This is a genomic window from Streptomyces sp. NPDC004667, from assembly GCF_040609475.1.
GTDB lineage: Bacteria > Actinomycetota > Actinomycetes > Streptomycetales > Streptomycetaceae > Streptomyces.
Map to the genome: position 1 here is coordinate 1 of NZ_JBEXKC010000008.1, position 53,859 is coordinate 53,859.

56 protein-coding genes, 4 tRNA genes and 1 other RNA gene (1 of these 61 only partly in view) are annotated in these 53,859 nt (G+C 73.1%); 33 read left to right on the forward strand and 28 right to left on the reverse strand.

The features are described from left to right. Window positions 1–1,263 (reverse strand): DNA polymerase III subunit gamma and tau (locus ABZW32_RS06400; protein ID WP_356211949.1); only part of this gene is annotated, 1,263 nt, incomplete at its 3' end. A gap of 65 nt (window positions 1,264–1,328) precedes the next feature. Further along, window positions 1,329–1,427, reverse strand: an RNA gene (gene ffs / locus ABZW32_RS06405) — signal recognition particle sRNA small type. 142 nt (window positions 1,428–1,569) lie between these two features. Here ffs and ABZW32_RS06410 point away from each other — a divergent pair. Further along, window positions 1,570–1,657 (forward strand) — tRNA-Ser (locus ABZW32_RS06410). A 205-nt stretch (window positions 1,658–1,862) separates the two neighbouring features. Here the strand turns inward: ABZW32_RS06410 and ABZW32_RS06415 are convergent. Next, complete coding sequence (locus ABZW32_RS06415) at window positions 1,863–2,375, reverse strand: PadR family transcriptional regulator (RefSeq protein WP_356211952.1); 513 nt, start codon at window positions 2,373–2,375, stop codon at window positions 1,863–1,865. A 98-nt stretch (window positions 2,376–2,473) separates the two neighbouring features. Between ABZW32_RS06415 and ABZW32_RS06420 the strand changes: the two genes are divergently transcribed. Further along, entirely contained in the window at window positions 2,474–3,034 is a 561-nt protein-coding gene (locus ABZW32_RS06420) for a hypothetical protein (protein ID WP_356211955.1), read from the forward strand. After that, entirely contained in the window at window positions 3,031–4,344 is a 1,314-nt protein-coding gene (locus tag ABZW32_RS06425) for a carotenoid oxygenase family protein (RefSeq protein WP_356211958.1), read from the forward strand. The genes ABZW32_RS06420 and ABZW32_RS06425 overlap by 4 nt, the downstream gene beginning before the upstream one ends. A 25-nt stretch (window positions 4,345–4,369) precedes the next feature. On the opposite strand, the gene ABZW32_RS06430 is transcribed toward ABZW32_RS06425, so the two are convergent. Both ABZW32_RS06430 and ABZW32_RS06435 read right to left on the reverse strand, forming a co-directional pair. Continuing rightward, window positions 4,370–5,044, reverse strand: a complete 675-nt coding sequence (locus tag ABZW32_RS06430; protein WP_356211961.1) for an HAD family phosphatase — start codon at window positions 5,042–5,044, stop codon at window positions 4,370–4,372. A gap of 5 nt (window positions 5,045–5,049) precedes the next feature. Beyond that, window positions 5,050–5,805 carry a DeoR/GlpR family DNA-binding transcription regulator gene (locus ABZW32_RS06435; protein WP_356211964.1) on the reverse strand — a complete coding sequence of 252 codons (756 nt, stop codon included), beginning with the start codon at window positions 5,803–5,805 and terminating at the stop codon, window positions 5,050–5,052. Window positions 5,806–5,879: 74 nt separating this feature from the next. On the opposite strand from ABZW32_RS06435, the gene ABZW32_RS06440 reads away from it, so the two are divergent. After that, window positions 5,880–7,190 (forward strand): MFS transporter, encoded by a 1,311-nt coding sequence (locus tag ABZW32_RS06440; RefSeq protein ID WP_356211967.1) that lies wholly within the window; start codon window positions 5,880–5,882, stop codon window positions 7,188–7,190. 87 nt (window positions 7,191–7,277) lie between these two features. Further along, complete coding sequence (locus ABZW32_RS06445) at window positions 7,278–7,778, forward strand: hypothetical protein (protein ID WP_356211970.1); 501 nt, start codon at window positions 7,278–7,280, stop codon at window positions 7,776–7,778. A 42-nt stretch (window positions 7,779–7,820) separates the two neighbouring features. Here the strand turns inward: ABZW32_RS06445 and ABZW32_RS06450 are convergent, their stop codons facing one another. Together ABZW32_RS06450 and ABZW32_RS06455 are read right to left on the reverse strand one after the other, a co-directional pair. Then, window positions 7,821–9,437: an MFS transporter gene (locus ABZW32_RS06450; protein WP_356211973.1), complete on the reverse strand. Its 1,617-nt coding sequence runs from the start codon at window positions 9,435–9,437 to the stop codon at window positions 7,821–7,823. 117 nt (window positions 9,438–9,554) lie between these two features. After that, on the reverse strand, window positions 9,555–11,081 hold the full coding sequence (locus ABZW32_RS06455; protein WP_356211976.1) for an MFS transporter: 1,527 nt from the start codon (window positions 11,079–11,081) through the stop codon (window positions 9,555–9,557). 127 nt (window positions 11,082–11,208) lie between these two features. On the opposite strand from ABZW32_RS06455, the gene ABZW32_RS06460 reads away from it, so the two are divergent. Further along, window positions 11,209–11,607 (forward strand): helix-turn-helix transcriptional regulator, encoded by a 399-nt coding sequence (locus tag ABZW32_RS06460; protein WP_356211979.1) that lies wholly within the window; start codon window positions 11,209–11,211, stop codon window positions 11,605–11,607. A gap of 36 nt (window positions 11,608–11,643) precedes the next feature. Here ABZW32_RS06460 and ABZW32_RS06465 read toward each other — a convergent pair whose 3' ends face one another. Next, on the reverse strand, window positions 11,644–13,089 hold the full coding sequence (locus tag ABZW32_RS06465; protein WP_356211982.1) for a helix-turn-helix domain-containing protein: 1,446 nt from the start codon (window positions 13,087–13,089) through the stop codon (window positions 11,644–11,646). Between the two features lie 223 nt (window positions 13,090–13,312). Here ABZW32_RS06465 and ABZW32_RS06470 point away from each other — a divergent pair, with 223 nt between their 5' ends. The 3 genes from ABZW32_RS06470 (at window position 13,313) to ABZW32_RS06480 (ending at window position 17,449) form a co-directional block, all read left to right on the forward strand. Next, window positions 13,313–14,140 carry an FAD binding domain-containing protein gene (locus tag ABZW32_RS06470; RefSeq protein WP_356211985.1) on the forward strand — a complete coding sequence of 276 codons (828 nt, stop codon included), beginning with the start codon at window positions 13,313–13,315 and terminating at the stop codon, window positions 14,138–14,140. After that, the gene (locus tag ABZW32_RS06475; protein ID WP_356211988.1) at window positions 14,137–16,920 is read left to right on the forward strand and encodes a molybdopterin-dependent oxidoreductase; all 2,784 of its coding nucleotides are present in this window, start codon (window positions 14,137–14,139) and stop codon (window positions 16,918–16,920) included. Before ABZW32_RS06470 ends, ABZW32_RS06475 begins: the two co-directional genes overlap by 4 nt. Window positions 16,921–16,999: 79 nt before the next feature. Next, window positions 17,000–17,449 (forward strand): molybdopterin-dependent oxidoreductase, encoded by a 450-nt coding sequence (locus ABZW32_RS06480; RefSeq protein ID WP_356211991.1) that lies wholly within the window; start codon window positions 17,000–17,002, stop codon window positions 17,447–17,449. Window positions 17,450–17,465: 16 nt separating this feature from the next. Here the strand turns inward: ABZW32_RS06480 and ABZW32_RS06485 are convergent, their stop codons facing one another. Beyond that, the gene (locus tag ABZW32_RS06485; RefSeq protein ID WP_356211993.1) at window positions 17,466–18,536 is read right to left on the reverse strand and encodes a serine hydrolase domain-containing protein; all 1,071 of its coding nucleotides are present in this window, start codon (window positions 18,534–18,536) and stop codon (window positions 17,466–17,468) included. Window positions 18,537–18,648: 112 nt separating this feature from the next. Between ABZW32_RS06485 and ABZW32_RS06490 the strand changes: the two genes are divergently transcribed. Next, complete coding sequence (locus ABZW32_RS06490; protein WP_356211996.1) at window positions 18,649–18,930, forward strand: hypothetical protein; 282 nt, start codon at window positions 18,649–18,651, stop codon at window positions 18,928–18,930. Here ABZW32_RS06490 and ABZW32_RS06495 read toward each other — a convergent pair whose 3' ends face one another. Both ABZW32_RS06495 and ABZW32_RS06500 read right to left on the reverse strand, forming a co-directional pair. After that, complete coding sequence (locus ABZW32_RS06495) at window positions 18,931–19,350, reverse strand: TOBE domain-containing protein (protein WP_356211999.1); 420 nt, start codon at window positions 19,348–19,350, stop codon at window positions 18,931–18,933. Window positions 19,351–19,491: 141 nt separating this feature from the next. Then, complete coding sequence (locus ABZW32_RS06500) at window positions 19,492–19,629, reverse strand: DUF397 domain-containing protein (protein ID WP_356212300.1); 138 nt, start codon at window positions 19,627–19,629, stop codon at window positions 19,492–19,494. An 83-nt stretch (window positions 19,630–19,712) separates the two neighbouring features. Between ABZW32_RS06500 and ABZW32_RS06505 the strand changes: the two genes are divergently transcribed. The 4 genes from ABZW32_RS06505 to ABZW32_RS06520 all read left to right on the forward strand — a co-directional run bounded on the left by ABZW32_RS06505 (window position 19,713) and on the right by ABZW32_RS06520 (window position 22,818). Next, on the forward strand, window positions 19,713–19,979 hold the full coding sequence (locus ABZW32_RS06505; protein ID WP_356212302.1) for an ATP-binding protein: 267 nt from the start codon (window positions 19,713–19,715) through the stop codon (window positions 19,977–19,979). A gap of 101 nt (window positions 19,980–20,080) precedes the next feature. Then, the gene (locus tag ABZW32_RS06510) at window positions 20,081–20,794 is read left to right on the forward strand and encodes a hypothetical protein (RefSeq protein WP_356212002.1); all 714 of its coding nucleotides are present in this window, start codon (window positions 20,081–20,083) and stop codon (window positions 20,792–20,794) included. A 271-nt stretch (window positions 20,795–21,065) separates the two neighbouring features. Next, window positions 21,066–22,058, forward strand: coding sequence for a helix-turn-helix domain-containing protein (locus ABZW32_RS06515; RefSeq protein WP_356212005.1), 993 nt, complete (start codon window positions 21,066–21,068; stop codon window positions 22,056–22,058). 13 nt (window positions 22,059–22,071) lie between these two features. Beyond that, window positions 22,072–22,818, forward strand: coding sequence for a hypothetical protein (locus ABZW32_RS06520; protein WP_356212008.1), 747 nt, complete (start codon window positions 22,072–22,074; stop codon window positions 22,816–22,818). Between the two features lie 37 nt (window positions 22,819–22,855). Here the strand turns inward: ABZW32_RS06520 and ABZW32_RS06525 are convergent, their stop codons facing one another. Then, on the reverse strand, window positions 22,856–23,680 hold the full coding sequence (locus tag ABZW32_RS06525) for a VOC family protein (RefSeq protein ID WP_356212011.1): 825 nt from the start codon (window positions 23,678–23,680) through the stop codon (window positions 22,856–22,858). A gap of 130 nt (window positions 23,681–23,810) precedes the next feature. Between ABZW32_RS06525 and ABZW32_RS06530 the strand changes: the two genes are divergently transcribed. Together ABZW32_RS06530 and ABZW32_RS06535 are read left to right on the forward strand one after the other, a co-directional pair. Further along, window positions 23,811–24,395, forward strand: a complete 585-nt coding sequence (locus ABZW32_RS06530; protein ID WP_356212014.1) for an HhH-GPD-type base excision DNA repair protein — start codon at window positions 23,811–23,813, stop codon at window positions 24,393–24,395. Between the two features lie 137 nt (window positions 24,396–24,532). Next, window positions 24,533–25,006 carry a cupin domain-containing protein gene (locus tag ABZW32_RS06535; protein WP_356212017.1) on the forward strand — a complete coding sequence of 158 codons (474 nt, stop codon included), beginning with the start codon at window positions 24,533–24,535 and terminating at the stop codon, window positions 25,004–25,006. On the opposite strand, the gene opcA is transcribed toward ABZW32_RS06535, so the two are convergent. Together opcA and ABZW32_RS06545 are read right to left on the reverse strand one after the other, a co-directional pair. Then, window positions 24,955–25,887: a glucose-6-phosphate dehydrogenase assembly protein OpcA gene (gene opcA, locus ABZW32_RS06540; protein WP_356212020.1), complete on the reverse strand. Its 933-nt coding sequence runs from the start codon at window positions 25,885–25,887 to the stop codon at window positions 24,955–24,957. The genes ABZW32_RS06535 and opcA overlap by 52 nt on opposite strands. A 125-nt stretch (window positions 25,888–26,012) precedes the next feature. Further along, window positions 26,013–27,584 carry a helicase HerA-like domain-containing protein gene (locus ABZW32_RS06545; protein ID WP_356212023.1) on the reverse strand — a complete coding sequence of 524 codons (1,572 nt, stop codon included), beginning with the start codon at window positions 27,582–27,584 and terminating at the stop codon, window positions 26,013–26,015. Between the two features lie 88 nt (window positions 27,585–27,672). Here ABZW32_RS06545 and ABZW32_RS06550 point away from each other — a divergent pair, with 88 nt between their 5' ends. After that, window positions 27,673–27,969: a type II toxin-antitoxin system VapB family antitoxin gene (locus tag ABZW32_RS06550; RefSeq protein ID WP_030010424.1), complete on the forward strand. Its 297-nt coding sequence runs from the start codon at window positions 27,673–27,675 to the stop codon at window positions 27,967–27,969. A gap of 79 nt (window positions 27,970–28,048) precedes the next feature. Beyond that, window positions 28,049–28,723 (forward strand): LytR C-terminal domain-containing protein, encoded by a 675-nt coding sequence (locus ABZW32_RS06555; RefSeq protein ID WP_356212026.1) that lies wholly within the window; start codon window positions 28,049–28,051, stop codon window positions 28,721–28,723. Between the two features lie 91 nt (window positions 28,724–28,814). Here ABZW32_RS06555 and upp read toward each other — a convergent pair whose 3' ends face one another. Next, entirely contained in the window at window positions 28,815–29,450 is a 636-nt protein-coding gene (gene upp / locus ABZW32_RS06560; protein ID WP_007265356.1) for a uracil phosphoribosyltransferase, read from the reverse strand. A 243-nt stretch (window positions 29,451–29,693) separates the two neighbouring features. Here upp and ABZW32_RS06565 point away from each other — a divergent pair, with 243 nt between their 5' ends. From ABZW32_RS06565 to ABZW32_RS06610, 10 genes are all read left to right on the forward strand, one after another. After that, entirely contained in the window at window positions 29,694–30,710 is a 1,017-nt protein-coding gene (locus ABZW32_RS06565; RefSeq protein WP_356212028.1) for a universal stress protein, read from the forward strand. Between the two features lie 117 nt (window positions 30,711–30,827). Further along, a complete protein-coding gene (locus tag ABZW32_RS06570; protein WP_356212031.1) occupies window positions 30,828–31,055 on the forward strand; it encodes a hypothetical protein in 228 nt (75 codons plus the stop codon). Between the two features lie 195 nt (window positions 31,056–31,250). After that, complete coding sequence (locus ABZW32_RS06575) at window positions 31,251–31,799, forward strand: hypothetical protein (RefSeq protein ID WP_356212034.1); 549 nt, start codon at window positions 31,251–31,253, stop codon at window positions 31,797–31,799. A 62-nt stretch (window positions 31,800–31,861) separates the two neighbouring features. Continuing rightward, window positions 31,862–32,290 (forward strand): tRNA adenosine(34) deaminase TadA, encoded by a 429-nt coding sequence (gene tadA, locus ABZW32_RS06580; RefSeq protein ID WP_051840298.1) that lies wholly within the window; start codon window positions 31,862–31,864, stop codon window positions 32,288–32,290. A 70-nt stretch (window positions 32,291–32,360) separates the two neighbouring features. Beyond that, window positions 32,361–32,445: transfer RNA gene (locus ABZW32_RS06585), tRNA-Ser, on the forward strand. An 86-nt stretch (window positions 32,446–32,531) separates the two neighbouring features. Further along, a complete protein-coding gene (locus tag ABZW32_RS06590) occupies window positions 32,532–32,822 on the forward strand; it encodes a hypothetical protein (RefSeq protein WP_356212037.1) in 291 nt (96 codons plus the stop codon). Between the two features lie 408 nt (window positions 32,823–33,230). Then, window positions 33,231–33,392, forward strand: a complete 162-nt coding sequence (locus ABZW32_RS06595; RefSeq protein ID WP_356212040.1) for a hypothetical protein — start codon at window positions 33,231–33,233, stop codon at window positions 33,390–33,392. Between the two features lie 207 nt (window positions 33,393–33,599). Continuing rightward, window positions 33,600–34,487: an RNA polymerase sigma factor SigF gene (locus tag ABZW32_RS06600; protein WP_356212042.1), complete on the forward strand. Its 888-nt coding sequence runs from the start codon at window positions 33,600–33,602 to the stop codon at window positions 34,485–34,487. 233 nt (window positions 34,488–34,720) lie between these two features. Further along, window positions 34,721–35,569, forward strand: a complete 849-nt coding sequence (locus tag ABZW32_RS06605; protein WP_266840480.1) for an RNA polymerase sigma factor SigF — start codon at window positions 34,721–34,723, stop codon at window positions 35,567–35,569. Window positions 35,570–35,642: 73 nt separating this feature from the next. Continuing rightward, a complete protein-coding gene (locus ABZW32_RS06610) occupies window positions 35,643–36,503 on the forward strand; it encodes a hypothetical protein (RefSeq protein WP_356212045.1) in 861 nt (286 codons plus the stop codon). Here ABZW32_RS06610 and ABZW32_RS06615 read toward each other — a convergent pair. Then, window positions 36,500–36,727 (reverse strand): hypothetical protein, encoded by a 228-nt coding sequence (locus ABZW32_RS06615; RefSeq protein WP_280919504.1) that lies wholly within the window; start codon window positions 36,725–36,727, stop codon window positions 36,500–36,502. The genes ABZW32_RS06610 and ABZW32_RS06615 overlap by 4 nt on opposite strands. Before the next feature lie 103 nt (window positions 36,728–36,830). On the opposite strand from ABZW32_RS06615, the gene ABZW32_RS06620 reads away from it, so the two are divergent. Together ABZW32_RS06620 and ABZW32_RS06625 are read left to right on the forward strand one after the other, a co-directional pair. Further along, window positions 36,831–37,280 (forward strand): MarR family winged helix-turn-helix transcriptional regulator, encoded by a 450-nt coding sequence (locus ABZW32_RS06620; protein ID WP_356212047.1) that lies wholly within the window; start codon window positions 36,831–36,833, stop codon window positions 37,278–37,280. 13 nt (window positions 37,281–37,293) lie between these two features. Continuing rightward, window positions 37,294–38,940, forward strand: a complete 1,647-nt coding sequence (locus ABZW32_RS06625) for an MDR family MFS transporter (RefSeq protein WP_356212050.1) — start codon at window positions 37,294–37,296, stop codon at window positions 38,938–38,940. 112 nt (window positions 38,941–39,052) lie between these two features. Here the strand turns inward: ABZW32_RS06625 and ABZW32_RS06630 are convergent, their stop codons facing one another. The 9 genes from ABZW32_RS06630 to ABZW32_RS06670 form a co-directional block, all read right to left on the reverse strand. Then, on the reverse strand, window positions 39,053–39,706 hold the full coding sequence (locus ABZW32_RS06630; protein ID WP_266840475.1) for a TetR/AcrR family transcriptional regulator C-terminal domain-containing protein: 654 nt from the start codon (window positions 39,704–39,706) through the stop codon (window positions 39,053–39,055). Window positions 39,707–39,796: 90 nt separating this feature from the next. Next, entirely contained in the window at window positions 39,797–41,920 is a 2,124-nt protein-coding gene (locus tag ABZW32_RS06635) for a glycosyltransferase family 39 protein (RefSeq protein ID WP_356212304.1), read from the reverse strand. Window positions 41,921–41,931: 11 nt separating this feature from the next. Continuing rightward, window positions 41,932–43,215: a glycosyltransferase gene (locus ABZW32_RS06640; protein WP_356212052.1), complete on the reverse strand. Its 1,284-nt coding sequence runs from the start codon at window positions 43,213–43,215 to the stop codon at window positions 41,932–41,934. A gap of 25 nt (window positions 43,216–43,240) precedes the next feature. Then, window positions 43,241–44,767 carry a HAMP domain-containing sensor histidine kinase gene (locus ABZW32_RS06645; RefSeq protein WP_356212054.1) on the reverse strand — a complete coding sequence of 509 codons (1,527 nt, stop codon included), beginning with the start codon at window positions 44,765–44,767 and terminating at the stop codon, window positions 43,241–43,243. Then, complete coding sequence (locus tag ABZW32_RS06650) at window positions 44,767–45,534, reverse strand: response regulator transcription factor (protein WP_030225456.1); 768 nt, start codon at window positions 45,532–45,534, stop codon at window positions 44,767–44,769. The genes ABZW32_RS06645 and ABZW32_RS06650 overlap by 1 nt, the downstream gene beginning before the upstream one ends. Window positions 45,535–45,603: 69 nt before the next feature. After that, window positions 45,604–46,497: an amidohydrolase family protein gene (locus tag ABZW32_RS06655; protein ID WP_356212057.1), complete on the reverse strand. Its 894-nt coding sequence runs from the start codon at window positions 46,495–46,497 to the stop codon at window positions 45,604–45,606. After that, window positions 46,481–46,819, reverse strand: a complete 339-nt coding sequence (locus ABZW32_RS06660) for an antibiotic biosynthesis monooxygenase (RefSeq protein ID WP_356212059.1) — start codon at window positions 46,817–46,819, stop codon at window positions 46,481–46,483. Before ABZW32_RS06660 ends, ABZW32_RS06655 begins: the two co-directional genes overlap by 17 nt. A gap of 151 nt (window positions 46,820–46,970) precedes the next feature. Further along, on the reverse strand, window positions 46,971–47,852 hold the full coding sequence (locus tag ABZW32_RS06665) for a DUF2797 domain-containing protein (protein ID WP_356212062.1): 882 nt from the start codon (window positions 47,850–47,852) through the stop codon (window positions 46,971–46,973). After that, window positions 47,849–48,283 carry an Lrp/AsnC family transcriptional regulator gene (locus tag ABZW32_RS06670; protein ID WP_356212064.1) on the reverse strand — a complete coding sequence of 145 codons (435 nt, stop codon included), beginning with the start codon at window positions 48,281–48,283 and terminating at the stop codon, window positions 47,849–47,851. Before ABZW32_RS06670 ends, ABZW32_RS06665 begins: the two co-directional genes overlap by 4 nt. Before the next feature lie 108 nt (window positions 48,284–48,391). On the opposite strand from ABZW32_RS06670, the gene ABZW32_RS06675 reads away from it, so the two are divergent. Beyond that, window positions 48,392–49,315 (forward strand): SMP-30/gluconolactonase/LRE family protein, encoded by a 924-nt coding sequence (locus ABZW32_RS06675; RefSeq protein ID WP_356212067.1) that lies wholly within the window; start codon window positions 48,392–48,394, stop codon window positions 49,313–49,315. Between the two features lie 69 nt (window positions 49,316–49,384). Here the strand turns inward: ABZW32_RS06675 and ABZW32_RS06680 are convergent, their stop codons facing one another. The 3 genes from ABZW32_RS06680 to ABZW32_RS06690 form a co-directional block, all read right to left on the reverse strand. Continuing rightward, window positions 49,385–49,750, reverse strand: coding sequence for a PH domain-containing protein (locus ABZW32_RS06680; RefSeq protein WP_356212070.1), 366 nt, complete (start codon window positions 49,748–49,750; stop codon window positions 49,385–49,387). Window positions 49,751–49,859: 109 nt separating this feature from the next. Next, window positions 49,860–49,932, reverse strand: a tRNA-Arg gene (locus ABZW32_RS06685). Window positions 49,933–50,210: 278 nt separating this feature from the next. Next, window positions 50,211–50,301, reverse strand: a tRNA-Ser gene (locus ABZW32_RS06690). Between the two features lie 178 nt (window positions 50,302–50,479). Here ABZW32_RS06690 and ABZW32_RS06695 point away from each other — a divergent pair. Together ABZW32_RS06695 and ABZW32_RS06700 are read left to right on the forward strand one after the other, a co-directional pair. Further along, window positions 50,480–50,905 (forward strand): SSI family serine proteinase inhibitor, encoded by a 426-nt coding sequence (locus ABZW32_RS06695; RefSeq protein ID WP_356212073.1) that lies wholly within the window; start codon window positions 50,480–50,482, stop codon window positions 50,903–50,905. A gap of 119 nt (window positions 50,906–51,024) precedes the next feature. Beyond that, a protein-coding gene (locus tag ABZW32_RS06700; protein ID WP_356212075.1) for a PAS domain-containing protein crosses the window boundary here: on the forward strand, window positions 51,025–53,859 show its 5' portion. The gene runs 537 nt beyond the window's last position; only the first 2,835 of its 3,372 coding nucleotides appear in the window; its start codon is at window positions 51,025–51,027; its stop codon lies off the right edge, out of view.

The following is a 53,859-nucleotide window of genomic DNA, read 5'->3' on the forward strand; positions in this document are numbered from 1 at the left end:
CCCGCCGCCCGGCCCGGCCGGGGCCATGCCGTGCGCCTCGGGCGCGGGCACGTACCCCATGGCGGGCGCGGCCGCGGGCGGGGCGGCGAAGGCACCGGCGGGGGGCCCGCTGCGCTCCAGCCGGTCCAGCCGGGCCTGGAAGGAGCGCTCGTCGTCGAAGGCGGCCGGGAGCAGCACCCGGGCGCAGATCAGCTCCAGCTGCAGCCGGGGCGAGGTCGCCCCGCGCATCTCGGTGAGCCCGGCGTTGACCAGGTCGGCGGCGCGCGAAAGCTCGGCGGCGCCGAAGACGGAGGCCTGGGCCTGCATCCGCTCCACGACATCGGCGGGGGCGTCGATGAGCCCCTTCTCGCCGGCGTCGGGCACGGCGGCCAGGATCACCAGGTCGCGCAGCCGTTCCAGCAGGTCGGCGACGAAGCGGCGCGGGTCGTTGCCGCCCTCCACCACGCGGTCGACGGCCTCGAAGGCGGCGGCCCCGTCCCCGGCGGCGAAGGCGTCGATGACGGAGTCGAGGAGCGAGCCCTCGGTGTAGCCGAGCAGGGAGGTCGCCATGGTGTACGTCACACCCTCGTCGGCGGCGCCGGCCAGCAGCTGGTCCATGACGGACATGGAGTCACGCACCGACCCGGCCCCGGCCCGCACGACGAGCGGCAGCACGCCGTCCTCGACCTTGGCGCCCTCACGGCCGCAGACCTCGCCCAGGTAGTCGCGCAGGGTGCCGGGCGGGACCAGCCGGAAGGGGTAGTGGTGCGTACGCGAGCGGATGGTCCCGATGACCTTCTCGGGCTCCGTGGTGGCGAAGATGAACTTGAGGTGCTCCGGCGGCTCCTCGACCACCTTCAGCAGGGCGTTGAAGCCCGCCGAGGTGACCATGTGGGCCTCGTCGATGATGTAGATCTTGTACCGGCTGGACGCGGGCCCGAAGAAGGCCTTCTCGCGCAGGTCACGGGCGTCGTCCACACCACCGTGCGAGGCGGCGTCGATCTCGATGACGTCGATCGATCCCGGGCCGTTGCGCGCCAGGTCGCGGCAGGACTGGCACTCGCCGCACGGATCCGGGGTGGGACCCTGCTCACAGTTCAGGCAGCGGGCGAGGATGCGCGCGCTGGTCGTCTTTCCACAGCCGCGCGGCCCGCTGAACAGGTACGCGTGATTGACCCGGTTGTTCCGCAGGGCCTGCATCAGCGGGGCAGTGACATGCTCCTGCCCGATGACCTCGGCGAACGACTCGGGGCGGTAGCGGCGGTACAGCGCAAGGGACGACACGTCTACGAGGTTATCCGGGCCCACCGACATCAGCGGCCCGCCGACGCCCCCGGACCCGCTCCGGAACGCAAAGCGCCCCCCACGCACCCGCCAGAGCCCACTTACCCTTGCTGCCTTCCGGCCCTGGGGGAGTTGGGTGAGATAGCGCCACGTGAGGGGCTGGGCCCCACCCTAGCGGATCCCGGGCCCCGGAATCGACCCGCCCTCCGACCGATCCACTCCCCGGACCCCGCGCCGATCCCCTCCGCGATCCCAAGATCGGATCGTGTTCGCGAGCACCCCTCAACGTCTTGTATTGTTTGCCCCGGAGGATTCGCCTAGTGGCCTAGGGCGCACGCTTGGAAAGCGTGTTGGGGGCAACCCCTCACGAGTTCGAATCTCGTATCCTCCGCCAGTGCCTCACCGGGCACTTGAAGGCCCCGACCGGGAAACCGGCCGGGGCCTTCTGCGTTCCCTGGCCCCAGAGGCGACGACGGCCGGTGCGGACTTTGGCCCGATGGTGATCCCGCCCGGCGCCACCTCCGGGGCGCCGGGCGGGGGTTCCCCCCATCCACGGCGCGATGGGCGGCGCACCCGAACGAGCCCCGTCGAAGGTCCCGCTAGGCGATGCGGTCCGCGGCCCAGTCGGCCCACTCGCGGCACATGGCGTTGAAGCGGAGGCCGTATTCCAGGGCGATGCGGCCGTGCACCGACAGGGGGTCGTCGCCCCAGTCGATGGAGTCCTCCAGGCGGCGCAGTTCCTCGTGCTCGCGCTCCGCCATCTCCGCGAGCCCGGTGAGGTAGCCCCGGGCCTGTTCCGGGGGGAGGACGTTGAGGAAGAAGACGCGCAGCAGGAGGTCGTTGCGGGTGTTGCGCTGCGGGCGCGGCTCGACGAGCCAGTGGCGCAGTTCCGTCAGGCCCTCGTCGGTGACGGTGTACTCCTTGCGGCCGCGCGGGCCCTCTGCCGAGACGGTGATCAGGCCGTCGGCGGCCAGCTTGGAGAGCTCCGTGTACATCTGGCTCTGGGTGGCCGGCCAGACGTTGGCCAGGGAGGTCTCGAAGCGCTTGAGCAGGTCGTAACCGCTGGCCGGGCGCTCTGACAGGAGTCCGAGGAGGGCGTGTCGAAGGCTCATGCCCCTCACCTTACATTCCATTCTTGACATGTCAGTTCTGGAACGTCTAACTTCGACATGTCAGAACAGGAATGTCAGGCAGACCGGGGGTCCTTTCGATGTCGTACGTCCGCACCTTCCTCCCGTGGATCGTCTTCGCGGTGTTCCCGTCCGGCCAGTGGCAGTGGGGCGCGCTCGCCGCCCTGGTCGCCGCGGTGGCCGTGACCCTCCAGCAGCGCCGGGCCGGGGCCGGCTTCGACGCGCTGATCATCGAGATCGGGTCGGCGGTCTTCTTCGCGGCCCTGGCCGGCGTCGCGTTCGCCGATCCGCACTCCGCGGCGCACGCCTACTCCGCGGCCCTCTCCTCGGCCACCCTGGCCCTGATCGCCGCGGGCTCGCTGCTCGTGGGCAAGCCGTTCACCCTCGGCATCGCCAAGCGCACCACCCCCCGCGAGGTCTGGGGCCTGAAGCCCTTCGTACGGATCAACACCGTGATCACCGGCGTGTGGGCCGCCGCCTTCGCGGTCACGGCCGGCGCGCTCGCGGCCCTGGCCCACGCGGGTCAGGGGCACTCGGCCTCCGCGACGCTGGTCCAGGCCGCCGGGTTCGTCGTCCCGATGCTCTTCACGGTCCGCTACGTCGCCGCCGCCCGGGCCAAGGCGCAGGGCGGTGCCCGATGAGCACCCCCCGCCACCTCTCCGGCAACTACGCCCCGGTCCGGGAGGAACTCACCTCCCACGACCTCACCGTCACCGGACGGCTCCCCGACGCGCTCACCGGCTGGTACCTGCGCAACGGCCCGAACCCGGCCGCCGCCGCCTCCGCCCACTGGTTCTTCGGGGACGGCATGGTCCACGGAGTCCGGCTGGAGGGCGGTCGCGCCGTCTCGTACCGCAACCGCTGGGTGCGCACCGCCACCTTCACCGACGGCGCCCGCCCGTACGACGAGCGGGGCCGCCGCGACCTCACCGCAGGACCGGCCAACACCCACGTCGTACGGCACGCCGGACGCATCCTCGCCCTCGTCGAGACGGCCCTGCCCTACGAGCTCTCCCCCGGCCTGGACACCGTCGGCCCGTACGACTTCGGCGGGAGGCTGACCACCGCGATGACCGCGCACCCCAAGGCCTGCCCCGTCACCGGGGAGCTGCACTTCTTCGGCTACGGGATCACGCAGGCCCCGTACCTCACCTACCACCGGGCCGACGCCTCGGGCGAGTTGACGCTCAGCCGGCCGGTCGATGTGCCCGGCCCGACGATGATGCACGACTTCGCCCTCACCGCCGGGCACGTGGTCTTCATGGACCTGCCCGTGGTCTTCGACCCCGGCCTCCTCGGCAAGGGAATGCCCTACCGCTGGGACGACGGCTACGGGGCGCGGCTGGGACTGCTGCGCCGCGACGACCCGCACGGGCGGGTGCGGTGGTTCGACATCGACCCCTGCTACGTGTTCCACACGCTCAACGCGTACGACGCGCCGGACGGGACGGTCGTCGTGCACGGCATGCGCTACCCCGAGCTGGGGCGGCGCGCGGCGGACGGGTCCGTCGACGAGGACCGGCAGGCCGTGCTGTGGAAGTGGACGGCCGACCCGGCCACCGGGACCGTCCGGGAGGAGCAGTGCGACGACCGCCCCGGCGAGTTCCCCCGGGTGGACGACCGGCTGACCGGGCTGGACGCCGCGTTCGGGCACGTGACCTGCGGGAGCGCCCTGGTCCGTTACGACCTGCGCACCGGGGCCTCGGCCGCCCACGACTTCGGCCCGGGGCGCACGCCGGGCGAGGCCGCGTTCGCCCCGGCCGACGGGGACCCGGCCGGGGGCGGGCCGGGCTGGCTGATGACGTACGTCCACGACGCCCGCACCGACCGCAGCGACCTGGTCGTCCTGGACGCGGACGACCTCGCGGCACCGCCGGTAGCGACCGTCCACCTCCCGGCCCGGGTGCCGCACGGCTTCCACGGCAACTGGCTGGCCGACCCCGAGGACTGAGGACGGGGGGCGGCGGACGGGGGGCTCAGCCCCGGGGGAGGGCCGGGCGCAGGGAGGCCGGGGTGGTGAACAGGTGCGTGTGCAGGCCCTGGGCCCGGGCGGCGCGGAGGTTCTCCTCGCGGTCGTCCACGAAGAGGATCCGGCCGGGTTCGAGGCCGAGGGCGCGCAGGGCCCAGGCGTAGGCCTCCGGTTCGGGTTTGGCGTGGCCGATCCGGCAGGAGAGGGCGCGGACCGCGAAGTGGCCGAGCCAGGGGTGGTGGCGCTCGTAGTGGGCGGCGAGGTCCTCGGGGACGTTCGACAGGAGCGCGATCGTGCGGCCGCTCGCGGCGAGTTCCCCGATCAGGTCCACCATCTCCTCGTCCACGGCGCTCCAGCTCGCGATGTCGGCCTCGATCAGGGCGGCGGTCCGGCGCGCGTCGAAGCGGACGCCGAGGGCCCCGGCGACGGCCCGCCAGTAGTCGGGGCCGGTGAGGTCGCCGCGGTCGTAGGGCGGGCGCAGGGACCAGTACGCGTCCCGGAAGGCCGGGGCGGGCACGCCGGCGCCGGCGACGAGCCGGGCCCACCCCTCGGGGGACTGGTGGCGGGCGATGACGCCGAAGAGGTCGAAGAGCACCGTGTCGGGAGTCGCGGGGGTCGCGGAAGTCGCCGGGTTCACGGGAGTCGCCGGATTCACGGGGGTCACGGGGGTCACGGGGGTCACGGGGTTCACGCCTTCCGTACGGTGACGCCCGCGGCCGTCAGTGCCCCCGTCTCCGCGTCCGGGGCGTCCTCGCCGGTCACGACGGCGTGCAGCCGTGACGCCGGGATGACGTGGGCCAGGGCGGTACGGGAGAGCTTGGCGGGTTCGGCGACGGCGATGACGCGGCGGGACGACGCGATGGCCGCGCGCTTGACGGCGGCGTCGGCCAGGTCGTAGGCGGTCAGGCCGGCGGCGGTGGTCAGCCCGCAGCAGCCGATGATCGCGGTGTCGAAGCGCAGGGCGGCGAGGGAGGCCTCGGTCAGCGGGCCGGTCAGGGAGAGCTCCCCGCGGCGCGGCTGGCCGCCGGGCAGCAGCAGCGTCAACCGCGGGGCGTCCGCGAGGGCGTTGGCGGCGTGCAGGGACAGCGGCATCACCGTGAGGCGGCGGTGGTGCAGGGCGCGCGCCACCTCCAGGCAGGTGGTCCCGCTGTCCACGACGACCGATTCGCCGTCCGCGATCAGCGCGGCGGCCTCGGCAGCGATGCGCCGCTTGACCTCCAGGCCGTCCTGGGCGCGCAGGGCGAAGGGGGGTTCCTCGCCGCGCAGCAGCAGGCTGCGGGCGCCGCCGCGGTAGCGCTCCAGCACGCCTTGTTCGGCCAGGGCCTCCAGGTCGCGCCGGATCGTCATCTCGGAGGCGCCGGTGAGCTCGGCCAGCTCCAGGACGCTGCGGGTGCCGCTCTCGCGCACCGCGTCGGTGATCTGCCTCAGTCGGTCTGCACTCATGTCTCACATTCAACACCCCAGATGTTCGAACAGCAAGATTCCGAACATGAATCATGTTTGTTATGTTCGAATGTATGGAGACTTCCCTGCGGAACGGGCGACGGGCCACCTTCGCCTTCTTCCTCCTCAACGGCTTCCTCATGGGCATGTGGATCGTCCACATCCCCGTCGTGGAACAGCGCACGGGCATCGGCCACGCGGAGCTCGGCCGGCTCCTGCTCCTCCTGGGCGCCGGGGCCTTCCTCGGCATGCGCGTGGCCGGGCCGCTCACCGACCGCCTCGGCGCCCGCACGGTCCTCCCGGCGAGCGCGGCCCTGTGCGGCGCGGCCGTCGTCCTGCCGGGCCTGGCCGGCGGCGCTCCCGCCCTGGGTGCGGCCCTGCTGCTGCTCGGGATCGGCAACGGCACCCTGGACGTGAGCATGAACGCCCACGCCGTAGAGGTGGAGCGCGGCTACGGCAGGCCCCTCATGTCCGCCTTCCACGCCGCGTTCTCCGTCGGCGGGGTGTTCGCCGCGCTGGCGGGCGCCCTGGTGCTCGACCGGGGCTGGAGCCCGGCCGCCGTGCTGGGGGCCACCGCGGCCGGGAGCCTCGTCGTCACGGCGGGCGCCACCCGGCTGCTGCTGCCCCGCACCCCCGCCGACACCCCCTGCGGCCCGGCCGAAACCGACCGGGCCGGCGGCGGCCCGGTCACCGGCGACCGGCTCACCGGCGGCCCGGCCACCGATGCCCCGGTCGCCCGCGGCCCGGTCGCCACGGCCCGCCGCTCCGCGTCCCCGCGCCGCTCCGCGTCCCCGCGCCGCACCGCGTCGCCGCGCCGCACCGCGTCCCCGCGCCGCATCCGGATCCTGGCCGCCCTCGCGTTCCTGCTCATGCTCTGCGAGGGCGTCGCCAACGACTGGAGCACCCCGCACCTGCGCGACGTCCTCGGCGCGCCCGCCGGCACCGCCGCCCTCGCCTACGGGGCCTTCGCCACCGCCATGACCGCCGGACGGATGCTCGCCGACCGGGTGTCGGGGCGCCTCGGTCCGGCGGCCGTCCTGCGCGGCGGCTCGGCCGTCGCCGCGGCGGGCCTGGCCCTGGCCGCGCTCGCCCCGAACGTCCCGGTGGCCCTGGCCGGGTGGGCCGTACTCGGCGCGGGCCTGTCCGGCTGCGTCCCCCAGCTCTTCAGCGCCGCGGGCCACGCCGACCCGGCCGCCGCCGGGGCCAACGTCGCCCGCGTCGCGGGCCTCGGCTACCTCGGGATGCTCGCCGGACCGGCGGTGATCGGCCCGCTGACCCACCTCGTCCCGCTCGGCCCCGCGCTGCTGCTGCCGGTCGCGCTGTGCCTGGTGGTCTGCGCCGCCTCCGGGATCCTGGCCGACGGGCGCCCGTCCCGGACCGCCTGACCGCGGACCGCCGCCGCCGGCGACGACCGGCCCCGCCGCCGGGCGCGGCGACGGCGTACGTCCCGGACCCCTCGGCATGCTGGGCACATGGAAGAACGCGGTTTCCAACGGGCGGGAAAACCGGCCCGGGACTACTCCGGCGCGGTCTACGGCTCGCTCCTCGCCGCCTCGGTCATCGCCACGGCGGGCACGCTCGGCGCCTTTCCCCGGCTCCAGCTCGTGGTCATGCTGCTCACCACCGGCCTGGTCTTCTGGGTGACGCACGTCTACGTGCGCGTCGTGGGCGAACGGCTGGCGCACCAGCCTCTGTCGTGGGAGATGGTCCGCCACGAGGCGCACCGGGAATGGCCGATCGCCGGGGTCTCGATCCCGCCGGCCATCGCCGTGCTGGTGTGCCCGTCCCTGGGGCTCGGGCCCGAGGGCACCGGGTGGATCGCGCTCTGCGTCGCCCTCGCCCAGCAGATCGGCTGGGCGACCGCGGCCCTCGTCAGGGTCGGTGCCACCCGCCGCCTGATCGCCCTGACCACTCTGGTCAACCTCTGCATGGGCCTGGCCCTCGTGGCCGCGAAGGTCCTGGTCAAGCACTGAGGCCGGGACGCCGTACGGCCACTGCTGCGGCTACGGCTACGGCTACGGCTTCTTCGCGCGGGGCTGGGTGGTCGGGATCCGCTGGGTGAAGAACAGGGCGACGACCGCGGCGAAGGCGAGGACGGCGAGGGCGGCGCGCAGGCCGTCGAGCCGGGCGGCGGAGTTCGCGTCGAGGGCGGCCTGGGCCACCTCCGGGCTGGTGCCCGCCTCGTCGAGGGCGGTCTTCAGCTGCGCGTCCGACAGGAAGGGCACGCCGGCGGCGAGTTCGACGCTCGCCCGGGTCTTGACCTCGTCGGGGACCGCCGGGTTCTGCTGGACGCTCGTCAGGAACGAGCCGGTCAGGGCGGCGATCAGGATGGATCCGGCGAGTGCCGTTCCGATCGAGGCGCCGAGGTTGGTCACGGCGTTCTGGACGCCGCCGACCTCCGCGCTCTGTTCGTCCGGCACCGCGGACACGGTGACCGAGCCGAGCTGGGACGCCAGCGCGCCCATGCCGAGCCCGATCAGCAGCAGGGGGATCGTGACGATCTCCGCACCCGCGTCGGCGTCGAGCGCTCCCATCAGCACCACCGCCCCCAGGAGCAGTGCGAGGACCCCGGACCGCACCACCCGTCGCGGCGAGGCATTGGGGAGCAGACGCGGGATCAGGACCGCGGCGGCCATCAGCGTCACCGAGAGCGGCAGGATGCGGACGCCGGTCTGGAGCGCGGACAGGCCGAGGGCCACCGACAGGTAGAGCGGGACGAGGAAGAACACCCCCATCTGCACGAGGTACTGGAAGAAGAACATCGTCAGACCGCCCGTGAGCTGCCGGTTGCGCAGGAGGACCGGGTCCACCAGCGGCTCCTTGCCCCGGTGCACGAGGCGGGCCTCCCAGCGCAGGAAGAGCCACACCAGGAACAGGCCGGTCAGCGTCAGCCACACGACCATCGAGACGCCGATCCAGGTCGGGGCGTCGGGCTTCGGCCGGAACCATCCCCACTCGTCCGAGCGCAGGACGCCGTAGACGAAGATGCCGAGGCCGAGGGCGCAGAGCACGCTGCCGACGAGGTCGAAGCGGGGACGGACGTCGGCCGGGGCGTCCGCGATGCGCCGGGCGAGCACCAGGATGCCGAGCACGATGACGACCTCGCCGGCGAAGACCCAGCGCCAGGAGAAGTACGTCGTGGCGAGGCCGCCGATGAGCGGTCCGACCGCGATCGCCACGGCTCCCGCGGCCGTCACGAGTCCGTAGGCGGCGGCCCGGCGTTCGACGCCGAAGTTGCCGGCCACCAGGGCGACGATCGCGGGCAGGATCAGCGCGGCTCCCACCCCCTCCAGGAACGACCAGCCGATCAGGAGCACGGTGAGGTTCGAGGCCAGGGCCGTCGTCAGGGAGCCGCAGCCGTAGATGACGCAGCCGATCAGGAACGCGCGCTTGCGGCCGATGATCGCGCCGACCTTGCCGCCGGGGATCATGAACATCGCCATCACGAGCGTGTAGGCCGTGATGGCGCCCTGGATCCCGCTCACGGTGGTGCCCACGTCCGCGGCCACCGTCGCGATCGAGACGTTCATGACGGAGCTGTCGAGCGCCATCAGGAACTGTCCCGCCGCGAGCGTGAGCAGGACCACCCGCCCCTTGGCCGTGGTGTCCGGAGTACCCGCCGCGGTTCCCATGGCCGGATCGTCCCAGGGGCCCCGCGGGACGGCTCCCCGACCCGCCGCCGGGTTACGCCGGTTGGCGGTGGGGGAGATCCCCCACCGCCTCCGGGTGCCCGGCCCGTCCTACGGGGCTCAGCGCGCGCCCGCCGCGGCCTCCTCGGCCGTCTCCGCCGGGGCCGGGGCCTGCGCCGGGGCGGCGGCCCCCTTGCGGTCCCGCATCAGGACCAGGGCCAGTCCTGCGGCGGCCAGGACGCCCAGGGCCGCGGCGGCGAAGGTGGCCGACATGGCGGAGGTGAAGGCGGAGCGCGCCGCGTCGGCCAGGGCCGGGTCGGTCAGGGCGGCGGCGACCGAGTGCCGGGCGGCGTCCGGGGCGGAGGCGGGCATCGAGCCGCCGTAGACGCTGGCGAGCAGGGCCCCGAGGACGGCCACGCCGAGGGCGGCGCCGGCCTGCTGGACGGTGTCGTTGAGGGCCGAGCCGACGCCGGCGTGCTCCTCGGGGACGGCGCCCATCAGGGCGGCGGTGGCGGCGGGCATCGCCAGGCCGCCGCCGATGCCCATGACCGTCATGGCGGCGCACAGCGGCCAGAAGCCGTCGCCGGCCTCCAGGGTGGCCAGGAGCCCGAAGCCGGCGGCGATCACGGCGAGGCCGACGGCGGTCATGATCCGGTTGCCGACCTTGTTGCACAGGGTGGCGCCGAGGCCGTTGAAGAGCAGGGTGGCGACGGCGAGCGGGGTGAAGGCGAGGCCGGTCTCGGTGGGGCTGTAGCCGCCGACGAACTGGAGGTACTGGGTCAGGACCAGCATCAGGCCGCCGTTGGCGAAGGTGAGCAGGACCAGGGAGAAGCTGGCGCCGCTGAACATCCGGTTGCGGAAGAGGTCGAGGGGGACCATCGGCGAGTCGGTGCGCAGCTCGTGGACCGCGAAGCCGCCGAGGGCGAGCACCGCGACGGCGGCCCAGACGGTCAGGCCGTCCTGGGGGAAGGCGATGATGGCCCAGATCAGGGCGGTCATCCCGGTGACGGACAGGGCCATGCCGGCGAAGTCGGGCCTGCGCCAGGGGCCCTTGGACTCGGGCATCAGGATCAGCGCGGCGGCGATGGCGAGCAGGGCGATCGGCACGTTCATCAGGAAGACCGCGCCCCACCAGAAGTGGGCGATGAGCACGCCGCCGAGCGCGGGGCCGCCGACCAGGCCGAGGACGGCGACCGCGCCCCAGGCGGAGATGGCCTTGCGGCGCTCCTCCTCGTCGAAGACGGTGATCAGGATCGAGAGGGTGCTCGGCATCACGAGGGCGCCGCCGATGCCCATGACCACGCGTCCGGCGATGAGCTGGGCCGGGGAGTCGGCGTAGGCGGCGAGGAGGGAGGCGATCCCGAAGAGCGCGAGTCCGATCACCATCACCCGGCGGCGGCCGAAGCGGTCGGAGAGGCTGCCCGCGGTGAGGAGGAGTCCGGCGAAGACCAGGATGTAGGACTCGATGATCCACTGGATGGCTTCGGCTCCGGCGCCCAGGTCCTCGGCGATCGGCGGGATCGACACGGTCAGCACCATGTTGTCGACGACCAGTACGAGCGTGCTCAGGCAGAGCACGATCAGGATGAGCCAGCGGCGCGGGTCTCGTGCCGTCCCGCTCGTGGTGATCCCGTCCAGCGCGTCCATGGTGGTCCCTTCCCCTTCTCCCACACTGCTGCGTACACCGTTCGCTCGGTGTCGTGAACACCGTACGCGGATGCGTACAGCGTTCGCAACCCCTTTCGGGGCGCCCGGGCGCGGATAAGCTGCGCGCGTGCCGTCGTACTCGATCGGACAGGCCGCCGGCCTGCTGTGCGTGAGCCCCGAAACCGTGCGCCGCTGGGCCGACGCGGGGCGGCTGCCCGCGCTACGGAGCCCGGACGGGACCCGCGTGGTGGACGGCGCGGCGCTCGCCGCCTTCGCCAAGGAACGGGCCACCGGCCTGCACCCGCTGCCCGAAACGGCCGCCGCCACCTCCGTCCGCAACGCCTTCGCGGGGATCGTCACCGCGGTACGGGTCGACGAGGTGAGCGCGCAGGTGGACATCCAGTCGGGCCCGCACCGGATCGTCTCCGTCGTGACCCGGGAATCGGTCGAACAGCTGGGCATCGCGGTCGGGGTCAGCGTCACCGCCCGCGTGAAGTCCACGGAAGTGCACGTGGACGTCCCCTGAGGGGGCCGGGCCTCCCGGGCCCGGCCCTCCCGGGGGCTAACCGCAGCGCAGGGCCGCGTACAGGTCCAGCTTGTGGTCCAGGCGGGACAGGTCGCGGCCGGTCAGGGCCTCCACCCGCTCGATCCGGTAGTGCACCGTGTTCACGTGCAGGTGGAGGACCTCCGCCGTACGCGCCCACGAGCAGTTGTTGGCCAGGAAGACCTCCAGGGTCTCCCTCAGCATGCCGTCGCCGAGCGGCCCCAGCGTCCGCGCGCCGTAGACGCCGCGCACCTCCGGCGGCACCCCGGCCAGCAGTTCCGTCAGGGTGTCCAGCTGCTCGACGGCCCGTACGGGGCTCTCCGCGCCCGCCGCCGTGAGCGTGAACAGGGCCTGGTTGAGGGAGGCCCGCAGCTGCTCCGGCCCCTCCGCCCGCGCGCCCGCGCCGAGGCGCAGGCCCTCGTCCGGGCCCCCGCACGCCTGGAGCAGCGGCCACACGGCGCGCAGCCCGGCGGTGAGGTCGGTCCCCGCGTCCGGGTCGTCGTAGACGACGGCGGCGCGGTCCCCGACGGCCCACCGGACGCCCTCCAGGTGGCCCAGCGCCTCGGCCAGCGCGTCGCCGGAGGTCGCGGCGAGGACCCGGTAGGGCCCGCCCGCGGGCAGTCCGGCCGCGGTCAGCGCCTCCTCCAGGGCCGCCGGGTCGGCGTCCTGCGCCAGCAGGGAGACCAGCGCCTGCCCGGCGGCCCGCCCGGCGGCGGCGCGGCGGGCGTGCCCGTCGCGGTACTGGGCGAGGACCTCGGCGATCTCGTGGAGCACCCGCGGGGGCGCCGCGTCCGCGTCGGGCAGGTACAGCTGCCAGGCGTCGTACGGGGAGCTCTCGGACTCGACGCGCAGCGACAGCCCGTCCCGCGCGGGGGCCGCCCGCTGCGCGGGGATCACCGGCGCCGAGGGGGTGCGCGCCACGGTGCGACCGCTCGCGGTCAGCACGTAGCAGGGCACCTTGCCCAGGTGGGCGCAGGCCCGGTCGAGGAGTTCGTCGGGGCCGGCCCCGCGCTCCAGGAGCCGGCTCAGCTCGGCGCGCACGTTCTCGGGGAGCGCGAAGGTCCGGGTCGGGCGGCGGCTGAGGTCGCCCCACTGGCGCAGGTAGACGGCCTCGGTGACCGCCCGGAAGCTGGTCCGCGCCGGGACGGCCACCAGCGGCACCCGGTAGGCCCGGCAGGCGGCGACGAGGTCGTCGGGGACCCCTCCGTGGGTCTCCTCACCCGCGAAGAGGGCGGTGGCACCGGCCCCGGCGAGCGCCGAGACGAAACGGTCCACCTTCCTCGGCTCGCCCTCCTGCCACCACACGAGTCCGCTCAGCACCAGCTCCCCGGGGCCCAGGAAACGGCCCGGGTCCTCCAGGTCGGTGGCGGTGACCCCGCTGACCTCGTGGCCGAGAAGGGCCTCCTCACCCCAGAGCAGTGTGAGACCGAGGTTGTCGGACTGAAGCAGGTCGAGGACGTGCATGGCAGGGACTCCTTGCGGTGGGGGTGACCCACATTCGCCAGGTGAATACGAGAAATCTCATCGTAAATGCAAGGGCAGCCCCTGCCTATGGCTCTTGGTTGATTATCCAAGGGGAACCGCTGGAACCTGTCCGGTTTCCGTGTCCGGGACCAGTCGTTTCGTCCCCCGGCCCGTTGCTTCACTGGGGAGGACGCCCGGGACGGAGAGAGGCTGGTGGCGCGAAATGGACCTCAACACGGTGCTCGACGTGCGTGACGCGCGCCGCCGTGAGCCCTGGCGCCCCGGTGACGCGTGGCTCGGCGGGGGCACGTACCTCTTCTCCGAGCCGCAGCCCCACATCCGCCGCCTCGTCGACCTCTCCCGGATGGGCTGGCCGCCCCTGTCCTGGCAGCCAGACGGCTCCCTCGACATCGCCGCCACCTGCACCATCACCGAGCTCTCGCGCTTCGGCCGGTCGCTGTCGATGACCGCCGCGCCGCTGATCGAGCAGTGCTGCCGGGCCTTCCTCGCCAGCTTCAAGATCTGGAACATGGCCACCGTCGGCGGCAACCTCTGCAACGGCCTGCCGGCCGGCCCGATCATCTCCCTGTCGGCGGGCCTCGACGGCACCGTCCTGCTCCAGGGCCAGGACGGCGCCACCCGCCGGCTCGCCGTCACCGACTTCATCCGCGGCGCGGGCGTCAAGGACCTGCGCGACGGCGACCTGCTGCGCTCGGTCCGCATCCCGGCCCGCGCGCTCGGCTGCCGGACGGCCTTCCGGCAGGCCTCCCTCTACGGACTGGGCCGCTCCGGCGCCCTGGTCATCGGTACGGCCGACCCCCAGGACGGCTCCTTCGCCCTGACCGTCTCGGCCGCCACCACCCGCCCCTTCCGCTTCTGGTTCGCCCTGTGGCCGACCGCCGCCGAACTGCGGGCGGCCATCGACGACACCGTCCGCGCCGACGAGTGGTTCGACGACATCCACGGACTGCCCGCCTGGCGGCGGCACATGGCGCTGCGCCTCGCGGAGGAGATCCGCCGCGAACTCACGCTGGAGGGGGCTTCCCGATGAGCTACGGGATCGAGATCAACGAGCAGCGCTTCGAGGAGGAGCCGCGGGCCGGCCAGTGCCTGCGCACCTACCTGCGCGAGCGCGGCTGGTTCGGCGTGAAGAAGGGCTGCGACCAGGGCGACTGCGGGGCCTGCACGGTCCACGTCGACGGCGCGCCCGTGCACAGTTGCCTCTACCCGGCGGTCCGCGCCGAGGGCCGCTCCGTCACCACCGTCGAGGGCCTGGCCAAGCCGGGCGGCGAGCTCCACCCGGCGCAGCGGCAGTTCCTCGACGCCCAGGGCTTCCAGTGCGGCTTCTGCACGGCCGGGTTCCTGATGACCACCGCCGCCCTCCAGGCCGAGGAGGGCACGGCCCACGACGACGGCAAGCTCCAGGACCTCCCGCGCGCCTTCAAGGGCAACATCTGCCGCTGTACGGGCTACCGCGCCATCGAGGACGCGGTGCGCGGGGTCAAGCACACCGAGAGCCCCGAGGCGGGAAAGGCCGTCGGCAAGTCCCTGGGCGCCCCCGCCGGCCCGCTCGTCGTCACCGGCACCGCCCGCTACACCTTCGACGTCGAGGTGCCGGGGCTGCTGCACATGAAGCTGCTGCGCTCCCCGCACCCGCACGCCCGGATCGTCTCCATCGACACCCGTGACGCCCTGGAGGTCCCGGGCGTGCACGCCGTCTTCACCCACCACGACTCCCCCGACCGGCTGTACTCCTCCGCCCGCCACGAGCACCCCACCGAAGACCCCGTGGACACCCGCGTCCTGGACGACGTGGTCCGCTTCGTCGGCCAGCGCGTGGCGGCCGTCGTCGCCGACAGCGAGCAGGCGGCCGAGGAGGGCTGCCGCCGCGTGGTCGTCACGTACGAGCAGCTGCCGTACGTGATCGACCCGGAGGAGGCCATGCTCCCGGGCGCGCCCGTCCTCCATCCCAAGGGTCCCGAATCGGGGATCTTCCGCGCCGAGAACAACGTGTGCGGCGAGGTCCACAACACCCTCGGCGACATGGAGAAGGGGTACGCGGAGGCGGCCGTCGTCTACGAGGAGACCTTCCAGACCCAGCGCGTACAGCACGCCAGCCTGGAGACCCACGGCAGCGTCGCGTACTTCGAACCCAAGGAGGAGGGCGACGGCGAGCGCATCACCGTCCGTTCCTCCACCCAGGCGCCGTTCCTCACCCGGCGGGCGCTGTGCGCCCTCTACGACCTGGGCGAGGACGAGGTCCGTGTCGTGGCGGGCCGCGTGGGCGGCGGGTTCGGTGGCAAGCAGGAAATGCTGACCGAGGACATCGTCGTCCTCGCCGCCCTGAAGCTGCGGCGGCCGGTGAAACTCGAATTCACCCGGGCCGAGCAGTTCTACGGTGCCACCACCCGCCACCCCTTCAAGATCACCATCAAGATCGGCGCCAAGGCCGACGGCACCCTCACCGCCCTGCGCATCCGCGTGCTCTCCAACACCGGCGCCTACGGCAACCACGGCCCGGCGGTCATGTTCCACAGCGTCGGCGAGTCCTTCGCCGTCTACAAGGCGCCGAACAAGCAGGTGGAGGCGTACTCCGTCTACACCAACGGCGTACCGGCCGGCGCCTTCCGCGGCTACGGCCTGGGGCAGGTCCTCTTCGCCCTCGAATCGGCGATGGACGAGCTCGCGCTCCGGCTCGGCATGGACCCGCTCGAACTGCGCGAGAAGAACGTCATCGGCGCCGGCGATCACCTGGTGACCCCGATCGGCCACGAGGAGGACCTCTTCATCGCCTCGTACGGGATGAAGCAGTGCATGGACGTCGTCCGCAAGGCCATCGCCGAGGACCGCAGCCACGAGGACGTGCCGGAGGGCTGGCTGACCGGCACGGGCTCGGCCGTCGCGATGATCGCGACCGGTCCGCCCGGCGGACACTTCGCCGACGCCACCGTCAGCCTGCTGCGCGACGGCACGTACGACATCGCGGTGGGCACGGCCGAGTTCGGCAACGGCACCACCACCGTCCACCGGCAGATCACCGCCGGCGCGCTGAACACCACCGTCGACCGGATCACGGTCCGCCAGTCGGACACGGACGTCGTCCGCCACGACACCGGCGCGTTCGGCTCTGCCGGCACGGTGGTGGCGGGCAAGGCCGTGCTGCTGGCGGCCGACTCGCTCGCGGAGCGCCTCAAGACCTTCGCGGCCCGGCACACGGGCGTGGCCCGGCACCTGTGCAGGCTGGAGGCGGAGGCCTTCGACTGCGCGGGCCGGACCGTCACCCTCAAGGAGCTGTACGAGGCCGCGTACGACAAGGGCAAGCTCCACGAGATATCGGCGGAGGGCCACTGGACCGGCTCCCCCCGCTCGGTGGCCTTCAACGCCCAGTGGTTCCGCCTGGCGGTGGACCCCGGCACCGGCGAGATGAGGATCCTGCGCAGCGTGCACGCGGCGGACGCGGGCAAGGTCATGAACCCGATGCAGTGCCGCGGCCAGGTCGAGGGCGGCGTGGCCCAGGCCCTGGGCGCCACCCTCTTCGAGACGGTACGGGTGGACGAGCGCGGGGAGGTCACCACGGCCGCCTTCCGCCGCTACCGCCTCCCGCAGTACGCGGACGTCCCGCGCACGGAGGTCCACTTCATGGAGACCTCGGACTCGATCGGACCGCTCGGCGCCAAGTCCATGTCCGAGAGCCCCTTCAACCCGGTCGCCCCGGCCTTCGCGAACGCCCTGCGGGACGCGACGGGCGTGCGGTTCACCGAGATGCCGGTGACACGCGACGTGGTCTGGCAGGGCATCGCCCGGAAGTTGCAAGGTGAATCCCACAAATGACACCCAGCTGCGGCTCGGAGGTACCCCTGAACCTCGCAGATGAGGTTCCGGTGAGACACGAGTCGGGCATGTCATATCCATGGCCACACTCCTGCTGCACGGCGACCTCGACCATCCGGCGACCCTGAGCGTCCCCGACCTGCGGGCCTGGCCGCAGCACCGGGCGGAGGTCACGTTCGACTGTGCGACCAACGGCCCGCAGCACCACGTCTTCGAGGGAGCGCTGCTGCGGGACGTGATCTCGGGCGCGGGCCCCGTCTTCGACGCCCGGCGCCGCAAGGACCGCAGCCGCTACCTCCTCGCCGTCAGCGGCGGCGACGGCCACCACACCGTCCTGTCCTGGGCGGAGCTGGACGACGACTTCTGCGGCAGCCCCGTCCTGCTGGCCACCCGCCTCGACGGCGCGGAGCTCGACGGGCCGGGCAGCCAGCTGGTGGTCCCCTCCGACCGCTGCGGCGCCCGCTACGTCAGCGCCGTCACCCACGTCTGGTTCGGCACCCTGAGCGTCCCGGCGCTCGTGGGGGTCTGAGCCCCGGCGCCCCGGCTCAGGCCCCGACCCCGGCCCTGACCGCGTCGGCGAGCAACTGGGTCGTGTCGTTGTCCGGGCCGACCAGCCGGGTGCGGGTGAGGGCGAAGGACAGCCCCCGCGCCCGGTCGGCGAAGGCGACGGACCCGCCGCTGCCGTGGTGCCCGAAGGCGGTCACCTCCCCGCCCATCGGCGGCATGCCGAGGAAGTAGCCGAGCCCCTTGGCGTGCCGCCGCAGCAGCATCCGGTCCGTCCCCTCCACCGCCACCGCGGCGGCCGCCTCCACCCCGGCCGGGGAGAGCAGCCGTACGCCGTCCACCTCGCCCAGCAGCGCCGCGTACATCCGGGCGGCGGCGCGGGCGGTGAGCGTCGCGCAGGCGGGCAGGTCGGCCAGCAGGTAGGCGCGCCGGTCGGCGAGGGAGGCGGTGGTCCACAGGCCCCGGTTCGGGGCGACGAGACGGGTGAAGGGCGCGCCGTGCGGGAGCCCCGCCAGGTTGGCCTCCCAGCCGCCCTCCACCAGCGGCTCGACCCGGGGCAGTGCGGTCTCCGGCAGCCCGAAGTACAGCTCGTCGGCGATCCCGAGCGGCTCGGCGACGTACTCCCGCAGGGCCTCGCCGGGGGTGAGTCCGGTGACCCGGCGGACGGTCTCCCCGAGGATCCAGCCGTACGTCCAGCCGTGGTACCCGCTGTCCGTCCCCGGCTCCCAGAGCGGGCGCGCCGAGGCGACGACCCCGCACATGGTGTCCCAGTCGCACAGCTCGTCCCGGGTCAGGCCGCGGGGCAGCTGCGGGACGGCCGAGGTGTGCGTGAGCGCGTGCCGGACGGTGATGCCCGCCTTGCCGTGCGCCCCGAACTCCGGCCAGTAGCGGGCGATCGGGGCGTCGTGGTCGATCAGCCCGCGCTCCGCGAGCACGTGCACCAGGGTCGCCGTACAGCCCTTGCCGACGGAGAAGGAGTGGATCAGCGCCCCGGACCCGGCAACGCCCGCGTACGCCTCCACCACCGGCCGGCCGAGCCGGTACGCGGCCACCTGGAGCCCGCTCTCGGCGCCGGTCGCGACGAGCCGGTCGAGCGTCCCCTGAAGATCCACGCGCCCCTCCTTCACCACCGCACGCCGTATCACCGACCGTGACCCATCTCTACCCTCGGTGACGGAAGTCGATCACTCCCGGCACGGAAGAGGCAGTCGAATGGTGCAAGGCATGGTGAAGGTCCTCGGGGCGTGCGCGGCGGCGGCGATGCTGGCGCTCACCACCCCCGGCACGGCGCAGGCGGCCCAGGGGGTCCTGTTCATCGACCGCGCAGCGCACGAGAACCCCTCGGGCTGCTACCCGCTGGGCGACTTCGTCCCGTCGGAGGTCGCGAACTTCACCGACGAGGTCGCCTTCGTCTGGTCGGGCCCGAACTGCGACGGACGCGTCACCCACCCGGTCCTCCCGGGCCAGGTCACCGTGGCACGCGGCCGGAGCGTCTTCATCCAGTGATCAGGCGGCCTGGAGGGACACCTCGGTCGACTTGATCAGCGCGACGACGGAGGAACCGGCGGCCAGGCCGAGGGCCTCGACGGCGTCGGCGGTGATCGCGGCGGTCAGCCCGCCGCCGTGCACGTCGACCTTGACGGAGGCCATGGCCGGCCCGGCGGCGATGTCGACGACGGTCCCGGCGATCTGGTTCCGGATGGACAGCCCCTCGACGGGCCCGGTCGCCAGGGCCACTTCGGTGGCCTTGACCAGCGCCTTGACGGAGGAACCGGCGGCGAGGCCGAGGTCCTTGACGGCGTCGAGGGTGATGGCGGCGGTGATGTCCTGACCGCCCTCCAGCCGGACCTTGACCGTCGCCATCGCCTCACCGGCGGTGACGGCGGTGACGGTTCCGGCGATCTGGTTGCGGATGCTCAGGTTCATGGGCGGTTCGACCTCTTAGGTGGGCGCGGCGCGCGGCCCGGGTGGAACCGCACGGGATCGACGCTATGCGGCTTCGCCCTGACTTTTATTCAGCCCCTCGCATCCGCGAACCAGAACCACCCACACGGCTGGTTCCTGCGGTTATCCCAGGTCAGAGGCATACGAAACGAAGCCGGCCCAGGCGGTGCCGCTGACCGCGAACTGCGGACCGGGGATGCTTTTGGAGTCCCGGACGTGAACGGTGCCGGGGGTGGTGGCCACCTCGACGCAGTCGGTGATGTCGCTGCCGTTGGTGTAGCTGCTCTTGAACCAGTGCCCGCCTCGCCCGGCTGCTCGTCGTCGAGCAACTCCGGTCCTGGGGGCTGCCCTTCGAGGACGTCGCCCAGGTCGTCGCCGAGCTCTGCGCCAACGCCGTCACGCACGGCCGGGTCCCCGGGCGGGACTTCCGGCTGGAACTCAGCGTCATCGACGGGGGCCGCGTACGGGTCGAGGTGCACGACAGCCGGGGCGACGAGCCGCCCGGCGAGCCCCGGTACGGGCTGGCCATCGTCGATGCCCTCTCCGACCGCTGGGGCAGCTCCCAGGGGCCCGTCCCACGGAAGTCCGTATGGGCCGAACTCGGGCGGTGACACCGGGTCGTTGGCCCTGACGGCGGCCCCGGGACGCCTCAGGGTCGGGCGGGGGACTTCCCCGGTGCCGCCACACCGCACCCGGCGGCACCGTATGGGGCATGCAGACGACCACGCTCCGCCGCGCAGCCGCCGCCCTCGCCCTCACCGCCGCCCTCGCCGGCCTGGCGGTGGCCCCCGCCCTCGCCGCCGAGACGCCCTCCTACGACTTCACCGACTGCCCGGCCATCCCGGCCGGGGTCGATGCCACGCAGTGGAAGTGCGAGGTGCTCACCGCCACCGGGTCGCTGCGCCTCGGCAGCCGGGACGTTCCCGAGCTGGCCCCGATGACCATCACCCACGCCGAGGGCCCGCTGCCCGACGGTACGAACGGCCAGGTGTGGGGCGCCCTGCGCGGCGGCCCGACGGCCGTCCCCGGCGGGCTCCTCGGCCACGGGCACCTCCCGCTCTCCCTCCAGCCGGAGTACGGCGGCCGGTCCGACTTCTACTCGGTCGGCGACAGCATGGGCCTGTTCACCCTGCGCTACCGCGCCGTGAGCCCCCTGCTGCCCCCGGGCTGCGTCATCGGCGGCGGCGAGGCGCCGATCGAGATCCGCCTCAAGCGGGTGGGCAAGTCCGAGTGGATCTCCAAGAACCCTCCGGTCATCAAGTTCGCCGCGACCGACACCGCCTTCACCGCCCCGGCCGCCACCGGCTGCGGCCCGCTGACCCGCCTCGTGAACGACCGCCTCGGCCTGCCCGCGCAGTCGGGCAACGCGATCACCCTGTCCGCCCTCTACACCTTCAAGACCTACGACCAGCTCCCGCCGCGCTGAGCCCGCACGCCGAAGTCCGTTCCTCCACGACCCGGTTCGGCCGTACGTTTCTTTTGCTTCGCAGTACCGGGGAAATAACCGTGCCCAACCCCACCAGCCTCCCCGTGGAGGCGCCCTCACTCACACGGGTGAACAACTCCAACTCAGCTGGATCTGGGGCCGGTTGCCTGGCATATGCTCGCCCCGACAAGCCCCACAAATGAGACGGCCCCCGTCGGGACGGCAATCCCGGCCGAGGGCCTGACCAACAAGGAAGTCACAACACTTCCCCATGGCTCTTCAGCAGATTAGCGCGCACCAGCGCCCGCCGTACGGCGTTCATCACTCGAACGTCCGGCACACGACCCGGTACACCGTCGTCGGCAACCACCTGATCCAGAATCCGAAGATCAGCCTCACCGCCAGGGGCCTGGGCGCGTACATCCAGTCGCTGCCGCCCGGAACGCCCATCGGCATCAAGGAACTGGCCAGGCGGGTCCCCGAGGGCGAGATCCGGATCGCCTCCGCGCTCCGCGAACTGGAGTCCCACGGCTACTTGAAGCGGGTCCGGGAGCAACTTCCCGACGGCCGCTTCGTCACCCGAACGATTTCCTACAACCACCCCAAGGCGTCCGTCACCGCACCAACTCCCCCTCCCCCTCCGCCCCCGGACCCGGAACCAGAGCCCGCCCCGATGCCCGAGGCGGAGCCTGTACCCGAACCGGAGCCAGCGCCCGCCCCGATGCCCGAGGCCGAGCCTGGATCCGAACCGGAGCCAGCGCCCGAACCGGAGCCGCAGCACGCCGAACCACCGCCCGTACCCGCCCCGGAGCCGGACACCGAGCCGGAGCCGGAGCCTCCCTCCTCCCGGCGCCGGGCGGCCATGACCCTGCTCGCCCGGCTGCGCCGCGTCGACCACCGCCTGCTCCTCGGACAGCGGGACATCGAGCGCCTCGCGGACGGCGTCGAGGTCTGGCTGGAGCGGGGCGGGAGCATGGACGGGATCACCGCCGCGCTGACGGCCCGGATCCCCCACCCGCTCATCAACCCGGCCGGACTGATCGCCCACCGCCTCAAAGCGCAGCTCCCCCCACTGCTGGAAGCGGAGTCCAGACGGGCAGCCCCCGTACGCGTCCATCCCATGCAGAACTGCACGCTCTGCGACCACGGCTTCCGCGGCCCGGCCCCCGGCATCTGCCGGGACTGCTCCGAGGATCCATCGCCGCCCGGGGGAGGGGACTCCGCGATACCGGTCGTGTGCGAGGGTGGGCCACCACGCATCTGAGGGGGGACGGACCGTGCGCACACGTCATGTCGTGGGGGCGGTGGCGGTGGCCGCCCTGGCGGTACTCGGCACGTCGGCCTGCTCCGCCGGATCACAGGCCGGATCGAAGGCCGGCCCGTCGCCGTCCGCACCGTCCTCGGCCGTGCCGTCGGCCTCCGCGTCCCCGCGGGACCGGCTGCGCGACGGGCTGCTGACCCAGGCCCGACTGCCGCAGGGCTTCCGGCTGCTGACCGAGGAGGTCAACTCGACGACGACCGGCGCGCCCCACGCCCCCGCCGCCACCGTCCCGATCGCGTCGATGCCGTGCTCCGAACTCGGCGTCGACTCCTTCATGACGGCTCACGCCCGCCCCCTGGAGGACGTGGCGGTCGGGCTGGAGCAGGTACCCGACGACGACGGCTGGTTCGGCCAGGAGGCCCTCGACCGGTACGCACCCGGCCGGGCGGCCGAGGTCATGGCCGACATACGCGGCGCCGCGCAGCGCTGCCCCTCCTACGCCACCGCCCTCGGCAGCGGTACCACCACGCAGGAGACCGTGTCGGTGACGGGAGCGGACGTCCCGGCGGACGACGGCCTGGTGCTCCGGATCTCGTCCACCCTGCCCGACGATCCCGACCCGTACGTCAGCGAGCGGGCGTTCGTCCGCGAGGGCGACGTGATCCTCATGGTGCAGAAGACGATCGCGCAGAAGCCGCGGTCCGGGGTGGAGGCCGTCCTCCCGGCCGCCGTGGCCGCGTACCGCGCGGCCACGGCGAGCTGACCGGGCCCGGTCGGACCCCGGCCCGGTCGGACCCGGATCAGCCGAACTTCGGCATCTCCCCGGACGTCGTCGTCATGTCGATCACCGCGAACGCCGCGCCCTGCGGGTCCGTGACGGCCGCGAAGCGGCCGAAGGGGCTGTCCATCGGCCCGAAGTGCAGTCTCCCGCCCCGCGCCTGGGTCTTCGCGACGGCCTCGTCGCAATCCGGGACGCCGAAGTAGACCTGGATGTAGGACGGGATCTCCGGCGGGAACTCGTCACCCATCTTCATCCGGCCCAGCACCGGGTTCTCCTTGCCGCCCAGGCTGAAGATCTTGAAGTCCATCCCGGCCGCGTTCGGATCGTCGCAGTCCTCACCGCCCGACTCCATCTGCTGGGACTCGTACGGGAAGACCTTCTCCAGGAACCCGTCCGCCTTGCCCGGCTCCCGGCTGAAGACCTCCGCCCAGGCGTACGCACCGGCCTCGCCGAGCTTCTCGAAACCCTTGTGCTCACCCGGCTGCCAGACGCCGAAGACGGCGCCGCTCGGCTCCTTGGCGATCGCCATCGTGCCGAAGGTGCCGACCTGCATCGGCTCCATCACCAGCTCGCCGCCCGCCGACTTGATCTTCTCGGCCGTGGCGGCCGCGTCCGGCGAGGCGAAGTAAAGACACCACTGCGAGGAGGCCTCGCCCCCCGGCATCGGCGGTACGACGGCCGCGACCGCCTTCCCTCCCGAATAGGCCTGCGTGTAGTTGCCGTACTCACTGCTGGCATCGCCGAAGGTCCAGCCCAGCACGTCGGCGTAGAACTCCTTCGCACCCTCCACGTCGGTGAACATCGCGTCCACCCAGCACGGGGCGCCCTCAGGGAAATCGGACATGGTCGATCGACTCCTGTGTCGTACTTCGTCGACTACGTATCCACTGCCTGTCGCATCCCACGCTAGGCGGGGGGTCTGACAACCGCGCGCCGACCGCGCGCGGGGGCCCGGGGCGGGGGAGGCTGGAGCCATGGACGACATCACCATCCGGCTCGCGCAGCAGCCCGAGGCCGACGCCCTCCTCTCACGGAGCCCGCTCGCCGCGCTCGTCGGGATGCTGCTGGACCAGCAGGTGCCGATGGAGTGGGCGTTCTCGGGGCCCTACACGATCGCGCAGCGGCTCGGCGCAGACGACCTCGACGCGGACGCCATCGCCGCCATGGACCCCGAGGCCTTCGCGGCACTGCTGTCGCAGAAGCCCGCCGTGCACCGGTACCCGGGGTCCATGGCGAAGCGGATCCAGCAGCTGTGCGCGTACCTGGTGGAGCACTACGGCGGGGACGCGGAGGCCGTCTGGCGGGACGCGGCGAGCGGCGCCGAGCTGCTGGGGCGGCTGAAGGCGCTGCCGGGGTTCGGGGAGCAGAAGGCGAAGATCTTCCTCGCGCTGCTGGGCAAGCGGCTGGGCGTCCGGCCCAAGGGCTGGCGGGAGGCCGCCGGGGACTACGGGCCGGCGAACGTGTACCGCTCCGCGGCGGACATCACGGGGCCGGAGTCGCTGGCGAAGGTCCGGGAGTACAAGCAGGCGCGGAAGGCCGCCGCCAAGGACACCGCGTAGCAGCGGCGACGGGTCCCCGGCCGGGGCCGCACGGGGACGGACCGGTTGAAGCGGGCGGACCGGTTGAAGGGGGCGGGAGTTGACAGACTGCGATCATGACCCCGCCCCGGGGTAGCGGCCCCGCGTAGGCTCGCGAGATGACCGACAACCTGACCCGCGCCGCCACCGCCGAGATCATTTCCGACGGCCCCGGCAGCCTGATCACGCTGCTCACCGACACCGACGAGCTCACCTGCAACACCGCGAGCTTCGAGGTGGGCGCGGCCGGTGCCCCGGTGCACTTCCACACCAAGGCCACGGAGTTCTTCCACGTCACCGACGGACAGCTCGACGTCCTCGTGGGCGACGAGGTCCACACCCTGTCCAAGGGCGACTTCATCACCATCGCCCCCGGCGTGAAGCACGCCTTCGCCCCGGCCGCCGGCAAGACGGCCGAGGTCTTCGTCGGCTTCACGCCCGGCATGGGGCGCTTCGACTACTACCGGCTCCTGGGCCGGGTCCGGGCGGGCGAGGCCACCGTGCAGGACATCATCGACAGCCAGCCCACCTACGACAACCACTACGCGGAGAGCGAGGCCTGGGCCGGCCGCACCCGCAGCGCCGAGGCGTAGACCTCGTCGGCGCCGAGCCAGCGCAGCTCCTCCGCGAGCAGCTCGGCGCTGCTGCGGATCTTCAGGGCGACCTTCCGGTCCGGCCACCCCGGCAGCACCAGCTGCGCCAGGACCCCGGCCGGCCGGTCGACCCGTACCTCCCCGGCGGTCGTCTCCAGCCGGACCCGGGTGATGACCGGCCCACCGGTGGCGACCCGCTGCACGGGCACCCCCAGCCGGTCCTCCAGCCAGCGCGCCAGCAGCTCGGCGCTCGCGTTGTCGGCCTCGCTCTCCACGGCCGCGCCCGTCACCGGGAGCGCCTTCTGGTCGAAGGAGGACGCCAGCAGCGAGCGCCACGGCGTGAGCCGGGTCCAGGCCAGATCGGTGTCCCCGGGGGCGTACGAGGCGGCGCGGCCGGCCAGTACGCCGACCGGGTCGGCAGCCGCCTGGGAGTCGGTGATGCGGCGCTGCGCCAGGCGGCCCAGATCGTCGCGGGCGGGGTCGGCGGGGGCCTCGGCGGGCCACCACGCCACCACGGGCGCGTCCGGCACCAGCAGCGGCAGCACGACCGAGCCCGCCTGCGAGGTGAGGTCGCCGTGCAGGCGCAGCAGCACGATCTCCCCGGACCCGGCGTCCGAGCCGACGCGCAACTCGGCGTCGAGGCGGGTCCGGTGCCGCCACTGCGGGCCGCGCGAGGTCCGCTTGATCACGGCGATGATCCGGCAGGGGTGCTCGCGGGAGGCTTCGGAGGCCGCGCGCACGGCGTCGTAGGCGTTCTCCTCGTCGGTGACCACGAGGAGCGTCAGGACCAGCCCCATCGTGGGACTGCCGATGGCTCGGCGTGCGGCGAGCATCGCTCGGGCGATCTTGCTGGACGTGGTGTCGGTCAGTTCGGTCCGCATGCCCCGAGTCTGTCAGCGCCGGGCGGGCGTCCGGCACCCGGTTCGCTCGATTACGCCTGGACCCGCGCCCGGAGCCGCTCCTTGAGCCGCTCCTTGAGCCGCGACCGCAGCCACGCCCGGCCCGGTCAGCGGCGCCGCTTGGCCGTGCCGAAGAGGGAGCGGGAGATCTCCCGGCCCAGCTGGGTTCCGACCGAGCGGGCCAGCGAGCGGAACAGTCCGCTCCCCACCACCTGTTGGGCCAGCGAGGGCTCCGGTTTCGGGGCGTCGCGGGCGGCCTTCGCCGCCTCCTTGGCCTGCTTCTCGGCCTCCGCCGCCGCGGCGGCCTCCTCGGCCGCGGCCTCGGCGGCCGCCTGTTCGGCGCTGATCTTCTCGTAGGCCGATTCGCGGTCGACCGGCTCCGCGTAACGCGAGTACAGCAGGGAGGACTTCACCGCCTGCTCCAGGGCCGCCGGATCGATCGGTCCCATCAGCGACCGCGGGGCGCGCAGCCTGGTCGCGGCCACCGGCGTCGGGGCGCCGTTCTCGCTGAGCACCGTGATGACGGCCTCGCCGGTGCCCAGCCCGGTGAGCAGCTCCTCCAGGTCGTAGGCGGAGCGCGGGAAGGTCTTCACGGTGGCCTTGAGGGCCTTGGCGTCGTCGGGGGTGAAGGCGCGCAGGGCGTGCTGCACCCGGTTGCCGAGCTGCGCCAGCACGTCCGCCGGTACGTCCTTGGGGGTCTGGGTCACGAAGAACACGCCGATGCCCTTGGAGCGGATCAGGCGCACGGTCTGGGTGATGGACTCCAGGAAGGCCTTGGACGCGCCGTTGAACAGCAGGTGCGCCTCGTCGAAGAAGAAGACCAGCTTGGGCCGCTCCACGTCGCCGACCTCCGGCAGGTCGGCGTAGAGGTCGGCCAGCAGCCACATCAGGAAGGTGGAGAACAGCTGCGGTTTGTCCTGCACCGCCGGGAGTTCCAGTACGGAGACCACCCCGCGGCCGTCCGCGGAGGTGCGCAGGAACTCGCTCGTGTCGAACTCGGGCTCGCCGAAGAACTCGGTGGCGCCCTGCTGCTCGAAGGCGGTCAGGACCCGCAGGATCACCCCGGCCGTCACCGTGGACAGTCCGCCGATTCCCTTGAGTTCGGGTTTTCCCTGGTCGGAGACGAGGAAGGCGACCACGGCACGGAGGTCCTTGAGGTCGATGAGCTCCAGTCCCTTGCTGTCGGCGTAGTGGAAGATCAGGCCGAGGGACTGTTCCTGCGTCTGGTTGAGCTGGAGCACCTTGGAGAGCAGCACCGGGCCGAAGGCCGTCACGGTCGCCCGGACGGGGATGCCGGTGCCGATCCCGCCCAGCGCGTAGAACTCACTGGGGCAGCCGGTGGCCTCCCACTCCTGGCCGACCTCGGCGGCCCGCTCCCGGACCCGGTCGTTCTCCGTGCCGGGCGCCGAGATGCCCGAGACGTCCCCCTTGATGTCGGCGAGGAAGACGGGCACTCCGTTCGCGGAGAGCTGTTCGGCGATCAGCTGGAGGGTCTTGGTCTTGCCGGTGCCGGTGGCTCCGGCGACGAGGCCGTGCCGGTTGAGCATCGACAGCGGGATGCGGATCTGCCGGTCGGGCAGGCAGCTGCCGTCCCAGAGCAGGGCGCCGAGTTCGAGCGCGGGGCCGGTGAAGGCGTAGCCGGCGGCGATCTGAACGGCGGGGTCGGTGCTCTGACTCATGCATCACTCCCGAAATAGCCCTGTCCGCCACTTTTGCACCGACGGAGCGAGGCTGCGCCCGGAGGCGCGGGCCCGGTAGGCTTTCCGTGTGATCTTCAAGCGCATCGGAAGCGGGCGGCCGTACCCCGACCACGGCAGGGAAACCACCCGGCAGTGGGCGGACGTCGCCCCGCGCCCGGTCCGGCTCGACCAGCTCGTGACGACCAAGGGGCAGCTGGACCTCGAAACGCTGCTCGCCGAGGACTCCACCTTCTACGGCGACCTCTTCGCGCACGTCGTGAAGTGGCGGGGCGACCTCTACCTGGAGGACGGACTGCACCGCGCCGTGCGCGCGGCGCTCCAGCAGCGTCAGGTGCTGCACGCACGCGTCCTGGAAATGGACTGATTGCGCCTTTCGGGTCAGCCTTACCCGATCAACAGATCATTTAGTAGGCATCGTTCCGGTACGGCACTACGCTGCGCCCATGAGCATGCTCACTCCCCCCGGCATGGGCGGAAAGTACCGCATCACGGGAGCTGCCTACCCCCGCATGAGCCGTCCCCGGCGACGCCGCAAGGTCGTGCTCGCCCTGCTCGGATCGGTCCTCGCGCTGGCCCTGCTCGGTTACGGGGCACTGCAGCTCATCGACGTGTTCCGAGGCGACGGCGGCAAGCGGAGCGCGGCGGCCGGCAAGGACTGCCCCACGGCGTCCGCCACCCCCGTCAAGGCTGCCAAGGCCGGTAACACCGGTCCCGGCGCGGCCCCCTCGGCCACCCCCGCGGTCGCACTCCCCCAGCCCGGCCAGATCAAGGTCAACATCTACAACGCGACCCCGCGCGCGGGGCTCGCCAAGGCGGTCCGCGACGAGCTGGAGAAACGCGGCTTCGCCATCGGCCAGGTCGGCAACGCCCCCGCCGACTTCGACAAGAAGGTCCCCGGCGCCGGGATACTGGTCGGCTCCCCCCGGACCGACAAGGCGGCGTACTCCGTCCTCGCCGCCCAGCTCACCGGGGTCACCACCCAGACCGACACCCGCGAGGGCGCGGACATCGACCTGATCCTGGGCGACTCCTTCAAGGAGCTCACCCCGAAGGCCGACGCGGACAAGGCACTGGCCGCCCTGGCAAACCCGGCGCCCGCACCCGCCGGGAAGTGCTGAGGCGGGCGGCCCGCACCCGCCGGAAAATGCCGGGGCGGGCGGTCCGGACCCACCGGCCGCCCGCCCGCCCCGCCCGAACAACGCGTGCGGACTACTCCGCCGAGCCGTACATGCGGTCGCCCGCGTCCCCCAGGCCCGGCACGATGTAGCCGTGCTCGTTGAGCCGCTCGTCCACGGCGGCCGTCACCACCGTCACCGGCGTGCCCGCGAGCTCGCGCTCCATGACCTCGACGCCCTCGGGCGCGGCCAGCAGCACCACGGCGGTCACGTCGTCGGCGCCGCGCTTGATGAGCTCCTGGATCGCGGCGACCAGCGTGCCGCCGGTGGCCAGCATCGGGTCGACCACGTAGACCTGGCGCCCGGAGAGGTCCTCGGGCATGCGCGTCGCGTACGTGGAGGCCTCCAGGGTCTCCTCGTTGCGGACCATGCCCAGGAAGCCCACCTCGGCGGTCGGCAGCAGCCGCACCATGCCGTCCAGCATGCCGAGACCGGCGCGCAGGATCGGCACGACCAGCGGACGCGGGTACGACAGCTTGACGCCGGTGGTCGGACCGACCGGGGTCTCGATGTCCGACTGCTCCGTGCGCACGTCACGGGTGGCCTCGTACGCGAGGAGCGTCACCAGCTCGTCGGCGAGCCGACGGAAGGTGGGGGAGTCGGTGCGCTTGTCGCGCAGCGTGGTGAGTTTGTGCGCCACCAAGGGGTGATCGACGACCTGCAAACGCACAACATCCTCCAAGACTCAGCCGGGCTTCGACCTGCGATCTGCGACCTGCGACCCTGCTACCTGCGAAAACGGCCGCCTGTTCGCGACCCACTGGCAAAAGGCTACGCGTTGGGAGGACCCCCGCGCGTCCCCGCGCGTCTCCGACCGCGTGCCCGACCGCGTCCCCGACCGCGCCCGCGCCCGGTACCGGCGGCCGTCGCGGCCCGACGTGCGGCGCGCCGCGTCGCCCAGCACCCTTGACTGGTGAGCAACCCACCGGTGATCGCGGCCGTCGACGGATCCGACCACAGCCTGCGGGCCCTGGAGTGGGCCCGCGGGGCCGCCCTGTGCCGCGGCACCGGTCTGCTGGTCGCCCATGTACTGCCCGACGTCTCCCAGTTGTATGCGGGCCGCCGCTCCTCCCTGCGCGACCCGAACCAGCCGGAGCGGTTCGCCGACCCCGTGGGCGACTACGTCCGCGGCGTCCTGGAGACCGCCCCCGAGCTGCCCCGGGAGGTCCGCTACGAGGCCCTGGAGGGCTCCGTGCCGGAAGCCCTGCGGGTCATCGCCGCCGAAGCCGCGCCGACGATGCTGGTGATGGGCTCCCGCGGGCGCGGCGGGTTCGCCACCCTGCTGCTCGGCTCCACCAGCAGGGCCGTCGCCACCACGGCGACCTGCCCCGTCGTGGTCGTCCCGCACGCGGACCGCGACGCGCCCCCGGCCGGCGCGCACGCCGACGGCCCTCCCGCCGACGGCTCGCACGGCACCGGCCCGCACGGCTCCGACCCGTACGGCGCCGGGGCCTCCGCCGGCCGGGTGGTGCTCGGGCTGCACGCCGCGGAGACGCCCGAGGACGTACTGCACTTCGCGTTCGCCGAGGCCGCCGCGCGGGGGACCACCGTCCAGGTGGTCTCCGCGTACGCCGTCCCGCCCGGACCGAACCTGGTGATCGACAGTCCCTTCCAGGTGATCCCGCCCGAGGCGCTCGCCGACGACGGCGACGCCGTACCCGCCGAACGGGAGATGCTGCGCTCCCAGACGCAGCGCCTCGCCCCGCTGCGCGACCGCTATCCGGACGTGCCCGTCGAACAGGCCGCGGTGCCCGGGGACGCCGCCGGACGGCTGGTGGAGGCGTCCCGGACGGCGGCCCTGGTCGTGGTGGGCCGCCACCACCCGCGCCGGCGGTCGCTGCTGATGGGATCCGTGGCGCACGCGGTCCTCCACCACGCCCACGGACCCGTGGCCGTCGTCCCGGCCCTCCACCCCGACGAGTCCGCCTGACCTGGGCCGATCTGGCGAGGGGTGGCATCAAACGCGCCGACCGGGGGAAGGTGGGAGCGGGGGGACTGCTTCGCGCCGGCGGAGGAGGACGACCGGACCAGCCGTGGGTGGTGGCCGATGCCCGACACGCAGACGAACGACACCGACGCGAGCGACGGGAGCACCGCTAGGGACGGCAGCGAGCCGTACGAGGCCCCGGAGACGGCGGCGCAGCGCAGGGCGCGGCGCGCCCAGTTCCTGCGCGACCTGAACGAGGCACGGGAACTCCGCGACCGGGTCCAGCCGCGGCGCGCCCGTGCGGCCCGGATGCGCCAGCAGATGCGGATGCGCACATTCCGTTGGTGAGCGGCCGGACGGCCGTCACCGCGACCGGCGCCGCGACACGGCCGCCGCGCCGAAGACCTCTCGCAAAGCCGCTGTTTCTGCCACGATGCCGATTGGGCGGGGTGCGGACCGGCGAGCGTGACGGCCGTTGCGGACCCCAACCTCCGGCCGGGGGGACCTCCAACCGGCACGCCTATGACCAGTGGGAGAGTCACGGTGTATTTCGCCGCACTGCTCGCGCGCACCGAAGACGGGTGGGAAGCGAGCGACCTGGAACTCGACGACGTCGAGTCCCTCAGTGATCTGATCGATCTCGCCCGTTCCGCCGCTGTCGACGACGACACGGTGGTCGCCCTCATCGAGCAGGAGGACGCCTGGTTCGGCGTCGTCCGCGTGGACGGGGAGGAGGACCCCCGGTACTACGTGTCGAACGCCTCCGCCGCCGACCGCAGCTCCTACGGCTCGATGCTGACCAAGGAGCTGCTGGGCAACGACGAGGACGACGACGACCTCGACGAACTGGACCTGGACGGTACCGAGGACGGCGAGGACGAACCGATCGCCGCGTTCACGGACGAGGACGACGACGCGGACGACGAGGTGGGATCCGGCGCCGAGCCGGTCCCGGCCGGTCCGCTCGGCGACCCCCGGCTGCTGGACGACCTCGGGGTCGGCCACAAGGAACTGATGTCCCTCGACGGAGACGCCCTCTCGGAGATCGCCGATGCCCTCGGCGCCACCGAGGTACTGGAGGCCGTCCGCTAGTGATCACCGTGCACGACACCCCGTACGACCCCGATCCCGTCCGGGATCCCTGGCGCGACCCCATGCGCCTGGCGATGGCGGAGGCCGCCCTGGCGGTACCGGCCGGCGACGTGCCGGTCGGTGCCGTCGTGCTCGGCCCGGCCGGGGAGCTCCTCGCCTCCGGCCACAACGAGCGGGAGGCCACGGGCGACCCCACGGCGCACGCCGAGGTACTGGCGCTGCGCCGGGCGGCCGCCCGGCTCGGGGAATGGCGGCTGCCCGGGTGCACCCTCGTGGTGACCCTGGAGCCGTGCGTGATGTGCGCGGGGGCGCTCGTGCAGGCGCGGGTGGCCCGGGTCGTCTACGGCGCGGGGGACGAGAAGGCGGGCGCGGCGGGGTCGCTCTGGGACCTCGTGCGCGACCGCAGGCTCAACCACCGTCCCGAGGTGATCCGCGGGGTGCTGGAGCAGGAGTGCGCGCGGCAGCTGACGGAGTTCTTCCGCGAGCTGTGAGGGGACGGTGAGGAGGGCCACTCGGGTCCGAGTTGCAAAGCACTCCCCGCCATCGGCTAGGATCTATCTCGGTAGTGTGTCCGAGTGGCCGAAGGAGCTCGCCTCGAAAGCGAGTATGGGGCAACCCATCGGGGGTTCAAATCCCTCCACTACCGCACTTGACGAGAGCCCCGGTTCGTACGAACCGGGGCTCTCGCGCATGCCCGCCGTGACCGGCCGACCGCTCGGCCGTTGTCACGGCATGAACAAGACCCAGCGCATCCTCGCCGCCATCGCCCTCGCGGGGGCCGCCGCGGGCCTCGCCGCACCCGCCGCCTCCGCCGCGGGCCTCGCCCCCCTCACCCTCCCGGACCTGCCGACGGCCACCCCGGACATGCCGGCGGGCGCCCAGCCGCGCTCGGTCCAGGAGATCGGCTCGAAGCTCAGCGCGGGGGCCAACCAGCTCAACCAGCTGATGGAGCTGCCGAACCAGCTCGCGCCCGTGATCGCACCCGTCCAGCCGATCGCGGACCTCGCCGGCGGCCTCGAATAGCCGCACCCGGACGCCGCGACGGCTCGGCGCACGGCCCACGGCCCATGGCCCACGGCGCACGCGAAGAAGGCCCCGGCCGGAGCCGGGACCTTCGACGTGGGAACGGGGGAAGTGGCATCGGGGGGACAAGCCACTTCCCCCGATGAGGACGGGACCTGCCAGTCCGTGCCGCGGTCAGGGGGGAAGCTCGCGGCTCGGACCCCGCAGTGAGGTCCTGTCCCTCGCCCACCGATTTCCTGCCAGAACCGGTGGGCTCTCCTCAATCCTGCGCCTCGCGCAACCCGGTGCGCGGCGGCAAAGGGCCCGTTCCACCGGGTCATTGGTCCTTAAAGGACAGGTGAGTGCCACAACTTGACCGGTTAGACTCCACCGACTTTGCAGTACCGGTTGGGGAGGCCGACACCGTTCATGGACACCAAGAAGCTCATCACGGGCGTCCTCACCGTGTTCGTACTCTTCGTGATCATCACCCAGCCGAAGCGGGCTGCCGAGATGGTGGGAATCGGTTTCCAGGGCCTGTCGGACGCGGCCTCCGGCATCGGCGAGTTCATCACCGAACTGGTGAACTGAACCCGTACGCTGAAGCGGTTTCCGGACTTCCCGGCCCCCCACTCCGACGGGTGGGGGGTCTTTTGCATTCCCACCATTCGAACACAATGCCCCGATATGCCCAACTTGCCCTCAACACGGCGATATACGGTGCTTGCGCACAGTGCACCTGTCTTGTGATGCTATGACCGCTTTTGACGGATAGTTGACCGAAAGGGTGGCGTGACCGTGCCGGCCAGTACTGCGCCTCAGGTGCCACCCCAGCAGGACCCCCAGGTGCCCCACCCGCAGGAGCCCCGCGCGGAGCCGCACGAGGAACCCCCCTCCCCTCCCGTCGCCCCGCGGCCGCAGAGCCGGGGGGCCGACACCCGGGCCCTCACCCAGGTCCTCTTCGGGCAGCTGAAGGGCCTCCAGCCGGGCACCAGGGAGCACGAGCGGGTGCGCGGGGCCCTGATCGAGGCGAACCTCCCGCTCGTCCGTTACGCGGCCGCCCGCTTCCGCAGCCGCAACGAGCCGATGGAGGACGTGGTCCAGGTCGGCACCATCGGCCTGATCAACGCGATCGACCGGTTCGACCCGGAGCGCGGGGTCCAGTTCCCCACCTTCGCCATGCCCACGGTGGTCGGCGAGATCAAACGGTACTTCCGGGACAACGTCCGCACCGTCCACGTCCCGCGCCGCCTCCACGAGCTGTGGGTACAGGTCAACGCCGCCACCGAGGACCTCACCACCCTCCACGGCCGGACCCCGACCACCCCGGAGATCGCCGAGCGGCTGCGGATCAGCGAGGACGAGGTGCTGTCCTGCATCGAGGCCGGCCGCAGCTACCACGCGACCTCGCTCGAAGCCGCCCAGGAGGGCGACGGGATGCCCGGCCTGCTCGACCGGCTCGGCTACGAGGACCCGGAGCTGGCCGGGGTCGAACACCGCGACCTCGTACGCCACCTGCTCGTACAACTCCCCGAGCGCGAGCAGCGGATCCTGCTCCTGCGGTACTACAACAACCTCACGCAGTCGCAGATCAGCGCCGAGCTGGGGGTCTCCCAGATGCACGTGTCGCGGCTGCTCGCGAGGAGCTTCGCCCGTCTGAGATCCGCAAACAGGATCGAGGCTTAACCGGATCGGGTGGAGGCGTTCCAGCGTTTCCCTACAGAACCGGCTCATTCCGCTCGGTCGGTGGTCTGTCGCTGGAGATACTTGTCGACATGACGCTACAGCGTGTTGCCGACATGTGACATTCTGCTGGAACCGCGTTTGCCGCAGCCCCGCCTCCGGTATTCAGGTGGAGGCTGCGTTCCTCCGACGGGCGCGCAGAGAAGCGCGACCGTCCGCGACCTCAAGGGGGTGGCATGTCCGTAGACCAGGGCAGCTCCAAGGTGCTCACGCTCGTCAAGCGTGAGGTGCCGGCAGCACCCGCGGCACACAACCGCTCGGAAGCCATCGACACCCGGACCCTCTCCCGCTCCCTCTTCCAGCGACTGGCCGCACTGGACGCGGACAGCCCCGAACGGGCGTACGTACGCGACACCCTGATCGAGCTGAACCTGCCTCTGGTGCGCTACGCGGCGGCCCGGTTCCGCAGCCGCAACGAGCCGATGGAGGACATCGTCCAGGTCGGCACCATCGGCCTGATCAAGGCGATCGACCGGTTCGACTGCGAACGCGGCGTGGAGTTCCCGACGTTCGCCATGCCGACCGTCGTGGGCGAGATCAAACGATTCTTTCGAGACACTTCCTGGTCCGTCCGCGTCCCGCGCCGGCTCCAGGAGCTGCGCCTGGCGCTGACCAAGGCCAGCGACGAGCTCGCCCAGAAGCTGGACCGGTCCCCGACCGTGCCGGAACTGGCGGCCGTGCTCGGCGTCTCCGAGGAGGACGTCGTCGACGGCCTCGCCGTCGGCAACGCCTACACCGCCTCGTCGCTCGACTCGCCCTCCCCCGAGGACGAGGGCGGCGAGGGCTCGCTCGCGGACCGCCTCGGGTACGAGGACACCGCGCTCGAAGGGGTCGAGTACCGGGAGTCGCTCAAGCCGCTGCTCGCCAAACTCCCGCCCAGGGAGCGGCAGATCATCATGCTGCGCTTCTTCGCGAACATGACCCAGTCGCAGATCGGCGAGGAGGTCGGCATCTCCCAGATGCACGTCTCCCGGCTGCTGACGCGGACGCTCGCGCAGCTGCGCGTGGGCCTGATCGGGGAGTGATCCGGGGCGGCGCCGGGCACTGAGCGCAGGTCGCGGGGTTCACATTTGACGTTCCGTCAGGAAAACTGGCGCGATGCGAACGGGATCCCGCACGGCGCTCGCCCTCGCCCTGTGCGCCTCGGCCGCCACCGCCCTCGCGGGCTGCGGCGGCCCGGCACGGGACGGCTACGTCGCCCTGGGCGCCGCCGCCCCCGGCCCCGAGCGCGGCGCGGGAGAGAACGTGGCACCCCGGGGCGGGGTCGAGTTCCAGGCCCTGCCGCCCGGCGCCGGGTCCTCCGTTACGTCGCCCGGCCCGTCCGGGGACCGGCCCGGCGGGAGCTCCGCCCCGGGCGGAGCGACGGCCACGCCCCCCGGAGGCTCCGCCGACGGCCCCGGCATCCCGCCCGGCGCGGGCACCCCGACCGTCCCGGACCCCTCCGGGGGCGCGGGCACGAGCGGCACCGGCACGGGCGGCACTCCGGGGTCGGGGTCCACGGGCGGCTCGGGCTCAGGCGGCTCGGGCTCCACGGGCGGCTCGGGCGGCTCGGGGTCCACGGGCGGCTCGGGCGGCAGTCCGACCCCACCCGCCCCTCCCGGCACGAAGCCCGGTACGCCGCCGCCACCGACCCCGTCACCGCCGCCGGCCACCCCGGCCCGGCTCACCCTGAGCGCCCCGGCCCGCGCGGCCGCGTCCGAGCGCTGGTGCGAGCGCGTCACGGTGACCTTCACCAATACCGGTTCCACCGCGGCCCGTTCGGGAACGGTCACCTTCGCGACGCACGTCATCGGCGCGCTCGGCATCGACTGGGCCACCGTCACGACCAGCCAGCCGCTGCCCGCCCCCATCGCGGGCGGCACGTCGAAGACGCAGACCTACACGGTCTGCGTGGAGTCCTGGCGGGTCCCCCTGGGCATGCACGTGGACACCCGGAACGTCACCGCCACGTACGGCTAGCCGAAGGCCTGCCACAGGGCCACGCCGACCACGACCAGCAGGCCGAGGCCGACGGCCAGCCACAGGCCCGTCTTGGAGCCGGACTCCTTCGGACGCCGGCGCGCGCCCGGCACGGACGGGGTTCGGGCCGGCTCGGCCTCCTCCACGAACGCGCGGAACATCTGGGTGCTGCCCGCGGGGTCGTAGGCGCCCTCGGGGTCAGGTGAGTTGTGGTTCGCAGCCATGACCCAGGACCCTAACGGGTTTTCCGATTCCTTTACCGCCGCACCCCCCATTTTCATTTGCCTGTAGCAACCATTCGATTCTATGGTTGCCTGAAGCAACGACATGAGGGGCGGTCCCGTGACCACGCACGCGGCGCAGATCACCACCCGGTACGAGGAGCTGGCCCGCCAGCTCACCGGCATCGGAGCGGTCCGCCGCGACCTGGCCCGGATCCTGCCCCCGGACTGCCCGCCCGGCGCCGCCGCCGTCCTCACCGTGCTCGACCGGCACGGCGAGATGCGGCTCAGCCGGCTCACCGAGTACATGGCCGTCGACATCTCCGTGTCGAGCCGCCACGTCGCCCACCTGGCGGCCCGCGGCTGGATCGAGCGGGAGACCGACCCGGGCGACGGCCGCTGCCGGATCCTGCGCCTCACCGCCGCGGGCCGCGCCGTGCTCGGCGAGCTCGGCACCCGCTACACGGACGCGCTGGAGAAGGCCCTCGCCGACTGGTCGTCCGAAGACATCGACACGCTCAACACCCTGCTGGCCCGACTCCGATCGAGCTTCTAGACAAAGGAAACCCATGGCTACGACCACACCCCACGGTGTGCGGGGAGGCGGCCGGTCGGAGACCACGTCCGACGGCGCACCCATGACCCACGCCCAGATCATGAAGGCGCTGTCCGGGCTCATGCTCGGCATGTTCGTGGCGATCCTGTCCTCCACGATCGTCTCCAACGCCCTGCCCAAGATCATCAGCGATCTCGGCGGCACCCAGTCCTCCTACACCTGGGTCGTGACCGCCGCGCTGCTGTCGATGACGGCCGCGACCCCCCTGTGGGGCAAGCTCTCCGACCTCTTCAGCAAGAAGCTGCTCGTCCAGATATCCCTGGTCATCTACGTCCTCGGCTCCGTCGTGGCGGGCCTGTCCCAGAACACCGGCATGCTCATCGCCTGCCGCGTGGTCCAGGGCATCGGCGTCGGCGGCCTCTCCGCCCTCGCCCAGATCGTGATGGCCGCGATGATCTCCCCGCGCGAGCGCGGCCGCTACAGCGGCTACCTCGGCGCGGTCTTCGCCGTCGGCACCGTCGGCGGCCCGCTCCTCGGCGGCGTCATCACCGACACCGACTGGCTCGGCTGGCGCTGGTGCTTCTACGTCGGCGTGCCCTTCGCGGTCATCGCCCTGATCGTGCTCCAGCGGACCCTGCACCTCCCGGTGGTCCGCCGCGAGGTCAAGGTGGACTGGCTGGGCGCCACCCTCATCAGCGCCGCCGTGTCCCTGCTGCTGATCTGGGTCACCCAGGCCGGCACCTCGTACGACTGGATCTCCTGGCAGACCTGGGCGATGACCGGCGGCGCCGTGGCGCTGGGCCTGCTCTTCGTCCTCGTCGAGTCCCGCGCGAGCGACCCGATCATCCCGCTGCGCCTCTTCCGCAACAAGACCATCAGCCTGGCCGCGGCCGCCTCGCTCTTCGTCGGCATCGCGATGTTCTCCGGCACGGTCTTCTTCAGCCAGTACTTCCAGCTGGCCCGGGGCGAGTCCCCCACCATGTCGGGCATCCTGACCATCCCGATGATCGGCGGCCTCTTCGTCTCCTCGACCGTCTCCGGCCAGATCATCACCAAGACCGGCAGGTGGAAGGCCTGGCTGGTCTCCGGCGGCGTGCTGCTGAGCGCCGGCCTCGGTCTGCTGGGCACCCTGCGCTACGACACCGCCTACTGGCACATCGCGATCTTCATGGCGCTGACCGGCCTCGGCCTCGGCATGATGATGCAGAACCTGGTCCTCGCCACCCAGAACCAGGTGGCCCCCGAGGACCTCGGCTCCGCCAGCTCGGTCGTCACCTTCTTCCGCTCGCTCGGTGGCGCCGTGGGCGTCTCGGCGCTCGGCGCGGTCATGGCCAACCGGGTCACCCACTACGTCAAGGAGGGCCTGGCCGAGCTCGGCCCGAAGGCCGCCGCCCTGGGCCACGGCGGCACCGGCGGGGGCGGGATCCCCGACCTCGACAAGCTGCCCGCGCCGTTCCGCACGGTCATCGAGTCCGCGTACGGGCACGGCGTCGGCGACGTCTTCCTCTACGCCGCCCCGTTCGCCCTGCTCGCCCTGGTGCTGGTGGTCTTCATCAAGGAGGTCGCGCTGAAGTCGAGGCCGGCCGCCCACGCCCCCGCCGCCGAGGGCTCCGCAGAGGGCTCCACCGAGGTCCCGGCCCAGGCCGCGGCCCGGCAGTAACCGCGAAGGGAGGCGCGGACGGGGCACGAGTGCCCCGTCCGCGCCTCCCTTGCCGTGCGCCCACCGCACCGCGCACCGCGCACCGGTCGGCGTCACCGCCCGCCGATCACCGTCACCGGGGGCGCAGGCCCGGGGCCCGGCCCCCGGCCTTGGCCTCGATCCCCGCGATCAGGACGTCGAGGGCCAGACCGAAGTCCGCGTCCGGCGCCCGCCGGACCGTACCCCCGCAGCCGCTCAGCCCACAGCCGTTCAGGAACTGGGAAACCGCCAGGTGCGCTCCCGTCCGGCCGGGGTCCACCAGGCCGGTGGCGTCCAGCAGCCGCTGGAGCGCGGCGTCGAAGGCCCGCGCGTGCGGGCCGATGTTCGGGTAGGCCACGCTCAGCGGGGCCACCCACGGATGCTCCGCCAGCAGCCGCCGGTACCCGCAGGCGAGGGTCCGCAGCCGTCCCGGCCAGGCCTCCCGCGGGGGCGGCCCGGCCGGCAGCCGCTGCTGGCCCAGTGCGCTGTCCAGAGCCAGTTCGAGCAGGTCGTGCTTGGTGTCCACGTACCAGTACAGGGACATGGCGGTGACCCCGAGTTCGGCGGCCAGGCGCCGCATGGAGAACCGGCCCAGGCCCTCGGCGTCGAGCAGGCGCACGGTGGCGGCCGTGATCCTGTCCCGGTCCAGCCCCGACGGTGCCTCGCTGCGGCGTCTGGCGGGTGCGGCGGGCCTGACGGCCAGCCACACACTGGTCCTGGTCCCGCCCGGATCGGCCTCGGTCGCCATGGAGGCACCCTCCTCGCCACAAGGGGATCAGCCCGGAATGCCCGGTCCGCCCTCTTGATGCTAGGGGGTCGCCCCTCCGTGGAGGTGGGATCAGGACGCGCCGGTCGAGGGAGCCGTCAGGTCGTAGAAGGTGGCTCCGCCCACGGTGGTGGCCTTGAAGGCGCCCTTCACCCACTCCTCGATGGCGCTGCCCGCGGCCCCGCCCGGACCGCCGCCGCGGCCCGCCGCGCCGTCACGGCCGGCGATGAACCAGTGGATCCTCCCGGCCTTCACGTACTCCTGGAACCGCTCCAGGGTCGGGGAGGGATCACTGCCGTTGAAGCCGCCGACCGCCATCACGGGAACACCCGAGGCCAGCTGGTAGCTCGCCGCGTTCTGCGAGCCGATGGCCGCCGCCGCCCACGTGTGGCGGGAGGCGTCGGCGCGCAGCGCGGCCGTGGCCTGCGCACCGACCCGGGTCCCGCCCAGCAGCCCGCCGGGACCGCCCTGGCCACCGCCCCGGCCGACCCGGCCCTCGGGTCCACCGGATCCGCCGGGTCCACCGGATCCGCCCGGCATCCCCGCGGCGCCCGGCATCCGGCCCGGCATGCCCTGCGGCATCCCCTGGGGCATTCCTTGCGGCATCCGCTGGGTCGTCCCCCGGGGCGGAGCCTCCCCACCGGGGGCGAAGCGTCCCGGCATGCCGCCCGGTCCCCCGAACCCGCCCCGGCCGCCCGCCACCGCCGGACCGGCGGTCACGATGGAGCCCGTGTGGCCGGTGCCCACCGTGGTCAGGCAGTACGCGAACGGTCCCGCCAGAGCCGCGAGGAGCCCCACGGCCGCGGCCCCGAGCAGCGCCCGGCGCCCCAGCCGGGCCGCGAGGGGCAGCGCGGCGGCCGCCCCGAGGCCCGCGACCAGTACCGTCCAGCGCAACCAGGGCAGGTACCCGGTGGACCGGCCGAGCAGGACGAAGGCCCACCATGCGGTCAGCGCGAGGGTCCCGGAGAGGGTGAGGGCGGCGGCGCGGCCGCCCCGCTCCTCCCACAGCACGGCCACTCCCATGCCGACCAGAGCCGCCACGAAGGGCGCGAGGGCGACGGTGTAGTACTCGTGGAAGATGCCCTGCATCCAGCTGAAGACCACGGCCGTGATCAGCAGGCAGCCGCCCCAGGCGAGGAAGGCCGCGCGGGCCATGCCCTCCAGGGTGTCCGTGGCCCGGGAGGCCCGCCAGGTGACGACCAGCCCGGCCACCAGCAGCACCAGGGCCGCGGGCAGCAGCCAGGAGATCTGGCCGCCGACATTGCCCGAGAAGAGCCGGTCGATTCCGGTCTGCCCCCAGCCGCCGCCCCCACCGGGACCGCCGGGGCCGCCCGCGCCCCCGCCGCCGACGCTGCCCGTCTCGTTGCCGCTGATCCGGCCGAGGCCGTTGTAGCCGAAGGTCAGTTCCAGGAAGGAGTTGTGCTGCGAGCCGCCGATGTACGGGCGGGAGTCGGCGGGCCACCACTCCACCACGGCCACCCACCAGCCGCCGGCCACCAGCGCGGCCGACCCGGCCAGCAGCAGCTGCCCCAGGCGCCGGCGCAGCCGCGTCGGCGCGCAGACGGCGTAGAGGACGGCGAGCGGCGGCAGGATCACGAACGCCTGGAGGGTCTTGGTCAGGAAGCCGAAGCCGACCGCGACGCCGGCCCAGACCAGCCACCGGGTGTGCGCCCCTTCGAGGGCGCGCAGCACGCAGTACACGGTGACGGTCAGCAGCAGGGTGAGCAGCGCGTCGGGGTTGTTGAAGCGGAACATCAGCGCGGCCACGGGGGTCAGCGCGAAGGCGGTACCGCTCAGCAGGGCCGCCGCCGGGCCGAACTGGCGGCGTACGGCGGCGTAGAGCACGGCGGTGGTGGCGACGCCCATCAGGGCCTGCGGGACCAGGATCTGCCAGGCGCCGAGCCCGAAGAGCCGTACCGACAGCGCCATCGGCCACAGGGCGGCCGGGGGCTTGTCGACCGTGATGGAGTTCGCGGCGTCGGAGGAGCCGAAGAAGAAGGCCTTCCAGCTCTCGGAGCCCGCCTGTACGGCGGCGGAGTAGAAGGAGTTGGCGTAGCCGGAGGCGCCCAGGTTCCAGAGCAGGAGCACGGAGGTGGCCAGCAGCAGGGCGGCGTACGCGGGCCGTTCCCAGCGGGGCCGGGTGGCCGCGCCGTGCGCGGTGGCGGGAACGGGGGCGGCGGGTGGGAAGAGCGGCAGCGCGGCCGTGGTCACGGACCCTCCTCGGTCGTGGTGGGGATGGTGGGGGAGCCCTCGCGCGGTTCCGGGAAGACCCAGGCGCGGAACAGCAGGAACCGGAGCACGGTGGCGGCGAGGTTGGCGGTGATCAGCACGGCCAGCTCGGTGCCGTGGGCCGGCTCCGGGGTGGCCGCCCCGAGGGCGGCGAGGGACCCGCTGGTCAGAGCCAGCCCGATGCCGAACACCACGAGCCCCTGGGCCTGGTGGCGCACCGCACGGGCCCGCCCGCGCACCCCGAAGGTCAGCCGGCGGTTGGCGGCGGTGTTGGCGACGGCGCACAGCAGCAGCGCGGCCGCGTTCGCCGCCTGCGGTCCGGCCGCTTCCCGCAGCGCGGAGTAGAGCAACAGGTAGAGCAGGGTGCTCAGCACGCCGACGGCGCAGAACCCGAGCAGCTGCCGGGCCAGTCCGCGCGGCACCCCCGGCAGGGCGCCGCGGTCGCGCGGGTCGTCTCCGAAGGGGCGGGCGAGCCGGTCGAGCGGCAGCGCCCCGACGGCCAGCGCCCGCCCCACCCGCCAGACCCCCTTGAGGTCCTCGGCGGCGGTGCGGACGAGGTGGACGCTGGAGTCGGGGTCGTCGACCCAGTCCACCGGCACCTCGTGGATCCGCAGCCCGGCCCGCTCGGCGAGCACCAGCAGCTCGGTGTCGAAGAACCAGCCGGAGTCCTCCACCAGCGGCAGCAGCCGCTCGGCCACCTCGCGCCGGATCGCCTTGAACCCGCACTGGGCGTCGCTGAAGCGGGCGGCGAGGGAGGAGCGCAGCAGCAGGTTGTAGGCCCGGGAGACGAACTCCCGTTTCGCTCCGCGCACCACCCGCGAGGAGCGGGCCAGCCGGGTGCCGATGGCCAGGTCGGAGTGGCCGGAGATCAGCGGGGCCACCAGCGGCAGCACCGCGTTCAGGTCCGTGGAGAGGTCCACGTCCATGTACGCGAGGACGGGCGCCTCCGACCGGCTCCACACGGTGCGCAGGGCGCGGCCGCGGCCCTTCTCCTCCAGTCGCGTGCTGCGCACCTCCGCGAGGCCGAGGGCGAGGCCGGCGGCGACCTCGGGGGTGCGGTCGGTGCTCGCGTTGTCGGCGACGGTGATGCGGAAGGGGTACGGGAAGGTGCGGGTGAGGTGGGCGTGCAGCCTGTGCACGCACGGACCGAGGTCCTCCTCCTCGTTGAAGACCGGGATCACCACGTCGAGTACGGGCACGCCGGGCCGGAGCGCGAGGGGCGCCCGGGCCGGCAGGGCCCCTGGAGAGGCGTCGGTTGACATGCTGCAACCCTCGGGGGGCGCGCTGTCACCGCTGTGTGGTGAGCCTGTGCCCCGTCTGTGAGTCCCCTGCCGGGCCGGCGGCGAGCGGCAGCGCGACCTCGAAGGCGGTGCGGCCGGGCGCGCTGTGCACCTCGACCCGCCCGCCGTGCGCCGAGACGACGGCCTGCACGATGGCGAGGCCCAGGCCCGTGGAGCCGGCGGCGCGGGAGCGGGAGGCGTCCCCCCGGGCGAAGCGCTCGAAGACGTGGGGCAGGAGATCGGGCGGGATGCCGGGGCCGTCGTCCTCGATGCGGAGCCGGACGGCGGATGTTTCACGTGAAACACGGGCCGTGACGGTGGTGCCGGGCGGGGTGTGGGTGCGGGCGTTGGCGAGGAGGTTCACCAGGACCTGCTGGATCCGGGCCGCGTCGGCCCGTACGGGCGCGGGCTCGTCGGGCAGGGCCAGGTGCCAGTGGTGGTCGGGGCCGGCGGCCCGCGCGTCGCTGACGGCGTCGATGACGAGGGGGGCCAGGTCGGTGTCGGCGGTGGACAGCGGGCGGCCCGCGTCGAGGCGGGCGAGCAGCAGGAGGTCCTCGACCAGACCGGTCATCCGGGTGGCCTCGGACTCGATCCGGCCCAGCGCGTGCCGGGTGTCGGGGCCCGTCTCCTCACGTCCCCGGCGGGTCAGTTCGGCGTACCCCCGGATGGAGGCCAGCGGGGTGCGCAGCTCGTGGCTGGCGTCGGCGACGAACTGGCGGACCCGCATCTCGCTCTGCTGGCGGGCGGTGAGCGCGGAGGAGACGTGGCCCAGCATCCGGTTGAGGGCGGCGCCGACCTGGCCGACCTCGGTGCGGGGGTCCGCCTCGGCGTCGGGCACCCGCTCGTGCAGGTCGGGTTCGCCGCTGTGCAGGGGGAGTTCGGAGACCCGGGTGGCGGTGGCGGCAACCCGGCGCAGCGGGCGCAGGGCGACCCCGATCAAGGCCTGTCCGGCGAGGGACGCGGCGATCAGTCCGGCGAGGGTGACGGAGACCTCGACCCCGACGAGGGTGCCGACCGTACGGTCGACGTCGCGCAGCGGGATGGCGAGGACCAGGCTGCCGTCGGCGGCGCCGCGCACCCGGTAGCCGCCGAGTCCCGGTAGCTCCGTCTGCACCGGCCCGGGGCGGCCGTGGGCGGCCCGGCGGGCGGCGGCCAGGAGGGCCTGGGACTGGGTCTCGCCGAGGGGGCGGACGTGGTCGAGCGGGGAGCCGTCGCCGGAGGAGCTGAGCCCTGAGGCGAGGACCTTGCCGTCGGGGCCTAGGCGGATCCCCGCGGTCCCGTTCGGGTTGCCCGGGGCCAGCACGAAGCCGAGGCTGTTCTCCCGGGCCGCCTTCCCGGCGCCGGGGCCGCGGAATGCCATGTCGATGGAGACGCTGAGCTGCTCGTCGAGCCGGGCGACCAGGTACGAGCGCAGCGCGAGGGTGGTGACGGTGCCGATGGCCGCCCCCACGACGGCGATCAGCGCCACCGCCGAGACGACGAGCCGGGTCCGCAGGGACCAGCGGCGGCGGAGCAGGGCAGGACGCAGGGCCACTACTCGGCCGGCTTGATCAGGTAGCCGGCGCCGCGGCGGGTGTGGATCATCGGGGGCAGTCCGGTGCCGCCCTCCAGCTTCCGGCGCAGGTAGGAGATGTAGAGCTCGACGACGTTGGCCTGGCCGCCGAAGTCGTAGGACCAGACCCGGTCCAGGATCTGCGCCTTGCTGAGCACCCGGCGCGGGTTGCGCATCAGGTAGCGCAGCAGCTCGAACTCGGTGGCGGTGAGGTGGACCTCCTGGCCCCCGCGCACCACCTCGTGGCTGTCCTCGTCGAGGCTGAGGTCCCCGACGGTCAGGACCGAACCGCCCCGGGCCGCCTGGGCGGCGCCGGAGCGGCGGACCAGACCGCGCAGCCGGGCGACGACCTCCTCCAGGCTGAAGGGCTTGGTGACGTAGTCGTCGCCGCCCGCCGTCAGGCCGGCGATCCGGTCCTCGACGGAGTCCTTGGCGGTCAGGAACAGCACCGGGACCTGCGGGATCTCGCGGCGCAGCCGGCCGAGGACGGCCAGCCCGTCCATGTCGGGGAGCATGATGTCGAGGACCACCACGTCGGGGCGGAACTCCCGCGCGGCCCGTACCGCGCCCGCTCCGTCGCCGGCGCTGCGGACCTCGCAGCCCTCGTAGCGCAGGGCCATGGACAGCAGCTCGGAGAGCGAGGCCTCGTCGTCGACGACGAGGACCCGGCAGGGTCCGCCGTCGGGCCGCACCAGGGCCGTCGGGGTGGTGGTGGACGTGGACGCGTGGGAGGTGGTCGTCGCAGTCATGGCTTCACGCTGGCCGCCGCCTCTGAGAGCGTTCTTGCCCCAACCTGTGAATCTCCTGAGAAACGCCGCTCAGGGAGCGGGGGCCGGTTCGAGCCCGAACAGGCGGGCGCCGTTGTCGTGGCAGACGGCCCTCAGCCAGTCGTCGCCGAGGCCGAGGCGTTCGAGGGCCCGGAGCTGGTGCTCGTAGGGGTAGGGGATGTTCGGGAAGTCGGTGCCCAGCAGGATCCGGTCCCCGAGGTCCGCGAGCCGTCCGAGCTCCGCGGGCGGGAAGCCGCTCAGCCGCTCTGAGAAGTCGGTGAAGACCATCGTGGTGTCGAGGAGGACCCCGGGGTGGCGGTCGGCCAGGTCCAGGAAGTCGGCGTACTCGGGCATGCCCATGTGGGCGATGACCAGCCGCAGGCCGGGCGTGCGCTCCAGCAGCCGGCCGACGGGCCCCGGACCGGTGTACTTGCCCGCCACGGGGCCGGAACCGCAGTGGATCACCGTCGGGATCCCGGCCTCGGCCAGCAGCCCCCACACCGCGTCCAGCCGCTCGTCGTTCGGGTCGTACCCGCCGACCTGGAGGTGCGCCTTGAAGACGCGGGCCCCGCCCTCCACGGCCCGCCGGACGTACGCCGCCGCGTCCTCCTCGGGGAAGAAGGTGGCGGTGTGCAGGCAGTCGGGGGTGCGGGCGGCGAAGTCCGCGGCCCAGGAGTTGAGCCAGGCGGCCATCGCGGGCTTGTGCGGGTAGAGCATGGAGGTGAAGGCCCGGACCCCGAACTCCCGCAGCAGCGCGACCCGATGCTCCTCCTCGTGCCGGTAGGTGATGGGCCACGGGGTCCCGGTGAGCGGGCCGAATCCGTCGAAGTAGTCCCAGACCTTGCTCAGGACCCGCTCGGGCATGAAGTGCGTGTGCACGTCGACCAGTCCGGGCAGCCCGAGCCGCTCGCGGAAGGCGCGGAGCGCCTCAGCCGTTGCGGGCAAAGCCGTGGCTCCGCTCTACGGTCGCGACGTGCAGGGTGTAGCTCTCGTACCAGTGGTCGCGGCCCTGCTTCATCGCCGCCTGGTGTTCCATGTCCTCCCGCCACACCCCCAGGGACTCGTGGTCGCGGAAGTAGGCGACGGTGATCCCGAGGCCTCCGGGGGTGCGCGCGGACTCGTAGCCGAGGAAGCCGGGGTTGGCGGCGACGATCTCGTTCATCCGGGCGTTGGTCTCGGGGTATCCGCTCTCGTCGGGGGTACGGACGTTGCTGAATACGGCCATCACATAAGGCGGTTCGAACGCCTGCACGGGCTGGATGCTCATGCCCTCACCCTCGGCGGACGGCCCCCGGCGTGTCCACCGCAAACGGCCCCGGAAGCCCAAAGGGATCCAAGTTTTGACCTTGCCCGTTCGGCCTTGTCCGTTCGGCCTTGCCCGTTCGGCCTTGCCCGGCGGACGGCCCCCGCGTCCCGCGTCAGAACAGGCCGTCCTGCGCGGCCGGGGGCACCACCGGGGGGATGTCCGCGAGCGGCACGTCGGTGACCGCCCCCGCGGGCGCCGCGGCCAGTTCCCAGCCGACCAGCAGCCGGGTGTCCAGCACGAGCCCGTCGGCGAAGTGCAGGTCCGGCCCGGCGGCGCCCACGAGCCGGCCCGCGACGGTCCCGCCCGGCACCAGCTCCGTGACCACCCGGGCCGGAACGGGCAGGCCGTCCGGCCAGAACACCCCGGCGTGGTCGGTGACCTCGCAGCCCACCCGTTCCAGGGAGTCGGGCCACCCGGGCAGCGCGGCGGCGCGGGCGTGCAGCTCGGCGACCTCCCGGGCCCGCTCGGGCCCGCCCGGCAACCGCGCCCGTACCGCGCGCTTGCGGGCGTACGCGATCCGGTCGGGCACCCCGAGGGCGGCGCGCAGCAGTTCCTCGGTCCGGCGCGCGGCCATCAGCGGGCCGCGCCCCAGCCAGGCCCAGGTGACCGCCCCCTGTTCCAGCAGCCGGACGGGCCCGCGCTCCTCGGCGGTGATGCCGACCTTGACCATCCCGGGCCCGAACCAGGCCAGGTACACCCGGTACGGGCGCGGATCGGCGGCGTTGGTGTCGGCGGCCACCGAGAAGGACCGGTCGAGGCGGGCGCACTCGGGACACTGGGCCGATCCCGTCCGCCCGGGTACGGTCCGGGCCGCCGGGCACGGGGTCCGCTTGCCGGCCCGCCGCACCCCCGGGCAGCGCCGCTCGCCGCGCGCCTCGAAGGCCAGGGGCCGCCCGTACCCGAGGGGGCCGGCGCGCTCCCGGCCGGCCGGGTCGCACCAGCCGATGGCGGGGCCGCCGCCGCTCCAGCGGATGCCCGTGCAGCGCCAGGTCACAGCGGCAGGGACCGCTCGAAGAAGGTCTCCAGCACCACGGTGGCCTGGGTGCCGCTGACCCCTTCGATGGCGTAGAGGCGGCGCAGGACGTCCTGCAGCTGCCCGGTCGTGGCGGTGCGCACCTTGACCAGGACGGACGCGCTGCCCGCGATGATGTGCGCCTCCTGGATCTCGGCGATGGCCTCGAAGGCCTCGCGCGAGTCCCCCATCCAGGCGCGGGAGTCGACCATGACGTAGGCGAGCACCCCGCTGCCGACCGCGGCCGGGTCCACGTCGACCGTCGTGCGCCGGATGACCCCGCGCTCGCGCAGTTTGCGCACCCGCTCGTGGGTGGCGCCGGCCGAAAGCCCGACGGCCGCGCCGAGGGCGGCGTAGGACTGGCCCGCGTCCTCCTGGAGGCGCCGGACGAGTGCCCGGTCGATGTCGTCCACGCGCTGTTCCTCCCCTGGGACCCGCAGCTCTTGCGAAGACGGTACCTGATCCTGCAATCTCACGATCACGCCGAACAAAATTCGGCACACAACTCTTCTGGGGGAATCATGTCAGGTATTGCCGACCTCGCCTTGTACGAGATCCTGGACGAACGTTTCCGTACCGGCCGCTGCGCCAACGGCGACCTGCGCCTGGAGCGGCTCCACGACGACTGCCGCTGGGCCGAGGGCCCGCTGTACCTGCCGGCCTGGCGCCAGCTGGTGTGGAGCGACATCCCCAACGACCGGATGCTGCGCTGGGACGAGGCCACCGGCGCGGTCTCCGTCTTCCGCTCCGCGGCCGGGCACTCCAACGGCAACACCCTGGACCGGGAAGGCCGCCTGATCACCTGTGAGCAGGGCAACCGGCGCGTCACCCGCACCGAGCCCGACGGCCGGATCACCGTCATCGCCGACCGCTACGACGGCAAGCGGCTCAACAGCCCGAACGACGCGGTGGTCCGCTCCGACGGCTCGATCTGGTTCTCCGACCCCGACTTCGGCATCACCAGCGACTACGAGGGCCGGCGCGCGCCGAGCGAGATCGGCGCCTGCAACCTCTACCGCGCCGACCCGGCCACCGGCGAGGTCCGGCTCGTCGCGGACGGCTTCCTCGGCCCGAACGGCCTGGTCTTCTCCCCCGACGAGAGCGAGCTGTACGCGGCCGACACCCGCGCGGGCCACATCCGCGCCTTCGAGGTCGGCGACGACGGCACCCTCGGCGGGGACCGGGTCTTCACGGCCTGCCCCTCGGTGGACAACATCCGCTTCGACGACGAGGGCCGGCTCTGGGCGGCCGCGATGGAGTCGGGGGTGCACTGCTACGCGGCGGACGGCGACCTGATCGGCCGCCTGCGCGTCCCGGAACCCGTCTCGAACATCGCCTTCGGCGGCCCGAAGAACAACCGTCTCTTCATCACCGCCACCACCTCGCTCTACTCCCTGGTGATGTCGGTGACGGGCCTGCCCCGCGTCCTGCCGGTCCGGCCGTAGGGGGCCACCCGCATCCGGCGCCGGGGGCCGTCCGTCACCCGGACGGCCCCCGACAGCCGCCCGCAAGGGCTAGCGGGCCACGAACTGCGTCAGGATCGCCTGGACCTCGTAGATGTCCACGCCCTTGGTGAAGGTCTTCTCGATCGGTGCCGCGCTGCCCGATATCCAGATCTTCAGCTCGGCGTCCAGATCGAAGTGCCCGGCCGTCTCCACGGAGAAGTGCGTGATGCTCCGGTACGGGATCGAGTGGTACTCGACCTTCTTGCCCGTGAGGCCCTGCTTGTCGACCAGCACCAGGCGCCGGTCGGTGAACAGGATCGTGTCCCGGATCAACAGGTACGCGGCGTGCACCTGCTCCCCGTGCCCCATCAGACGGGCGTAGTCCCGCTGCGCCGAGCCGGGGTCGATGTGGTGGGCATTTCCGAACAGACCCATGGAGTCCCCCTTCAAAGGTTCAAACGACCATCTGATCGCGAAGGCTATCCACGGGGACGTGAGGACAATGCAAGAGGCCCCCCGGTGAACCGGGGGGCCTCTTCGGCTGTGCACTCGGCAGGATTCGAACCTGCAACCTTCTGATCCGTAGTCAGATGCTCTATCCGTTAAGCTACGAGTGCTTGGGCTTCCCGGTGTTTTCCGCCCGGTTGGCCTTGCGAGAACAACAATACATGGACCTCGCCGGGACGCGAAATCCATTAGCCACATGGCCTCTGACCTGCGAAAACGCCCCGGAAGAAGATCATCCGCCGGGATTCGCGGCCGGTCTGGAGCCCGCCGGGCTACCCACCGGGGGCCGTCCGAAACCCCGAACCCACCGGCCCGGCCGCACGGGCCCCGCGTCCGAGCCCTGAACGCACCGAAGCCCCGGTCCGTGAGGACCGGGGCTTCGTAAGTGCGGAGGCGGAGGGATTTGAACCCTCGATGGGGTGTAAGCCCCAAACCGCATTAGCAGTGCGGCGCCATAGACCGGACTAGGCGACGCCTCCAGCACACCGTCGCGTACGAAGGTGCGTGCAGATGATGACACAGCCGCAGGGCCGGTCACCAATCCGCTCCCACGGTACAAGGCGCCGGGCCCACAGGGCAAAGCCTTAAGGCACGCAACGTCGGAGCGGGGCGCGTCGTTGGTGAGGCGTACGACGTACGGACGACCTGGAGTGCCCCATGCTGCGTCTCGCCGCCTTCGCCGTCACCTCCGCCCTGGCCGCCGCGGCCGCCGGCCCGCTGCCACCGCTGCCCCTGGGACGGCTGCTGGTGTCCCCCGACCGCCTCACCGTCACCGTGTCCGACACCGGCAACCGCCGGATCGACGGCGCGTACCGGCTGGAATGCCGCCCGGTCGGCGGCGACCACCCCGAGGCCAAGGAGGCCTGCGACCGCCTGGAGCAGCTCTTCCGGGAGGGCAAGGACCCCTTCGCCGCCGAACCCGAGCGCCGGCTGTGCACCTTCCAGGACGGCGGGCCCGCCAAGGCCCGCATCACGGGAACCTGGCACGGACGGAAGGTGGACAGCACGTTCCACCGGAAGAACGGATGCGACATCGCCCGTTGGAACGACCTGGAACCTGTGCTTCCGAGTGCGCGTTCCTGACCTGGGAGGATGCGGCGGATGCGCGGTTTCCCCCGTCCATCCGCCACCTCGCCGCGGGACGGTGCCCTTAGACTCCTCCCGTGACATGCCGGTAGTCGTGGTCAGGGAGGAAGCTCGTCGTGAGCAGCAGGCCATCCCGAGGCGCTGCTCGCCTCGCAGCAATACTCGACGCGCTTCCGGACGCGCTGTTGCTCGTCAACGCCAACGGCACGGTCGTCAACGCGAATTCGATCGCCCTCGAGGTCATGGAGAGCCCGGGTACGGGTCTCGTCGGCCGCGGGGTGCTCGACCTCCTGCCGGAGTTCGACTCCAAGCTGATCCCCGGTTCGATGCGCCGTCCCGGTGACGACGAGGACGGCCGCGCCCGGCCCAAGCGGATGACCGCGCGCCGCACCGACGGCAGCGAGTTCCCCGTCGAGGTCACCAGCGCCCACCTCGACGGCCGTGACGCCTACCGCGAGCCCCAGCCCGCCTACACCGGCGACGAACTGCTGATGCTCGTCGTACGGGACCTCTCCGAGACCGTGGACACCGAGGCCGAGCTGGCCCGCTCCCAGCGGCAGACCGAGATGATCCTGCGCGCCGCCGCCGAAGGCGTCGTGGGCACGGACACCGACGGCCGGGTCGTCCTGGTCAACCCCGCCGCCGCGCAGATCCTCGGATACCGGGCCACCGACCTCGGCAACCGCGAGCTCCACGGGCTGATCCAGCACTCGCGCGCCGACGGCTCCCCCTTCCCCTTCGACGAGTCCCCGCTCGCCGACACCCTGCGCAGCGGGCGCAAGCACCGGGTCCGCGGCCAGGTGCTGTGGAACAAGGCCGGCCAGCCCGTCGCCGTCGACATGACCACCTCGCCCGTCCGGGACGGGGAGCTGCTCGTCGGCGCCGTCATGACCTTCACCGACCGGCGCCCCTACGACGCCCTCGCCGCGCGCCACGCCCAGCTGATCGCCGTCCTCGGCGAGTCGCTGCGCGGCCCGCTGGAGGAGCTGCGCGGGGAACTGGCCACCCTGGCCGCCGACGACGCGGGACAGCTGTGGCCCGAGGCCAACCAGCTGCTGCACCATCTGGCCGCCGGCTACTCGCGCATGACCACCCTGGTGGACAACGTGCTCGGCTACCAGCGGCTGGACGCGGGCAGCGACAAGCTCAAGAAGAAGAACGTCCTGATCAACACGGTCGTCGCGGCCGGTATCGACGGGGCCGTCGAGCTGATCGGCCCCGGGCGGGTGCAGTTCGCCGTCCACGCGCCGACCATCGAGGCCGAGGTGGACGCGCAGCGGATCTCCACCGCCCTCGCGCACCTGGTCGCGGACGTCGCGGGCGTGGACGCCACCGGCAAGACCCCCCAGGGCAGCGGCTACACGGACTCCACGATCGTGGTGGCCGCCGCCCAGCGCGGTGACGTCGTACGGATCGAGGTGCGCGGCCCCTACGAGGGCGGCGACCCCGTGCACGAGCCGATCGTGCGGGGCGTCGTCGCCGCGCACGGCGGGGTCCTGCAGACGGTGGAGGTGCCGGGTGCGCCCGGCGGGGCGTTCGTGCTGGAGCTGCCGCTGGGTTCGGGAGCCGGGACGGTGACCCTGCCCGATCCCGAACCGGAGCCGGAGCCGGATGCGGCCGACGGCCGCGAGGAGGCCGGAGAGGGCGGACTCGGCCGGACCGGTGCCCCCGACGGCCCCGGCGCTCCCGCCGGACGGCGGGCCCGGCGCGGGGTGGACGCCTTCCTGGAGGACGACGGCGACCGGGAGGAGCCCTCCGGGGCCCGTGAGGCCGGGGGCGCGCTGGCGCTGCCGTCCGGGCGGCGCCGCGCCGACGGCGGCCCCGCCGAGGCCCCCTCCGGCCCTGCGGAACTCGCGCAGTCCCCGGTGAACCCGGCCGGGCTGGGCACCGGGCGCCGACGGGGCCGCGACGGCGACGGCAGCGAGACCCCGGGCGGGCTCGAACTCCCGGGCGCGGGGCGTCCCGTACCGCCGCAGGGCACCGCCATGCCGGCGCTGCCGCCCGTACCGGCCGTGCCCCCGGTTCCGGTGACGGAACACCCCGCCGGGCGCCGCCGGGCGCTGGGGACCGCCGCCGCCTCGGCGCGGCCCGGCACCGGTCCGGTGCCGGCCTCCGGGCTCGGGGCTCCCGTCGCGCAGCGGCCGGTCGCTCCCCAGGGCGGCTTCGCCCTGCCCGCGGGTCCGACTCCGGCCGGCCCTCCCGCTTCCCCTTCCGCTTCCGCCCCCGCGGCGGCGTCCCCCGGCTCCGGTGAGGGCGACGGGGACTCCGACGGCCCGGGCGGGCGTCGGGGCCGACGGGTGCTCGGCGCGCCCGGCGGCAGCGAGCCGCAGACCCCCGCCGCCACCTCGGACGAGGGGGAGGCCGTACCTCCGACCGGGCGTCGGCGTGCGCTGCCCGCACCGCCCGCGTGGCCCGTTCCGGCGGCCCGGACCGCCCCCGAGGACACCGACGGCGCCGGCCGGCCCGCGGTGGTTCCCGCCGCCCGGCAGGCCGCTGACGCCCCGGCGGGCGCGGGGCAGCCGATCAGCGTGCGCGCGCTCGGCACCCTGGGCCAGGGCATCTCCGTGGACCCCTCCGCCGCGGGCACCGATGGGTCCGGGTCCGGCCGTCGGCGCCGGCTCTCCGAACCGGCCCCCCAGGGGCGCACCTTCGCCATAGGGGCCCCCGAGGCGGGCTCCGCCGAGGGTCCCGAGCCCTTGGACGGCCCCGGTGGCGCCGTCGAGGTGGTCAACCGTCCCGTTCCGCTTCCCGTGGACGACGAGCTGCCGCCCGAGCCGCTGGACAACCCGCGCCGGCTGCTGGTGTGGCCCGCGCCGGACGCCCAGACGCAGCAGGCGCTCAGCGACCGCGGCTACCGCCCGGTGATCGTGCACTCCCGCGAGGAAGTGGACGCGCAGATCGCGGCGTTCCCCGCCGCGCTGTTCGTCGACCCGCTGACCGGGCCGATCACC

What these genes read in the sequence shown, in the direction of transcription:
- ABZW32_RS06415 (WP_356211952.1), bottom strand. Translation starts at nt 2,375, where the DNA reads ATGAGCCTTCGACACGCCCTCCTCGGACTCCTGTCAGAGCGCCCGGCC.
- ABZW32_RS06475 (WP_356211988.1), top strand. Translation starts at nt 14,137, where the DNA reads ATGAGCTACGGGATCGAGATCAACGAGCAGCGCTTCGAGGAGGAGCCG.
- ABZW32_RS06445 (WP_356211970.1), top strand. Translation starts at nt 7,278, where the DNA reads ATGGAAGAACGCGGTTTCCAACGGGCGGGAAAACCGGCCCGGGACTAC.
- ABZW32_RS06615 (WP_280919504.1), bottom strand. Translation starts at nt 36,727, where the DNA reads ATGGCTGCGAACCACAACTCACCTGACCCCGAGGGCGCCTACGACCCC.
- ABZW32_RS06695 (WP_356212073.1), top strand. Translation starts at nt 50,480, where the DNA reads ATGCTGCGTCTCGCCGCCTTCGCCGTCACCTCCGCCCTGGCCGCCGCG.
- ABZW32_RS06590 (WP_356212037.1), top strand. Translation starts at nt 32,532, where the DNA reads ATGAACAAGACCCAGCGCATCCTCGCCGCCATCGCCCTCGCGGGGGCC.
- ABZW32_RS06490 (WP_356211996.1), top strand. Translation starts at nt 18,649, where the DNA reads ATGGTGAAGGTCCTCGGGGCGTGCGCGGCGGCGGCGATGCTGGCGCTC.
- ABZW32_RS06620 (WP_356212047.1), top strand. Translation starts at nt 36,831, where the DNA reads ATGAGGGGCGGTCCCGTGACCACGCACGCGGCGCAGATCACCACCCGG.
- ABZW32_RS06640 (WP_356212052.1), bottom strand. Translation starts at nt 43,215, where the DNA reads ATGTCAACCGACGCCTCTCCAGGGGCCCTGCCGGCCCGGGCGCCCCTC.
- ABZW32_RS06515 (WP_356212005.1), top strand. Translation starts at nt 21,066, where the DNA reads ATGGCTCTTCAGCAGATTAGCGCGCACCAGCGCCCGCCGTACGGCGTT.
- ABZW32_RS06630 (WP_266840475.1), bottom strand. Translation starts at nt 39,706, where the DNA reads ATGGCGACCGAGGCCGATCCGGGCGGGACCAGGACCAGTGTGTGGCTG.
- ABZW32_RS06450 (WP_356211973.1), bottom strand. Translation starts at nt 9,437, where the DNA reads ATGGGAACCGCGGCGGGTACTCCGGACACCACGGCCAAGGGGCGGGTG.
- ABZW32_RS06675 (WP_356212067.1), top strand. Translation starts at nt 48,392, where the DNA reads ATGTCAGGTATTGCCGACCTCGCCTTGTACGAGATCCTGGACGAACGT.
- opcA (WP_356212020.1), bottom strand. Translation starts at nt 25,887, where the DNA reads ATGCGGACCGAACTGACCGACACCACGTCCAGCAAGATCGCCCGAGCG.
- ABZW32_RS06440 (WP_356211967.1), top strand. Translation starts at nt 5,880, where the DNA reads ATGGAGACTTCCCTGCGGAACGGGCGACGGGCCACCTTCGCCTTCTTC.
- ABZW32_RS06570 (WP_356212031.1), top strand. Translation starts at nt 30,828, where the DNA reads ATGCCCGACACGCAGACGAACGACACCGACGCGAGCGACGGGAGCACC.
- tadA (WP_051840298.1), top strand. Translation starts at nt 31,862, where the DNA reads ATGCGCCTGGCGATGGCGGAGGCCGCCCTGGCGGTACCGGCCGGCGAC.
- ABZW32_RS06420 (WP_356211955.1), top strand. Translation starts at nt 2,474, where the DNA reads ATGTCGTACGTCCGCACCTTCCTCCCGTGGATCGTCTTCGCGGTGTTC.
- ABZW32_RS06530 (WP_356212014.1), top strand. Translation starts at nt 23,811, where the DNA reads ATGGACGACATCACCATCCGGCTCGCGCAGCAGCCCGAGGCCGACGCC.
- ABZW32_RS06425 (WP_356211958.1), top strand. Translation starts at nt 3,031, where the DNA reads ATGAGCACCCCCCGCCACCTCTCCGGCAACTACGCCCCGGTCCGGGAG.
- ABZW32_RS06660 (WP_356212059.1), bottom strand. Translation starts at nt 46,819, where the DNA reads ATGAGCATCCAGCCCGTGCAGGCGTTCGAACCGCCTTATGTGATGGCC.
- ABZW32_RS06610 (WP_356212045.1), top strand. Translation starts at nt 35,643, where the DNA reads ATGCGAACGGGATCCCGCACGGCGCTCGCCCTCGCCCTGTGCGCCTCG.
- ABZW32_RS06605 (WP_266840480.1), top strand. Translation starts at nt 34,721, where the DNA reads ATGTCCGTAGACCAGGGCAGCTCCAAGGTGCTCACGCTCGTCAAGCGT.
- ABZW32_RS06465 (WP_356211982.1), bottom strand. Translation starts at nt 13,089, where the DNA reads ATGCACGTCCTCGACCTGCTTCAGTCCGACAACCTCGGTCTCACACTG.
- ABZW32_RS06680 (WP_356212070.1), bottom strand. Translation starts at nt 49,750, where the DNA reads ATGGGTCTGTTCGGAAATGCCCACCACATCGACCCCGGCTCGGCGCAG.
- ABZW32_RS06435 (WP_356211964.1), bottom strand. Translation starts at nt 5,805, where the DNA reads ATGAGTGCAGACCGACTGAGGCAGATCACCGACGCGGTGCGCGAGAGC.
- ABZW32_RS06480 (WP_356211991.1), top strand. Translation starts at nt 17,000, where the DNA reads ATGGCCACACTCCTGCTGCACGGCGACCTCGACCATCCGGCGACCCTG.
- ABZW32_RS06495 (WP_356211999.1), bottom strand. Translation starts at nt 19,350, where the DNA reads ATGAACCTGAGCATCCGCAACCAGATCGCCGGAACCGTCACCGCCGTC.
- ABZW32_RS06555 (WP_356212026.1), top strand. Translation starts at nt 28,049, where the DNA reads ATGAGCATGCTCACTCCCCCCGGCATGGGCGGAAAGTACCGCATCACG.
- ABZW32_RS06470 (WP_356211985.1), top strand. Translation starts at nt 13,313, where the DNA reads ATGGACCTCAACACGGTGCTCGACGTGCGTGACGCGCGCCGCCGTGAG.
- ABZW32_RS06525 (WP_356212011.1), bottom strand. Translation starts at nt 23,680, where the DNA reads ATGTCCGATTTCCCTGAGGGCGCCCCGTGCTGGGTGGACGCGATGTTC.
- ABZW32_RS06455 (WP_356211976.1), bottom strand. Translation starts at nt 11,081, where the DNA reads ATGGACGCGCTGGACGGGATCACCACGAGCGGGACGGCACGAGACCCG.
- ABZW32_RS06625 (WP_356212050.1), top strand. Translation starts at nt 37,294, where the DNA reads ATGGCTACGACCACACCCCACGGTGTGCGGGGAGGCGGCCGGTCGGAG.
- ABZW32_RS06535 (WP_356212017.1), top strand. Translation starts at nt 24,533, where the DNA reads ATGACCGACAACCTGACCCGCGCCGCCACCGCCGAGATCATTTCCGAC.
- ABZW32_RS06545 (WP_356212023.1), bottom strand. Translation starts at nt 27,584, where the DNA reads ATGAGTCAGAGCACCGACCCCGCCGTTCAGATCGCCGCCGGCTACGCC.
- ABZW32_RS06510 (WP_356212002.1), top strand. Translation starts at nt 20,081, where the DNA reads ATGCAGACGACCACGCTCCGCCGCGCAGCCGCCGCCCTCGCCCTCACC.
- ABZW32_RS06650 (WP_030225456.1), bottom strand. Translation starts at nt 45,534, where the DNA reads ATGACTGCGACGACCACCTCCCACGCGTCCACGTCCACCACCACCCCG.
- ABZW32_RS06595 (WP_356212040.1), top strand. Translation starts at nt 33,231, where the DNA reads ATGGACACCAAGAAGCTCATCACGGGCGTCCTCACCGTGTTCGTACTC.